The organism is Massilia norwichensis, from assembly GCF_024753245.1.
Lineage (GTDB): Bacteria > Pseudomonadota > Gammaproteobacteria > Burkholderiales > Burkholderiaceae_D > Telluria > Telluria norwichensis.
In genome coordinates this window covers 1-57,671 of sequence record NZ_JANUGX010000032.1, presented here as the reverse complement: position 1 = coordinate 57,671, position 57,671 = coordinate 1, and the positions used below count along the sequence as shown (strand labels likewise).

At 61.2% G+C, this 57,671-nt stretch carries 47 protein-coding genes and 3 pseudogenes (1 of these 50 running past the window's edge); 30 read left to right on the top strand and 20 right to left on the bottom strand.

Features of this window, described 5'->3' with window-relative positions:
- Positions 1 to 892, bottom strand: the 5' portion of a protein-coding gene (gene aroC / locus NX782_RS22010; protein WP_258847648.1) for a chorismate synthase. It extends 200 nt beyond the left edge of the window; only the first 892 of its 1,092 coding nucleotides appear in the window; its start codon is at positions 890 to 892; its stop codon lies off the left edge, out of view.
- A 176-nt stretch (positions 893 to 1,068) separates the two neighbouring features.
- Between aroC and NX782_RS22005 the strand changes: the two genes are divergently transcribed.
- Positions 1,069 to 3,327 carry a putative bifunctional diguanylate cyclase/phosphodiesterase gene (locus tag NX782_RS22005; protein WP_258847633.1) on the top strand — a complete coding sequence of 753 codons (2,259 nt, stop codon included), beginning with the start codon at positions 1,069 to 1,071 and terminating at the stop codon, positions 3,325 to 3,327.
- Positions 3,328 to 3,401: 74 nt separating this feature from the next.
- Here the strand turns inward: NX782_RS22005 and NX782_RS22000 are convergent, their stop codons facing one another.
- Entirely contained in the window at positions 3,402 to 3,854 is a 453-nt protein-coding gene (locus tag NX782_RS22000; RefSeq protein WP_258847632.1) for a CBS domain-containing protein, read from the bottom strand.
- A gap of 170 nt (positions 3,855 to 4,024) precedes the next feature.
- Here NX782_RS22000 and NX782_RS21995 point away from each other — a divergent pair, with 170 nt between their 5' ends.
- From NX782_RS21995 to NX782_RS21985, 3 genes are read left to right on the top strand one after another with little or no spacing between them, the layout of a single operon-like run.
- On the top strand, positions 4,025 to 5,335 hold the full coding sequence (locus NX782_RS21995; RefSeq protein ID WP_258847631.1) for an O-acetylhomoserine aminocarboxypropyltransferase: 1,311 nt from the start codon (positions 4,025 to 4,027) through the stop codon (positions 5,333 to 5,335).
- Between the two features lies 1 nt (position 5,336).
- The gene (locus NX782_RS21990; protein ID WP_258847630.1) at positions 5,337 to 6,149 is read left to right on the top strand and encodes an alpha/beta fold hydrolase; all 813 of its coding nucleotides are present in this window, start codon (positions 5,337 to 5,339) and stop codon (positions 6,147 to 6,149) included.
- Between the two features lie 23 nt (positions 6,150 to 6,172).
- Positions 6,173 to 6,481: an Mpo1-like protein gene (locus NX782_RS21985; protein WP_258847629.1), complete on the top strand. Its 309-nt coding sequence runs from the start codon at positions 6,173 to 6,175 to the stop codon at positions 6,479 to 6,481.
- A gap of 167 nt (positions 6,482 to 6,648) precedes the next feature.
- Here NX782_RS21985 and NX782_RS21980 read toward each other — a convergent pair whose 3' ends face one another.
- The gene (locus tag NX782_RS21980) at positions 6,649 to 7,107 is read right to left on the bottom strand and encodes a hypothetical protein (RefSeq protein WP_258847628.1); all 459 of its coding nucleotides are present in this window, start codon (positions 7,105 to 7,107) and stop codon (positions 6,649 to 6,651) included.
- Positions 7,108 to 7,119: 12 nt separating this feature from the next.
- Entirely contained in the window at positions 7,120 to 7,659 is a 540-nt protein-coding gene (locus tag NX782_RS21975; protein WP_258847627.1) for a lysozyme, read from the bottom strand.
- A 126-nt stretch (positions 7,660 to 7,785) separates the two neighbouring features.
- Here NX782_RS21975 and NX782_RS21970 point away from each other — a divergent pair, with 126 nt between their 5' ends.
- The gene (locus NX782_RS21970; protein WP_258847626.1) at positions 7,786 to 8,277 is read left to right on the top strand and encodes an Hcp family type VI secretion system effector; all 492 of its coding nucleotides are present in this window, start codon (positions 7,786 to 7,788) and stop codon (positions 8,275 to 8,277) included.
- 79 nt (positions 8,278 to 8,356) lie between these two features.
- On the opposite strand, the gene NX782_RS21965 is transcribed toward NX782_RS21970, so the two are convergent.
- Both NX782_RS21965 and NX782_RS21960 read right to left on the bottom strand, forming a co-directional pair.
- Complete coding sequence (locus tag NX782_RS21965; RefSeq protein WP_258847625.1) at positions 8,357 to 10,351, bottom strand: GGDEF domain-containing protein; 1,995 nt, start codon at positions 10,349 to 10,351, stop codon at positions 8,357 to 8,359.
- 108 nt (positions 10,352 to 10,459) lie between these two features.
- Positions 10,460 to 11,851: a YihY family inner membrane protein gene (locus NX782_RS21960; RefSeq protein ID WP_258847624.1), complete on the bottom strand. Its 1,392-nt coding sequence runs from the start codon at positions 11,849 to 11,851 to the stop codon at positions 10,460 to 10,462.
- A 41-nt stretch (positions 11,852 to 11,892) separates the two neighbouring features.
- Between NX782_RS21960 and wrbA the strand changes: the two genes are divergently transcribed.
- The 11 genes from wrbA to NX782_RS21905 all read left to right on the top strand — a co-directional run bounded on the left by wrbA (position 11,893) and on the right by NX782_RS21905 (position 24,836).
- A complete protein-coding gene (wrbA, locus tag NX782_RS21955) occupies positions 11,893 to 12,504 on the top strand; it encodes an NAD(P)H:quinone oxidoreductase (RefSeq protein WP_258847623.1) in 612 nt (203 codons plus the stop codon).
- Positions 12,505 to 12,507: 3 nt separating this feature from the next.
- Complete coding sequence (locus tag NX782_RS21950; RefSeq protein WP_258847622.1) at positions 12,508 to 12,906, top strand: DUF2069 domain-containing protein; 399 nt, start codon at positions 12,508 to 12,510, stop codon at positions 12,904 to 12,906.
- A complete protein-coding gene (locus tag NX782_RS21945) occupies positions 12,899 to 14,308 on the top strand; it encodes an FAD-binding oxidoreductase (RefSeq protein WP_258847621.1) in 1,410 nt (469 codons plus the stop codon). The genes NX782_RS21950 and NX782_RS21945 overlap by 8 nt, the downstream gene beginning before the upstream one ends.
- Before the next feature lie 13 nt (positions 14,309 to 14,321).
- Complete coding sequence (locus tag NX782_RS21940; RefSeq protein ID WP_258847620.1) at positions 14,322 to 14,765, top strand: DUF4124 domain-containing protein; 444 nt, start codon at positions 14,322 to 14,324, stop codon at positions 14,763 to 14,765.
- Positions 14,753 to 17,308 (top strand): ABC transporter permease, encoded by a 2,556-nt coding sequence (locus NX782_RS21935; RefSeq protein ID WP_258847619.1) that lies wholly within the window; start codon positions 14,753 to 14,755, stop codon positions 17,306 to 17,308. The genes NX782_RS21940 and NX782_RS21935 overlap by 13 nt, the downstream gene beginning before the upstream one ends.
- The gene (locus tag NX782_RS21930; protein ID WP_258847618.1) at positions 17,308 to 18,375 is read left to right on the top strand and encodes a lipocalin-like domain-containing protein; all 1,068 of its coding nucleotides are present in this window, start codon (positions 17,308 to 17,310) and stop codon (positions 18,373 to 18,375) included. Before NX782_RS21935 ends, NX782_RS21930 begins: the two co-directional genes overlap by 1 nt.
- A gap of 42 nt (positions 18,376 to 18,417) precedes the next feature.
- The gene (locus tag NX782_RS21925) at positions 18,418 to 20,214 is read left to right on the top strand and encodes an ABC transporter transmembrane domain-containing protein (RefSeq protein WP_258847617.1); all 1,797 of its coding nucleotides are present in this window, start codon (positions 18,418 to 18,420) and stop codon (positions 20,212 to 20,214) included.
- Between the two features lie 120 nt (positions 20,215 to 20,334).
- Positions 20,335 to 22,353 carry a methyl-accepting chemotaxis protein gene (locus NX782_RS21920; protein WP_258847616.1) on the top strand — a complete coding sequence of 673 codons (2,019 nt, stop codon included), beginning with the start codon at positions 20,335 to 20,337 and terminating at the stop codon, positions 22,351 to 22,353.
- 62 nt (positions 22,354 to 22,415) lie between these two features.
- Entirely contained in the window at positions 22,416 to 23,507 is a 1,092-nt protein-coding gene (locus NX782_RS21915; protein WP_258847615.1) for a threonine aldolase family protein, read from the top strand.
- 152 nt (positions 23,508 to 23,659) lie between these two features.
- Positions 23,660 to 24,211: a hypothetical protein gene (locus NX782_RS21910; RefSeq protein WP_258847614.1), complete on the top strand. Its 552-nt coding sequence runs from the start codon at positions 23,660 to 23,662 to the stop codon at positions 24,209 to 24,211.
- Between the two features lie 76 nt (positions 24,212 to 24,287).
- On the top strand, positions 24,288 to 24,836 hold the full coding sequence (locus tag NX782_RS21905; protein ID WP_258847613.1) for a hypothetical protein: 549 nt from the start codon (positions 24,288 to 24,290) through the stop codon (positions 24,834 to 24,836).
- 49 nt (positions 24,837 to 24,885) lie between these two features.
- Here NX782_RS21905 and NX782_RS21900 read toward each other — a convergent pair whose 3' ends face one another.
- Complete coding sequence (locus tag NX782_RS21900; RefSeq protein WP_258847612.1) at positions 24,886 to 25,833, bottom strand: type 1 glutamine amidotransferase domain-containing protein; 948 nt, start codon at positions 25,831 to 25,833, stop codon at positions 24,886 to 24,888.
- A 148-nt stretch (positions 25,834 to 25,981) separates the two neighbouring features.
- On the opposite strand from NX782_RS21900, the pseudogene NX782_RS21895 reads away from it, so the two are divergent.
- The 6 genes and pseudogenes from NX782_RS21895 to NX782_RS21870 form a co-directional block, all read left to right on the top strand.
- Positions 25,982 to 26,509 (top strand): annotated as a pseudogene (locus NX782_RS21895) (thymidylate synthase); the annotation flags it as partial.
- A 209-nt stretch (positions 26,510 to 26,718) separates the two neighbouring features.
- The gene (locus tag NX782_RS21890) at positions 26,719 to 27,555 is read left to right on the top strand and encodes a thymidylate synthase (RefSeq protein ID WP_075791091.1); all 837 of its coding nucleotides are present in this window, start codon (positions 26,719 to 26,721) and stop codon (positions 27,553 to 27,555) included.
- 142 nt (positions 27,556 to 27,697) lie between these two features.
- A complete protein-coding gene (locus NX782_RS21885) occupies positions 27,698 to 30,727 on the top strand; it encodes a hypothetical protein (RefSeq protein WP_258847611.1) in 3,030 nt (1,009 codons plus the stop codon).
- Between the two features lie 2 nt (positions 30,728 to 30,729).
- Positions 30,730 to 33,213: a site-specific integrase gene (locus NX782_RS21880; protein WP_258847610.1), complete on the top strand. Its 2,484-nt coding sequence runs from the start codon at positions 30,730 to 30,732 to the stop codon at positions 33,211 to 33,213.
- A complete protein-coding gene (locus tag NX782_RS21875; protein ID WP_156895508.1) occupies positions 33,206 to 33,742 on the top strand; it encodes a hypothetical protein in 537 nt (178 codons plus the stop codon). Before NX782_RS21880 ends, NX782_RS21875 begins: the two co-directional genes overlap by 8 nt.
- 77 nt (positions 33,743 to 33,819) lie before the next feature.
- Positions 33,820 to 35,070, top strand: a complete 1,251-nt coding sequence (locus NX782_RS21870) for a site-specific integrase (protein WP_258847609.1) — start codon at positions 33,820 to 33,822, stop codon at positions 35,068 to 35,070.
- Positions 35,071 to 35,765: 695 nt separating this feature from the next.
- On the opposite strand, the gene NX782_RS21865 is transcribed toward NX782_RS21870, so the two are convergent.
- The 3 genes from NX782_RS21865 to NX782_RS21855 form a co-directional block, all read right to left on the bottom strand.
- Entirely contained in the window at positions 35,766 to 36,047 is a 282-nt protein-coding gene (locus NX782_RS21865) for an ArsR/SmtB family transcription factor (RefSeq protein WP_083684453.1), read from the bottom strand.
- Between the two features lie 72 nt (positions 36,048 to 36,119).
- A complete protein-coding gene (locus tag NX782_RS21860) occupies positions 36,120 to 37,334 on the bottom strand; it encodes an MFS transporter (RefSeq protein ID WP_075791087.1) in 1,215 nt (404 codons plus the stop codon).
- A gap of 51 nt (positions 37,335 to 37,385) precedes the next feature.
- A complete protein-coding gene (locus NX782_RS21855) occupies positions 37,386 to 38,789 on the bottom strand; it encodes an FAD-dependent oxidoreductase (protein WP_258847608.1) in 1,404 nt (467 codons plus the stop codon).
- A gap of 475 nt (positions 38,790 to 39,264) precedes the next feature.
- Here NX782_RS21855 and NX782_RS21850 point away from each other — a divergent pair, with 475 nt between their 5' ends.
- The 5 genes and pseudogenes from NX782_RS21850 to istB all read left to right on the top strand — a co-directional run bounded on the left by NX782_RS21850 (position 39,265) and on the right by istB (position 44,474).
- On the top strand, positions 39,265 to 40,158 hold the full coding sequence (locus NX782_RS21850; protein ID WP_258847607.1) for a hypothetical protein: 894 nt from the start codon (positions 39,265 to 39,267) through the stop codon (positions 40,156 to 40,158).
- Positions 40,155 to 41,384 carry a tyrosine-type recombinase/integrase gene (locus NX782_RS26435; protein ID WP_308633067.1) on the top strand — a complete coding sequence of 410 codons (1,230 nt, stop codon included), beginning with the start codon at positions 40,155 to 40,157 and terminating at the stop codon, positions 41,382 to 41,384. Before NX782_RS21850 ends, NX782_RS26435 begins: the two co-directional genes overlap by 4 nt.
- 212 nt (positions 41,385 to 41,596) lie before the next feature.
- A pseudogene (locus NX782_RS21840) lies at positions 41,597 to 41,937 on the top strand (transposase); the annotation flags it as partial.
- A gap of 241 nt (positions 41,938 to 42,178) precedes the next feature.
- Positions 42,179 to 43,702: an IS21 family transposase gene (gene istA, locus NX782_RS21835; protein ID WP_258847606.1), complete on the top strand. Its 1,524-nt coding sequence runs from the start codon at positions 42,179 to 42,181 to the stop codon at positions 43,700 to 43,702.
- Positions 43,703 to 43,712: 10 nt separating this feature from the next.
- On the top strand, positions 43,713 to 44,474 hold the full coding sequence (gene istB, locus NX782_RS21830; protein WP_258847605.1) for an IS21-like element helper ATPase IstB: 762 nt from the start codon (positions 43,713 to 43,715) through the stop codon (positions 44,472 to 44,474).
- 571 nt (positions 44,475 to 45,045) lie between these two features.
- On the opposite strand, the gene NX782_RS21825 is transcribed toward istB, so the two are convergent.
- The 7 genes from NX782_RS21825 to NX782_RS21795 form a co-directional block, all read right to left on the bottom strand.
- A complete protein-coding gene (locus tag NX782_RS21825) occupies positions 45,046 to 45,201 on the bottom strand; it encodes a hypothetical protein (RefSeq protein ID WP_258847604.1) in 156 nt (51 codons plus the stop codon).
- Between the two features lie 285 nt (positions 45,202 to 45,486).
- Positions 45,487 to 46,788 carry an MFS transporter gene (locus NX782_RS21820; protein ID WP_258847603.1) on the bottom strand — a complete coding sequence of 434 codons (1,302 nt, stop codon included), beginning with the start codon at positions 46,786 to 46,788 and terminating at the stop codon, positions 45,487 to 45,489.
- Between the two features lie 74 nt (positions 46,789 to 46,862).
- The gene (locus NX782_RS21815) at positions 46,863 to 47,942 is read right to left on the bottom strand and encodes a porin (RefSeq protein WP_258847602.1); all 1,080 of its coding nucleotides are present in this window, start codon (positions 47,940 to 47,942) and stop codon (positions 46,863 to 46,865) included.
- Between the two features lie 64 nt (positions 47,943 to 48,006).
- Positions 48,007 to 49,293 (bottom strand): phosphopyruvate hydratase, encoded by a 1,287-nt coding sequence (gene eno, locus NX782_RS21810; RefSeq protein ID WP_258847601.1) that lies wholly within the window; start codon positions 49,291 to 49,293, stop codon positions 48,007 to 48,009.
- Entirely contained in the window at positions 49,290 to 50,738 is a 1,449-nt protein-coding gene (gene pyk / locus NX782_RS21805; RefSeq protein WP_258847600.1) for a pyruvate kinase, read from the bottom strand. The genes eno and pyk overlap by 4 nt, the downstream gene beginning before the upstream one ends.
- Positions 50,728 to 52,038, bottom strand: a complete 1,311-nt coding sequence (locus NX782_RS21800) for a glycerate kinase type-2 family protein (RefSeq protein ID WP_258847599.1) — start codon at positions 52,036 to 52,038, stop codon at positions 50,728 to 50,730. Before NX782_RS21800 ends, pyk begins: the two co-directional genes overlap by 11 nt.
- An 8-nt stretch (positions 52,039 to 52,046) precedes the next feature.
- Positions 52,047 to 53,132, bottom strand: a complete 1,086-nt coding sequence (locus NX782_RS21795) for a tartrate dehydrogenase (protein WP_258847598.1) — start codon at positions 53,130 to 53,132, stop codon at positions 52,047 to 52,049.
- A 128-nt stretch (positions 53,133 to 53,260) separates the two neighbouring features.
- Between NX782_RS21795 and NX782_RS21790 the strand changes: the two genes are divergently transcribed.
- Positions 53,261 to 54,199 carry a LysR family transcriptional regulator gene (locus NX782_RS21790; RefSeq protein WP_258847597.1) on the top strand — a complete coding sequence of 313 codons (939 nt, stop codon included), beginning with the start codon at positions 53,261 to 53,263 and terminating at the stop codon, positions 54,197 to 54,199.
- A gap of 331 nt (positions 54,200 to 54,530) precedes the next feature.
- On the opposite strand, the gene NX782_RS21785 is transcribed toward NX782_RS21790, so the two are convergent.
- From NX782_RS21785 to NX782_RS21775, 3 genes are all read right to left on the bottom strand, one after another.
- On the bottom strand, positions 54,531 to 54,812 hold the full coding sequence (locus NX782_RS21785; protein ID WP_258847595.1) for a hypothetical protein: 282 nt from the start codon (positions 54,810 to 54,812) through the stop codon (positions 54,531 to 54,533).
- A 169-nt stretch (positions 54,813 to 54,981) separates the two neighbouring features.
- Complete coding sequence (locus NX782_RS21780) at positions 54,982 to 55,530, bottom strand: cytochrome b (protein WP_258847594.1); 549 nt, start codon at positions 55,528 to 55,530, stop codon at positions 54,982 to 54,984.
- Between the two features lie 178 nt (positions 55,531 to 55,708).
- Complete coding sequence (locus NX782_RS21775; protein WP_258847593.1) at positions 55,709 to 56,398, bottom strand: VIT1/CCC1 transporter family protein; 690 nt, start codon at positions 56,396 to 56,398, stop codon at positions 55,709 to 55,711.
- Between the two features lie 227 nt (positions 56,399 to 56,625).
- Here NX782_RS21775 and NX782_RS21770 point away from each other — a divergent pair, with 227 nt between their 5' ends.
- A complete protein-coding gene (locus tag NX782_RS21770) occupies positions 56,626 to 57,252 on the top strand; it encodes a tyrosine-type recombinase/integrase (protein WP_258847592.1) in 627 nt (208 codons plus the stop codon).
- 275 nt (positions 57,253 to 57,527) lie between these two features.
- A pseudogene (locus tag NX782_RS21765) lies at positions 57,528 to 57,671 on the top strand (IS3 family transposase); the annotation flags it as partial.

Here is a 57,671-nt window from a genome sequence, read left to right as displayed (position 1 = left end):
AGGTCGGCTTGATCGCGATCGACACCGTGATGTCCTGGCCGGTCGAGATCCCGCCCAGCACGCCGCCGGCGTTGTTGCCGACAAAGCCTTCGGGGGTCAGCTCGTCGCCGTGCTCGGAGCCCTTCTGCACCACCGAGTGGAAGCCGGCGCCGATTTCCACGCCCTTCACCGCGTTAATGCCCATCATCGCGTAGGCGATGTCGGCGTCGAGCTTGTCGTACAGCGGCTGGCCGAGGCCGACCGGGACGTTCTTCGCCACCACGTCGATGCGCGCGCCGATCGAATCGCCGGCCCGGCGCAGCTCGTCCATCGCCGCTTCCATGCGCGCGATCAGGGCCGCATCGGCGGTCGCCGCGAAGAAGGGATTCGCGTGCACGTGTTCCCATGATTCGAAGGGCACTTCGATGTCGCCCAGCTGGCGCATGCAGCCCATGAATTCGGTGCCGTAGTGCTCGCGCAGCCATTTCTTGGCGATGGCGCCGGCACCGACCACCGGCGCGGTCAGGCGCGCGGAAGAACGGCCGCCGCCGCGCGGGTCGCGCACGCCGTACTTGTGCCAGTAGGTGTAGTCGGCATGGCCCGGACGGAAGGTCTCGGCGATGTTGCCGTAATCCTTGCTGCGCTGGTCTTCGTTCGGGATCAGGAGCGCGATCGGGGTGCCGGTCGTGACGCCTTCGTACACGCCGGACAGGATCTGCACCCGGTCCGCCTCCTGGCGCTGGGTCACGTGGCGCGAGGTGCCCGGCTTGCGGCGGTCCAGCTCGGGCTGGATGTCGGCTTCGGACAAGGCGATTCCCGGCGGGCAGCCGTCGATGACGCAGCCGATGGCCGGGCCGTGCGACTCGCCGAAAGTGGTGACGGAAAACAGCTTCCCAAATGTGTTGCCGGACATGGATGCGCAATATTGAGTAAACGGAATGATCGATTCTACCAGCAGCGCGCCCACCGTGGTGGCCGGCGCTTCGGGAACCAGCCTGCGAATGTTGCCGAAAGGAATTTTTTTCCATACGGTGCCGGCGTTCAGATATACTGAACCCAATTGATCCAAGTCAAACCGGAGAAGCAGCAATGCCCGCACCGCCCCCAGCGCAGGATGATGAACTGGTCTTCGCCGACGAAGCGCCGGGTCTGTCCGGCGCCGCCGGCGGCGCTACCGGGCACGCCGGCGACGCCTGGCGGGTGCTGATCGTCGACGACGACGCCGACGTCCACTCGACTACCACCTTCGCGCTCGGCAGCCTCGAAGTCCACGGCCGCGCGCTGGCCTTCCTGCATGCCTACTCGGCCGCCGAGGCCAGGGCGCTGCTGGACCGCGAAGACGACATCGCGGTGGTCCTGCTCGACGTCGTGATGGAAGAAGCGGACGCCGGCCTGCACCTGGTGCGCCACATCCGCGAAACCCTGGGCCGGCAGGATCTGCGCATCATCCTGCGCACCGGCCAGCCCGGCTATGCGCCGGAGGTGGACGCGATCCGCGGCTACGACATCAACGATTACCGCACCAAGTCCGAACTCACGCGCACCAAGCTGTACACCACGGTGGCTTCGGCGATCCGCGCCTACGAACAGATCCGCGCACTCGAGGCCAGCCGCCGCGGCCTGGCCGAGGTGGTGCGCGCCAATACCGAACTGATGACCCTGCGCTCGATCGGCGCGATGGCCGAAGGCATCCTGCGCGAGGCTGCGCGCCTGATCGACCAGCCGGTGTCCGGCCTGATGTGCTCGTGCGCGGCCGGCGCCCAGGCCCCCGGCTGGGATGTGCTGGCGGCGACCGGCAACTGGGCGGCGCTGGCCTCGAACGGCATGCTGGCCGCCAGCGACGCCGGCCCCGCCGCCGCGATCCGGCGCTGCCTGGAACAGCAATGCCACGTGTTCGACGAGCGTCACCTGACGCTGTACTTTGCCGGCAAGTCGCACTGCGATTTCAGCGCCTGGATCGAACTTGCGCGGCCGCTCGACCCGGTGCGGCGCGGCCTGCTCGAACTGTTCGCCTCGAACATCGCGGTCGGCCTCGACAATCTCGCCCTGCTGACCGATCTGCAGCACGCCGCCTTCTACGATCCGCTGACCGGCCTGCCCAACCGCACCCGCCTGGTCGAGCTGATCGATGCCCGGCTGGCCGAGGGCGACCTGCGCCGCGACGTGGTGCTGTGCCTGGCCGACCTCGACCACTTCGCCGAGATCAACGACGCCCTCGGCCACCAGTTCGGCGATGCCCTGCTGCTGGCGGTGACGCGGCGCCTGCGCGCCGAGCTCCATCCGGCACTGCAGCTGGCGCGCATCGGCAGCGACATCTTCTGTGTGCTGGGCGATGCGGGCCAGGTCGATCCGGAAGCGATCCGCGCCCTGTTCGCGGCGCCGTTCTCGATCGACGGCCAGGACCTGCAGGTAACGAGCACCCTCGGCCTGGTGCGCCTGCTGGAGCACGACGGCAGCGGCGCCGACGCGCTGAAGGACGCCGACATCGCCCTCAAGCGCGCCAAGAGCCGGCAGCGCGGCGGCCACTTCTATTTCTCGCGCGGGATGGGCGTCGAAATCCGCGAACGCGTACGCCTGATGCACGCGCTGCGCAGCGGCTTCGCGCGCGGCGAACTGTTCCTGGCCTACCAGCCCCAGGTCGAGCTGGCGGCGCACCGCCCCTTCGGTGCCGAAGCCCTGCTGCGCTGGCGCACCGAGGACGGGCGCCTGGTCCCGCCGGACCGCTTCATCCCGATCGCCGAATCGTCCGGCCTGATCGTCGAGATCGGCGCCTGGGTGCTGCGCCAGGCCTGCGCCGAACTGATGCGCCTGCGCGCGGCCGGCTACCTGGACTTCACGATGTCGATCAACGTCTCCCAGGTGCAGTTCCGCCATCCGGGCTTCCTCGACATGCTGCGCAAGGCGCTGCTCGATACCGGTGCGCCGCCGGAGCGGGTCGAGCTCGAGATCACGGAATCGATGGCGATGGAAGAGCCGGACCTGCTGATCGAGCGCCTGGCCTCGATCAAGCGCACCGGCGTGTCGATCGCGATCGACGACTTCGGCACCGGCTTCTCCTCGCTGTCCTACCTGCAGCGCCTGCAGGTCGACCGTCTGAAGATCGACCGCGCCTTCGTCACCGAGATCACGGGCTCGGCGCGCGGCAGCAGCATCGCGGAAATGGTGATCGAACTGGGGCGCAACCTCGGCCTGTCGATCATCGCCGAAGGTGTGGAAGACGAGCGCCAGGCGCAGATCCTGCAGGCGCTCGGCTGCCCGCTGGCGCAGGGCTTCCTGTTCTCGCGGCCGCTGGCGCCGGAGGCTTTGCTGGAATGGTTAAGTGAGGATGCGCTGACGCGCGCTGCGTGACCAAGGGTGGGCACTCCGTGCCCACGCAAACGTTCGTGCGATGCAAGCGCGGGCACGGGGTGCCCGCCCTACGTTCAGTCTTCGGCGACTTGCTCCGCCGGCCAATCCCGGATATACGCCTTCAGCATGCGGTTCTCGAAGCTCTGCGCCTCCAGCACCGCTTTCGCGACGTCGTAGAACGAGATCACGCCCAGCAGCGTGCGGGCATTCATCACCGGCAGGTAGCGCGCGTGCTTTTCGAGCATGATGCGGCGCACTTCGTTGACTTCGGTGTCGGGGGTCACGGTGATCGGACTGTCGTCCATATGACGGCGCACGGTGCCGGCATCGACCGTGCCGCCATGCGCGTTCACGGCCTTGATGACTTCGCGGAAGGTCAGCATGCCGACCAGGTCGCCGTATTCCATCACCACCAGCGAGCCGATGTCCCGGTCCGCCATCGTCGCGGCCGCGTCGGCCAGCTGGGTGTCCGGAGACACCGTGTAGAGAATATCGCCCTTCACCTGCAGGATTTCGGATACTTTCATAGCGGTCACCATATCGTGAGTACGGGGTACGGGAGCGGGGGGTACGAGTGAGCTGGACATAATGCCGACTCTAGCCTATGCATTCCAAAAAAGCCAGTGTTGCGCTCTAACAAATCCGAGTTGCCTGGTGGTAGGATGCACTCGTCTAACCACATTTGGATGAGTTTCCCATGAGCGGACCCAGGTATCCCGGCTTCGACACCCTCTCCCTGCACGCCGGCGCCAGCCCCGACCCGAGCACCGGCGCACGCGCCACACCCGTCTATTTCACTTCTTCCTTCGCCTTCCGTGACGCCGACCATGCGGCCTCGCTGTTCAACATGGAGCGCGCCGGCCACGTCTATTCGCGCCTGTCGAACCCGACCAACGCCGTGCTCGAGGAGCGCATCGCCGCGCTCGAAGGCGGCGTGGCCGGCATCGCCACCGCCAGCGGCCAGGCCGCGCTGCATCTGGGCCTCACCACTATCGCCGGCGCCGGCAGCCACATCGTCGCCTCGCGCGCGCTGTACGGCGGCTCGCACAACCTGCTGGCCTACACCCTCAAGCGCTTCGGCATCGCCACCACCTTCGTCGACCCGCGCGATCCCGACGCCTGGCGCGCCGCGATCCGGCCCGAAACCAGACTGCTGTTCGGCGAGAGCGTCGGCAATCCGGGCCTGGACGTGCTCGACATCCCGCGCGTGGCCGAACTCGCGCACGAGCACGGCCTGCCGCTGATGGTCGATTCGACCCTGACCACGCCCTGGTTGTTGAAACCGTTCGATCACGGCGCCGACCTGGTGTTCCACTCGGCCACGAAATTCCTGTGCGGGCACGGCACCGCGATCGGCGGCCTGCTGGTCGACGGCGGCGGCTTCGACTGGCAGGCCGCCCATGCGCAGAGCGGCCGCTTCGCCGAACTGTGCGAACCCTACGAGGGCTTCCACGGCATGGTGTTCGCCGAAGAGTCGACGGTCGGCGCCTTCGCCCTGCGCGCGCGCCGCGAAGGCCTGCGCGACTTCGGGGCGGCGATGAGCCCGCACAATGCCTTCGCCATCCTGCAGGGTATCGAAACCCTGGGCCTGCGCATGGAGCGCCACGTCGCCAACGCGCGCAGGCTGGTCGAGCACCTGGCCGGCCACCCGGCGGTCGAATCGGTGGTCTGGCCCGAGCTCGAATCCCATCCCGACTACGCGCTGGCCAGGACACTGCTGCCGCGCGGCGCCGGCGGCGTGTTCTCCTTCCACCTGCGCGGCGGCCGCGCGGCCGGCAAGCGCTTCATCGACGGCCTGAAACTGTTCTCGCACCTGGCCAACGTCGGCGATGCCAAGTCGCTGGCGATCCACCCGGCCTCGACCACCCACCTGCGCGTGCCGGCCGACCAGCTGGCCGCGGCCGGCGTCGGCGAAGGCATGATCCGGCTGTCGGTCGGCCTGGAGGACCCGGACGACCTGATCGAAGACCTGACGCGCGGCCTGAAACTGGCCCAGAAGGGAGCCTGAGATGATCCATCAAGTCCATGGCGATGCGGTCTACAGCTACACCGGCGGCAAGCCGTTCAACCCGGACCAGCCCACCATCGTGTTCCTGCACGGCGCCCAGAACGACCATTCGGTATGGGCGCTGCAAAGCCGCTGGTTCGCCCACCACGGCTGGAACGTGCTGGCGCCCGACCTGCCCGGCCACGGCCGCAGCGGCGGCGCGGCCCTGAGGACAGTCGAGGCGATGGCCGACTGGGTGCTGGCCCTGCTGGATGCGGCCGGCGCGCAGCAGGCGCTGCTGGCCGGCCACAGTATGGGGTCCCTGATCGCGCTGGAAGCGGCGCACCGCGCGCCGGCACGTGTCAGCGGCCTGGCCCTGCTCGGCACGACCTGGCCGATGAAGGTGTCGGATACCCTGCTGGCAGCCTCGAAGGACGCGCTGCCCTCGGCCATCGACATGGTCAACATCTGGTCGCACAGCGGTCCCCTGCCCCGTCCGGCCTGCCCGGCGCCCGGCTTCTCGAGCACCGGCATGTCGCGCCGCCTGATGCAGCGCCTGGCCGAGCGCAACCCGGCCGACCTGTTCCACACCGATTTCTCGGCCTGCAACGCCTATGCGAACGGCGCCGCCGCGGCTGCCGGCATCGCCTGCCCGACCCTGTTCGTGCTGGGCGCACGCGATGTCATGACACCGCCGCGTTCCGCGCAGGCGCTGACGTCGGCCGTCAAGCATGGCAAAATCGTGACTGTGGATGCCGGCCACGCGATGATGGCCGAGCAGCCGGACGCGGTGCTGGACGCGCTGGTCGCGTTTGCCGGCGGCGTCCGTCAATAACAGGCGACACAGGAGACAAGCGCATGGCTGCCGTTCGCTACAACAGCTTTTCGGAGTTCTATCCCTACTACCTGACCCAGCACGGGCACCGACTGTGCCGGCGCGCCCATTTCATCGGGACGTCCTCGGCCATCGCTTCGATCGCCCAGTACATCGACAGCTTGAACGCCTGGTGGCTGCTGTTCGCGCTGGTGAGCGGCTACGGCGGCGCCTGGATAGGGCATTTTTTCTACGAGAAGAACCGGCCGGCGACCTTCGGCAACCCCTTGTGGTCGTTCCGGGCGGACTGGGTGATGTACTGGCAGATGCTGACGGGGAAGATAAGCTGGTGACAAGCCCCGTGCAGAATGACGTGTGCATGACTTCTGCACACGTCACGCGCCCGCAGCAAATGTTGAGCCAATCAAAACGCAAGTATAAATTACGAAAACGGAACACCTGGAGTTCTGTTTCGCCGGATTCGGGTGTCTCTATATGCCCTGTTGATACGGACCGCAAGTTATTTTTTAACCCGGACAGCATCAAAAAACCATCCTTGCCAGAAAATCACCAGGTGGTTTGGTTTTGTGATGAAGACTGACGTACAGCTTAGGTCAACGACCGTGACCGGGTTAGGCAGGCGAAGTTCCTTTGAGCTTGCGTGGAATGCGTTGCGCAAGTGAAGCCTCGGCTCGACTTTCTGCGATTCGAATTCCGTTTCTCCACAGTCCATCCTTCCAAATTTGACTTTATTTTTTCCTATTATAAAGATTTGGCCGAGCAACTGTTGTGCCTCGCGCTCATCCAGAGAAACTATCTCCGCACCGTCAAGCGCAGCAACAAATCGCCATTTGCCGCTTACCCTACGCTCAATTGAGTCTGAGGCTTGAGCGCAAGGCAATGCAATCATCGCAACCAAGGCAATAAAGGACAGCATCTTGGCGCGCTGAATAAAGGCGAGAACTCGAAGACAAGACATTTCCAACTCTCCTCATTTGTTAGCGGCCGTTGCCGCATCTTTAGCATGGAATGGCGCACTTTCTTCCGCTCGGCGTTTGATGAGTCCAGGCGCAATAACGTATTTCTTCTTGCCTTTCTCGACCACCTGAACCTTAATCATCAATGACATATTAGCGGCTGCTCCGGCAAAGTCGCCCTTGTTCACAAAAGCGAAAGTGATACTGGAGCCTTTCGCTCCTGCGTTGTAAGCCAAACTGCATAGCGCATCGAACTGAGACTGGTTCAACGGCACTTTGATATTGCGACGAACGATTCCCTCGGTCTCGGCAATCTTGCGCTCGAATTCTTGGTCAACCATCTCGGCCGATACTTTCTTACCCAACTCTTCTTCTGTGCAGACACCTTTATGAGCGAGGATGCCCACGCCCCAAGTGCAGTGCCCCTTATTCTTCCCCATATCATTGTAATACCGATAAATAGCTTTTTCCGTCGCCCGTAGACGCGCTCTGCCCTCGGGTGACATCTTCAATCCGGCATTTGGACTTAGGGATTTGGGAACACTGCTAGTCATATCTAGCTCCATTGTCGAGAAAAACATTTAACCTATCACGGATAAAGGCAAGGCCATTGATATCAAGCAAGCAGGCTCTGCATTAACGGAGGCAAAATAATAAATTCAACAAATACCGGAGGAATGATGGCAATCGACGTCTATCTGCAAATCGATGGAATCAAAGGCGAATCGCAGGATGACAAACACAAAGACTGGATCGAGTGTTCGTCCGTCAACTGGGGGCTCATACAGCCTCGCAGCGCAACAGCATCGACGGGCGGTGGGCATACAGCCGAGAGAGTTGAACTGGAAGAAGTGACATTTTGCAAGATGGCTGATTTATCCTCGCCGATCCTTATGCAAAGCTGCGCAATGGGGAAGACAAGACCGAAAGCTAAATTCGAATTCATGCGTGCCGATGGAAATGGTACGCCAGTCAAATACTTTGAAATCGAACTAGAGAACGTGCTTATCGGTGCAATTTCGCCAGGCATTGAAGCTGGTTCAATCTTGCACGAACATGTCAGTCTGAAATTCTCCAAAGTTAAATGGAAATACACTCAGCAAAAGATTGGCGGAGGCATGGGCGGCTCGACGGTTGGCGGCTGGGATCTTGCGGCCAACAAGGTTGCCTGATCTCGAAAAGAAAAAGCCCCAGAAATCTGGGGCTTTTTATCGTCTACTGCTCTTTACTTAACTCACCACCAAAACTTTTTCACATGGTTTTCACGTTGACCAGGTCGACGATGCCATCGGCCGACGCTTGCCCCAGATCCGCATCGGCCGCGGCAATCGCCGCCGGGGTCAGGGCATTCGCATCGGCCACGCCGAAGGCCTGATTCCTGCCGGCGGTCTTGGCCAGGTACAGGCAGAGATCGGCCAGGTGCACCAGCTTTTCCCAGTCCGGACCGTTCTCCGCCGGACCCGCCGGGCGCGGGCAGAAGCCGATCGACACCGTCACGGTCAGCTGCTGGCCGTCGGCATCGATGGTGGTGCCGGACACCGCCGCCAGCAGGCGCGCGCACAGCTGGCGCGCTTCGTCGAGCGTCACGCCCGGCAGATAAGCCAGGAATTCCTCGCCGCCCCAGCGGATCAGGACGTCCTCCCCGCGCAGGCTGGCGGCCAGTCGCGCCGCCACGTTCTTCAGCACCACGTCGCCGGCGCTGTGGCCGAAGCGGTCGTTGATCGACTTGAAGTGGTCGACATCCATCAGCAGGAACACGCCGCCAGGCTTGCCGTCGCGGCCGGGATTGGCGTGGTACTGCGGCACCACGTGCTCATAAAAATAATGGCGGTTGAACAGCCCGGTCAGCGAATCGCGGGTGCTCTGCCTGAACAGCTGCTCGTTCTTCACCTTCAGGCTGCCGTTCGCCTTCTTCACGCGGCGGTACAACAGCGCGACCAGCAGTGCGCCGACCAGGGCCGTCGCGCTCAGCGCGACCCACAGCGTGCGGATGCGCTTGACGGTCTGCAGCTCCGCCGCCTTGAGTACGCTCTCGTGGTGCAGCGCGGTGAGTTCGGCCTGCTTCTTCTGGTAGGCCCAGGCGCGCTGCAGCGCCTCGTAGGACAGCTGCTTTTCCTTGCGCCAGGCGGCCAGCGACACCGAACCCGCCTTTTCGTACACGGTCAGCGCGACATCACCCCAGCCGACCTGGTTCAGCGCGTGGGCATAGTCCAGCAGCATGCGCACATAGCGTTCGTCGTCCTTCAGGCCCGCAAGGGCGGCGTCGACCATGCGCCTTCCCTCAGCCACGTTGCGAAAGAAGATATACGTGATGCCGAGCTGGTAGGACGCCAGCTTCTCGCCGTTCTCGTCGCCGACTTCGCGGGCGATGCGCAGTGCCGCTTCGGCGGCGCGCGCCGCCTCGCCGAAGCGCCGGCCCTGGACGTACAGTTCCGCCAGGTTCGCCAGCGGCACCGCCAGGCGCTCCCTGGCCTCCAGCTTTTCCAGCAGTTCGACCGCCGCCTGCAGCGCCTTCTCGGCACGCTTGGGATTGCCGGCGCGCGCGGCGGTGGCAGACTCGGTCAGGCGGGCGTGGGCCAGTTGGGCCGGGATCTTGCGGCTGGTCGCGATGGCGACCAGTTCGTCGACCAGCTTCAGGGCCGGTGCAGCGTCGCCGATGCCGGCCAGCAGACGCGCCTGCTCGCGCAGCGCCATCGCCAGTGCGTCGGGGTCGTCGCCCGAGCGCGCCAGGGTGGCGGCTTGTCCCATGAAGTCGAGGGCATCGTCGGTACGACCCTCCTGGTCGGCCAGCAGGCCTTGCGCCACCAGGGCGCGCGTTTTCAGGTGCAGGTCGCCGCCGGCGGCGGCCAGCGCCGCGGCTTTGTCGATCAGCCGGCGCGCCGCATCCTGGTCGTGCACCAGGCGCGACAGCACCAGGCCGTGGCTCAGCATGGCCTTGGCCAGCAAGTCGTCGTCGTGGCCTTCGCGGCCGAGCTGTTCGGCCCGCTGCGCTGCCGCGAGCGCCGCCTGCTTCCTGCCCAGCCAGTAACTCGCGCGGCTGGTTTCGACCAGGACCAGGCCGAGTTCCCGCCCGCCGCGGCCTTGCTTCAGGGCCTCGAGCCGGGCGAGCGCCGCGGCCGGCGTGACATAGGCCTCTTCGCGGGCCGCCACCAGGGCGGCGGCGAAGTCTTCCTCACCGGCGCCGGCATGGGCAAAGGCAGTCCAGCACAGGAACAGCAGGCCAAACAAGAAGCGGCGCACGAGCATGTGGTCTCCAAAGGTATCCTGACAATAGTAACATCAGGCAACTTTTGATTCCACAATTCAAGTGCGTAAATTGTTTCCCTGTGACAAAAGAGACACGGAACAACCGGATCAGCTCGCGAAGTGCTCCGCCAGCGTCTGGTCCAGGCCCCGTTCGACGGCCGTCTCGACACGGCGCGCCAGCGCCGCCGTGTCCAGCGCCAGCGGCGACACCGGCGTCGCCTCGAGGGTGCCGGCGATGCTGCCCGTCATGGTGCCCGGTCCTGCCCCCATATCGAGCCCGGCGCCGCCGAACACGAAGCGGCGGTAGACGTCGGACAGGCGGATCAGCGAAGGATCGACCAGCAGCACCCAGCCGTCGGCCCCCTCGCGCGCACCACGGCCCCAGATCACCTGCACGCTTTCCTCGGCATGCACGCGGCCGACCCAGCCCGCCGCCACCATCTGCTCCAGCAGCTGGCTCATCTCGTCATACCCGATGCGGGTATGGGCGCGGATCTGGGCGCCGGTCACCAGCGCGGTGCCGGTGATGGCCGCGCCGCCGTGCAGCACCTTCAGGATCGCCATCGCGTCCACGAAGGCCCCGCCCGGCACCGGTTCGTACCACCAGCGTTCGTACTTCACCACCGGCAGCGCGGCCGTCAGCAGCGCGCCGACCAGGGTGATCAGCCAGGACAGGTACATCCACAGCAGGAACAGCGGCAGCGCGGCCAGCGCGCCGTAGATGATCGCGTAGGTCGGAAACTGGCGGATGAAGATCGCGAACACGCGCTTGGCGACCTCGAAGGCGATCGCCGCCACCAGCCCGCCCCACAGAGCGTCGCGCCAATCGACCCAGCGGTTCGGCACCGTCATGTAGAGCAGCGTATAGGCGCCGGTGGTCAGGGCCACCGACACCACCGTATAGAACACCGTGCCGACCAGGGGAATGGCAGTCATCAGGCCGGTGGTGGCGCTGAACAGCTGGGAGGTCAGGGTCAGCGACAGGCCGAACAGCAGCGGCCCGAGCGTCACCAGGGCCCAGTAGATCAGCACCCGCTGCACCAGCGGACGCGGGCGCTTGACGCGCCAGATCTGGTTGAAGGCGCGCTCGATCATGCCGATCATGGCCGCGGTGGTCAGCACCAGCGCCACCGCGCCCACCGCCGACAGCCCCGTGGCCTTGCTGGCGAACTGGGTCAGGTTCGAGGTGATCGTGTTGGCGATCGCCTTCGGCATCACCATCTGCACGAAATAATGGTCGAGCGCGGAGCGCAGCTGCCCGAAGATCGGGAAGGTCGTGAAAATCGCCAGCACGATGGTCAGCAGCGGCACCAGCGCCAGCGTGGTGGTGAAGGTCAGGCTGCCCGCCACCTGCGGCAGTTTCTCGTCCAGCAGGCGCTTGCGCGCGAAGCGCATCAGGTCGCGCGCCTCGGCCCAGGTCAGGCCACGTACCATGTCGACGCCGACGTTGATCATCTCGCTGGTGGAACGGGAAATGGTGGAGACGGATTTCGAGAGCATCTGGACGCGTTGAAGGAATAAACCGCCCTATAATACCAACGATGAACCCAACCAATCCGATCATCCTCATCCTGTATTACTCACGTCATGGCAAGACCCGCAAACTGGCCGAGCTCATCGCCCAGGGCGTCGAGAGCGTCCCCGGTGCCGAGGCGCGCCTGCGCACCGTGCCGGCCGTGTCCACCGTGGCGGAAGCGACCGAGCCCGACATCCCCAAAAGCGGCGCGCCCTATGTCGAGCTGGATGACCTTGCGGAATGCGCCGGACTGGCGCTGGGTTCCCCCACCCGCTTCGGCAACATGGCGGCGGCCATGAAGTACTTCCTCGACGGCACCTCCGCACAATGGCTGTCCGGCACCCTGTCGGGCAAGCCGGCGGCCGTGTTTACCTCCACCGGCAGCCTGCACGGCGGCCAGGAGTCGACCCTGCTGTCGATGATGATTCCGCTGCTGCACCACGGCATGATGGTGATGGGCCTGCCCTACACCATGCCGGAACTGATGACCACCGAAAGCGGCGGCAGCCCCTACGGCGCGACCCACTGGTCCGGCGTCGACGGCAACCGCCCGATCACGGACGACGAGAAGCGGCTGGCGGTCGCGCTGGGCCGGCGCCTGGCGCTCGCGAGCTGCAAGCTACAAGGGATGGAATAGACAATGCAAGTGCATCGGGTATTTCATACGGGAGCGGTGACCAGCCTGGTCATCCTGTGCATCTGGCTGCTGGCCTGGGAAATCGTGGTGGCGCCGCTGCACCCGGGCGGCTCGCTGCTGGCGCTCAAGGCCTTGCCGCTGCTGCTGCCGCTGCGCGGCGTGATCAAGCGCGACCTCTACACGCTGCAGTGGTCGTCGATGGTCATCCTGATTTACTTCGTCGAAGGCGCGGTGCGGGCCTGGAGCGACAAGGGCGAGATCTCGCGCATCATGGCGCTGGGCGAAGCGCTGCTGGTCTGCTGCTATTTCGTGTTCGCCCTGCTCTACCTGCGGCCCTACAAGAAGCAGGCGCAGAAGCTGGCCAAGGAGCTGCTCGACAAGGTCAAAGTGCCGCATGACTGACAGCTTCCTCGCGCAATGCCGCGAGCTGATCGGCGACGCCCACGTCCTGACCGATGACGCCGACGTCGCGCCCTACCTGAGCGACTGGCGCGGCCGCTACACCGGCCGCGCGCGCGCCGTGCTGCGCCCTGCCGACGCTTCGCAAGTGGCGGCCCTGGTGCGGCTGTGCGCGGCGCAGCGGGTGCCGGTGGTGCCGCAGGGCGGACGCACCGGCCTGGTGATCGGCAGCGTACCCGACGACTCCGGCCGCGCCGTGGTGCTGTCGCTGCGGCGCCTGAACCGCATCCGCGCCGTCGACCCGGTCAACCGCACCATGACGGTCGACGCCGGCTGCATCCTGTACGACATCCAGCAGGCGGCCAGCAGCCAGGGGATGCTGTTCCCGCTGTCGCTGGCGGCCGAGGGCAGCTGCACCATCGGCGGCAACCTGGCGACCAATGCCGGCGGCACCGGCGTGCTGCGCTACGGAAACACCCGCGAGCTCTGCCTGGGCCTGGAAGTCGTGACCGCCCAGGGCGAGCTGTGGGACGGCCTGCGCGGGCTGCGCAAGGACAATACCGGCTACGACCTGCGCGACCTCTACATCGGCGCCGAAGGCACGCTGGGTGTGATCACCGGTGCCGTATTAAAACTCTTCCCGCAGCCGAAGGCCGGCATCACGGCGCTGGTGGCGCTGCGCAGCTGCCGCGACGCCCTCGGGCTGCTGCAGCTGGCCCAGGACACCGCCGGTCCGACCCTGACCGGCTACGAGCTGATGAGCGAACTGTGCCTGCGCCTGGTCGGCAAGCATTTCCCGGACCTGCCGCAACCCTTCCCGACCCCGCATCCGCAGTACGCTCTGCTCGAACTGTCCAGCCATGAATCCGAGCAGCACGCGGTGGGCCTGCTGGAACGCACCATCGAAAGCGCGCTGGAAGCCGGGCTGGCCCAGGATGCGGTGGTGGCGACCTCGATCGCGCAGTCGCGCGCGCTATGGGCGATCCGCGAGCACATCCCGCTGGCCCAGGCCGTGGACGGCAAGAACATCAAGCACGACATCTCGGTACCGATCTCGCGCATCGCCGATTTCGTCGAACAGACCGATGCCCTGCTCGCCCAGGCTTGGCCCGGGGTGCAGGTGGTCTGCTTCGGCCACCTGGGCGACGGCAACCTGCACTACAACATTGCCCCGCCGGCCGGCACGCCGCATGAAGCCTTCCTGGCCTACCAGGGCGACATCAACCGCATCGTGCACGACAGCGTGGCCGCGTTTGGCGGTTCGATTTCGGCCGAACACGGCATCGGCGCCCTCAAGCGCGACGAGCTGCCGCGCTACAAGGCCCAGGTCGAACTCGAGCTGATGCGTGCCATCAAGGCCGCGCTCGACCCGCTGGGCATTATGAACCCTGGCAAAATTCTCTGACCAGGAGTGCTGCGTGACCCGCCTTTTCCTCATCTTCGCCCTCAGCCTGTTCGCCTGTGCCGCACAGGCCCAGACCGTGTACAAGTGCGTCGAAGCCGGCAAGACCAGCTACGCCGACCGCCCCTGCGCACAGGGCGCCTCCAGGCCCCTGCCCCCGCCGCCGGCCGGCATCCCGCTTGGCGACACGATGGGGCCGCAGGGCGGCGATGCCCGCACCCTGCTGGAACTGGAAAAAGCCCGCATCGCACGCGAAAAGGCGCAAGAAAAGGAAGGCCGTGTCCAGATCCGCCAGGCCAAGGCGATGCAAGCCCAGCGCAAGAAATGCGACAAGCTGCGCCTGCGTCACAAATGGGCCGAGGAAGACCTGGCGCGCACGGTGCGCGGCCCGAAACACGAGGCGGCGCGCCTTAAACTGCGGCGCCAGGCCGAGGCCCTGGCGGTGGAATGTCCGGCCTGAGGCTGCTATCGCGCTGGCTGCTGTTCGGCGAGTGGCGCGCGCACCCGATGCGCGCCCTGCTGGCGGTGGTCGCCATCGCGGTCGGGGTGGCGATGGGCTTTGCCATCCACCTGATCAACGCCGCCGCCTTCAACGAATTCTCCGCCGCGATCCAGAGCCTGGCCGGCCAGGCCGACCTGCAGGTGGCCGGGCGCGAAGCCCAGTTCGACGAGCATATCTACCCGCGCCTGGCGACCCGCGATGGCGTGGCGCTGGCCTCGCCGGTGCTGGAGGTCGACGCCGCCCTGGCCGGCAAGCCCGGTTCGCTGAAGATCGTCGGTCTGGACGCTTTGCGCGCCGGCGCCATCTCGCCCGATTTGAGCGGCGTGCCCGCCAGCGGACGCGGCACCGACGTGCTGGGCGACGACACGATCTTCCTGTCGCCGGCGGCCCAGGCCTGGCTGGGCGTGCAGACCGGTTCGACGTTAAGGCTGCGCGCCGGCACCCAGGACGTGCCGCTGCGCGTGGCCGGCCCGATCCTGCGTGCGCGCAGCGGCCAGCGCCTGGCGGTGATGGACATCGGCGCGCTGCAGTGGCGCTTCCATCAGCTCGGCAAGCTGTCGCGCGTGGACCTGAAACTGCGCGAGGGCGTGGACCGCGGCGCCTTCGAGCGCGCCCTGGCCGCCGAACTCGAAAAGGACTTCCCGGGACGCTTCACGGTGGCGGCGCCGAACGACGCCAATCAGGAGAGCCGCAACAACAACCTGAGCCGCGCCTACCGCGTCAACCTGACGGTGCTGGCGCTGGTTGCCTTGTTCACCGGCGCCTTCCTGGTGTTCTCGACCCAGGCCTTGTCGGTACTGCGCCGGCGCAGCCAGTTTGCGCTGCTGCGCGTGCTGGGCCTGCCGCGCCGCGCGCTGCTGCGCCAGGTGCTGGTCGAAGGCGCGAGCCTGGGCGTGATCGGCGCCCTGCTCGGCATCGCCGCCGGCTACGGCCTGGCCGCGGCGGCGCTGGCCTTCTTCGGCGGCGACCTCGGCGCCGGTTATTTCCCGGGCGTGAAGCCGACCGTGGTGTTCACGCCGGTCGCGGCCCTGGTCTTCTTCCTGCTCGGCCTGGGCGTGGCCCTGCTGGGCTGCGCGGCGCCGGCCTGGGAGGCGGCGCGCGCCCGTCCCGCGGTTGCCCTCAAGTCCGGCAACGACGAAACCGCGCTCGAGCGCCTGTCGCGCGTCTGGCCCTCACTGCTCTGCCTCGCATTGGCCGGCGCCTGCGCCTGCGCGCCGCCGGTGTTCGAGCTGCCGCTGTTCGGCTACTTTGCCGTGGCCCTGCTGCTGATCGGCGGGATCGGCCTGATGCCGCGCCTGGCCGCCGCCAGCTTCCGCCTGCTGAACCGCCTGCAGCTGCGACGGCCCGCGGCGGCGCAATCGCCGGTGCTGAACCTGGCGCTGGCGCGGCTGGCGAATGCGCCCGGCCAGGCCTCGATCGCATTGGGCGGGGTGCTGGCCAGCTTCAGCCTGATGGTCGCGATGGGCATCATGGTGGCCAGCTTCCGGGTCTCTGTCGACGACTGGATCCTGCACATCCTGCCGGCCGACCTGTATGTGCGCACGGCGTCCGGCGGCAATACCGGCGGCCTGGGCGAGCGCGAACAGGCCGCGATTGCCGCGCTGCCGGGCGTGTCGCAATCGGCCTTCCTGCGCACCCGGCCGCTGACCCTGGACCCGGCGCGTCCCGCCATCACCCTGATCGCGCGCGACATCGATGCCGCCGACCCCGGGCGCCTGCTGGCGCTGGTCGGCAGCAACGTACCGGCGCCCGCGGGCGCGCTGCCGGTCTGGGTGTCGGAAGCGATGACCGATTTGTACGGCGTGCGCACCGGCCAGCGCCTGGCGCTGCCGCTGGGCGGCCGCAAGCAGGACTTTTTCGTGGCCGGCGTCTGGCGCGATTATGCGAACCAATCCGGCTCGGTGGTGGTGCGCCTGGCCGACTACCGGCGCCTGACCGGCGACGCCACCGTCACCGATGCCGCGCTGTGGGCGGCCAAGGGCGTCTCGACCGATACCCTGGCCGCACGCCTGCGCGCCCTGCCCTTCGGCGCCACCCTGCAGCTGGCCAGCCCCGGCGAGATCCGCGCCGCCAGCCTCAGGATCTTCGACCGCAGCTTCGCCGTCACCTACCTGCTGGAAGCGATCGCGATCGCCATCGGCCTGTCCGGCGTGGCTGCCACCTTCTCGGCCCAGACCCTGGCACGGGCGCGCGAGTTCGGTATGCTGCGCCACGTGGGGGTGTCGCGCGGCCAGGTGCTGCGCATCCTGGCTCTGGAGGGCGGTTCGCTGACCGTGCTGGGGGTGGCGACCGGCTTCGCGCTCGGCCTCTTGATCAGCCTGATCCTGGTGTATGTCGTCAATCCGCAATCCTTCCACTGGACCATGCAGCTGCACCTGCCCTGGCCGCTGCTGGGCAGCGTGGCGGCGGTGCTGGTCGGCGCCTCGGTGGCGACGGCGCTGGTGTCGGGCCGCTATGCGCTGTCCGGCGGGCCGGTGCGGGCCGTGCGGGAGGACTGGTGATGCTGCGCCGCCTGTTCCTTGCGCTTTGCCTCTTGGCCGGCGCCGCACTGGCCGGTCCGCCGCAATTCGCCCCGGTCACGCCGGGCCGCGCGCTGGTGTTCCCGCAGGACTTCGGCGCCCACCCCGAGCACCGCACCGAGTGGTGGTACGTGACCGGCTGGCTGGAGACGCCGGACGGCAAACCGCTCGGCTTCCAGGTCACCTTCTTCCGCAGCCGTACCGGGCACGATCCGGCCAACCCCAGCGCCTTCGCGCCGAAGCAGCTGGTGATCGGCCACGCCGCGCTGTCCGACCCGGCCACCGGCCGCCTGCTGCACGACCAGCGCAGCGCGCGCGAGGGCTTCGGCCTGGCCTGGGCGAAGACCGGCACCACCGATGTGAAACTCGAGGACTGGTCCATGCGCCGCGACGAGGACGGCCGCTACCGCGTAGCGGTACGTGGCGCCGAACTGGCCTTCGAACTGCAGCTGGCGCCGACCCAGCCCGTGCTGCTGCAGGGCGAAGCCGGCTTTTCGCGCAAAGGCCCCAAGCCGGAACACGCCAGCTATTATTACAGCGAGCCGCAGCTGCGCGTGCTCGGCACCGTCAGCCGCGCCGGCAAGGCGGTGCAGGTCAAGGGCACGGCATGGCTGGATCACGAATGGTCGAGCCAGGTGCTGGAGACGAATGCGGCCGGCTGGGACTGGACGGGCATCAACCTCGACGACGGCGGCGCCCTGATGGCTTTCCAGATCCGCGCCAAGGACGGCACCAAGCTGTGGGCCCATGCCACTTTGCGCGATGCCGCCGGCCGGGTTAGCCAATATGCGCCGGAACAGGTAAGCTTCACGCCGCAGACGCTGTGGCGTTCGCCACGGACCGGCGCCAGCTACCCGGTAGCGACCACGATCAAGACCGGGACCTCGACCTGGCAGCTGAAGCCCCTGCAAGCCGACCAGGAACTCGACTCGCGCCGCTCGACCGGTGCGGTCTACTGGGAAGGCGCGGTGACGGTGGAGCGCGATGGCCGGCGGCTGGGCCGCGGCTACCTCGAGCTGACCGGCTACGTCGACCCGCTGCATCTATAATCACCGGACTTTGAATCACAAGAAAAGAAGAACCAAGGACACATGAGTAACGATGCAAACGTACGCCGCCAGGGCACCTTCAAAGCCCTGGCCCGCCTGCTGCCCTTCCTGAAGCCCTACCGCCGCCAGTTCGTGCTGGCCGGGATCGCCCTGCTGGTTGCCGCCGGCGCCACCCTGGCGATTCCGTATGCCTTCAAGCAGATGATCGACCACGGCTTCGGCGCCGCCGCCGGTGGACGCAGCATCGAGAACGTCAACGCCACCTTCCTGGCCCTGTTCGGCGTCGCCGCGGTGCTGGGCGTGGCCACCGCCGCGCGCTTCTACATGGTGTCCTGGCTCGGCGAGCGCGTTACGGCCGACATCCGCAGCGCCGTGTATTCCCACGTGGTGCAGCAAAGCCCCGAATTCTTCGAAACCACCCGCAGCGGCGAGGTGCTGTCGCGCCTGACCACCGACACCACCCTGATCCAGTCGGTGGTCGGCACCAGCATCTCGCTGGCCTTGCGTAACACCCTGTTGTTCGTCGGCGGCCTGGCGATGCTGTTCGTGACCAGCGCCAAGCTGACCTCGATCATCCTCGGCCTGCTGGTGCTGGTGGTGGTGCCGATCGTGCTGTTCGGGCGCCGCGTGCGCGCGCTCTCGCGCGACTCGCAGGACCGCATCGCCGATGCCTCCGCGCTCGCCGGCGAAATCCTGAATGCCATGCCGACCGTGCAGTCCTTCACCGGCGAGCGCCGCGAAGCGCAGCGTTTCGGCGCCTCGGTCGAACAAGCCTTCCAGACCGCGATGCGGCGCATCCGCGCGCGTTCCATCCTCACCATGCTGGCCATCGTGCTGGTGTTCGGCGCCATCGTCTTCGTGCTGTGGCTGGGCGCGCATGCGGTGCTGGCCGGCAGCATGACCGGCGGCGACCTCGGCCAGTTCATCCTGTACGCCTCGATCGTCTCGGGCGCGGTGGGCGCACTGTCCGAAGTGATGGGCGAGGCCCAGCGCGCGGCCGGCGCCGCCGAGCGCCTGCTCGAACTGCTGGCACTGCGCTCGACCATCGTCAGCCCGCTGCAGCCGAAGCCGCTGCCGCCGCGCCATGCCGGCGGCGCCTCGCTGCAGTTGCAGGACATCGGCTTTTCCTATCCCTCGCGTCCGGACCATGCGGCCCTGGCGCACCTGAACCTGGACATCAAACCCGGCGAGACGGTGGCCGTGGTCGGCCCCTCGGGCGCCGGCAAGACCACCCTGTTCCAGCTGCTGCTGCGCTTCTACGATCCGCAATCGGGCCGCATCCTGCTGGAAGGCACCGACATCCGCGACCTCGACCTGCAGGTGCTGCGCGGTGCGATCGGCATCGTGCCGCAAGATACGGTCATCTTCTCGGCCGACGCCATGGAGAACATCCGCTACGGCCGCCCCGAGGCCAGCGACGCCGAAGTGATTGCCGCGGCCAAGATGGCGGCCGCCCACGAATTCATCGAGCGCCTGCCGCAGGGCTATGCCTCCTACCTGGGCGAGCGCGGCGTGCGCCTGTCGGGCGGCCAGCGCCAGCGCATCGCAATCGCCCGCGCGCTGCTGAAGAATCCGCCGCTGCTGCTGCTCGACGAAGCCACCAGCGCGCTGGACGCGGAGAGCGAGCGCCTGGTGCAGAGCGCGCTGGAAGCGGCGATGGTCGGCCGCACCACGCTGATCATCGCGCACCGCCTGGCGACCGTACAGCGCGCCGACCGCATCATCGTCATGGAAGACGGCCGCATCGTCGAGACCGGGACCCACGCGTCGCTGGTGGCGCTGGGCGGCATCTATGCCAACCTGGCGGCGCTGCAGTTCCATCACGTGCAGGCGGCATAACAAAAGTATATGCGTGCATAAGAATTTGTTGCGTAATTACATCGAATTAAGGCTTATCCCGTAGTTGCCGCACGGATACTTCCGGTATGATGCAGGACCCTTACTGCATACCCGTATCCCATGAACAAGCCCACGCTCGACGTATCGCGCTGGTCGGTCGGCTCGAAGATCACGGTCTTCACCTTCGCGCTGGTCGGCCTGATCCTCGCGGTGCTCGTCACCGTCATCAGCTGGACCACCTCCAACCTGCTGCAGGAACGCGCATCCGCCAACATCCAGCGTGAGCTGCATACCGTCGCCGCCACGGTCGAGATGTTCGACAAGGCGGTGTCGAGCGAAGCGGTCAGCTTCGGCAAGATCTTCGCCGCCAGCCTGGCCGGCGAATACCGTCTCGACACCGCGAATACCGTCGCCGTGGGCGGCAAACAGGTGCCGACCCTGCTCCACGACGGCAAAGCGCTGAATCTCGATTTCAGCATTCCGGACCAGTTCACCCGCACCACCGGCGCGAATGCCACCATCTTCGCCGCCGACGGCGAGGACTTCGTGCGCGTCACGACCTCGGTGCGCAAGGAAAACGGCGACCGCGCCGTCGGCACGATCCTCGACCATGCCAGCCCGGCCTACGCCCAGCTGAAAGCCGGCAAGCCTTACATCGGCCTGGTGACCCTGTTCGGCAAGCAGACCATCACCGATTACGAGCCGGTGCGCGATGCCGCCGGCAAGGTGATCGGCGTGCTGTATGTCGGCGTCGACATCAGCGCCGACGTCGCCCAGCTGAAGGAACGCATCAAGAGCATGAAGGTGGGTGACACCGGTTACTTCTACGTGCTGAACGCCGCGCCGGGCAAGAACTACGGCGACCTGCTGGTCCACCCGAACAAGGAAGGCAGCAACATCCTCGACAGCCGCGACAGCACCGGACGCCAGTTCGTGCGCGAGATGCTGGCGTCGAAGGACGGCATCACGCTCTACCCCTGGCAGAACCCGGACGACGCCCAGCCGCGCATGCGCATCGCCGCCTACACCCTGTTCAAGGACTGGAACTGGCTGATCGCCGGCGGCACCTACGAGGACGAGATTGTCCGCGAAGCCGTCTCCCTGCGTAACCGCGCGATCCTGATCGGCCTGCTGGCCCTCGGCATCTTCGCGGCGATCCTGCACACCGTCATCAAGCGCACCGTCACCCGTCCGCTGGGCGCGGCGCGCGACGCCGCCGTGCGCATGGCCCAGGGCGACCTTACCGTCGCGCTGGAAGACACGCGCCGCGACGAGATCGGCCGCCTGGCTGCTGCCATGAACGAGATCGGCAAGGGCTTGTCGAACGTGGTCGGCCAGGTGCGCGCCGGCGCCGAGCAGATCGTCAATGCCTCCAGCGAGATCTCCTCCGGTAACCTCGACCTGTCCGCGCGCACCGAACAGCAGGCCGCGACCCTGGCCGCCACCGCCAATTCGATGCAGGACCTGACCGAGACCGTGCGCCGCAACGCCGGCGACGCCCACCAGGCCAACCAGCTGGCCGTCAACACCTCGATGGTGGCCCAGGAAGGCGGCCGCATGGTCAGCCAGGTGATCGAGCGCATGGAAGCGATTAAGGCCTCGTCCGGGCGCATCGCCGACATCATCGGCGTCATCGACGGCATCGCCTTCCAGACCAACATCCTGGCGCTGAACGCCGCGGTCGAAGCGGCGCGCGCGGGCGAACAGGGCCGCGGCTTCGCGGTCGTGGCCTCCGAGGTGCGTAACCTGGCGCAGCGCTCGGCCGCCGCGGCCAAGGAGATCAAGGCCCTGATCCAGGCCTCCGGCGCCGAAGTCGACGCCGGCAGCCGCCTGGTGCAGGAAGCCGGCACCACGATGGCCGAGGTGCTCGGCAGCGCCGAGCAGGTGACCGGCATCATGTCGCGCATCAGCGCCGCCAGCAGCGCGCAGAGCGGCGACATCGAGCACATCAACCAGGCGATCGGCGAGATGGACCAGGTCACCCAGCACAACGCCGCCCTGGTCGAGGAAGCCAGCGCCGCTGCACAGGCCATGCTGGAACAGGCCGAGCAGCTGGCACGCGCGGTGCGCCTGTTCAAGCTGGACGATGCGCAGGCCGCCCGCGAAGCCGCGAACCGTCCGGCCCTGAGCGCCTACTGATTCACGGCCCCGGCAGTTCGGTGTACAGTGGCGGTCACTTAGCCTTGCCACTGGAGTCTTCCTTGAGCGACACCGAACTGCTTGCCCGCTGCACCACCATCCTCCCCGGCCACCGTCCGCGCCGCCCGAGCGAGATGTTCTCCGCCATGGCCGCCTGGTGCGAAGCCAATGGCATCGCCCACGACGTCTACGGCGAAGGCGCCCTGATCCAGGACTTCGAGCGCAAGCTCGCCGCGCTGCTGGGCTTCGAGGCCGCCGTCTTCTGCATTTCCGGCACCATGACCCAGGTGACCGCCCTGCGCCTGGCCGCCATGGAACGCGGCAAGGCGCCGGTCGCGCTGCACCCGACCTCGCACATCTTCGTGCACGAGAATTCGAACTACCAGCTGCTCGAGCACTTCGACGCGCTGTCGGTGGGCGATCGTCACCGTCCCTGGACGGCCGCCGACATCACCGGCATCCCCGAGCGCCTGTCGGCCGTGGGCCTCGAGATCCCGATGCGGGAGATCGGCGGCCAGCTGTCCGACTGGGACGAACTGCAGGCCATCAAGGCGCACTGCAAAGCACAGAACATCCACCTGCACATGGACGGCGCCCGCCTGTGGGAAGCGGCCGCCGGTTACGGGCGCCCGCTGGCCGAGATCGCGGCCGGCTTCGATTCGGTCTACGTCTCGCTGTACAAGGGCATCGGCGGCCTTGGCGGCGCGATGCTGCTGGGATCGCGCGAGTTCGTGGCGCGCGCGGCCCGCTGGTTCGCGCGCCAGGGCGGCAAGCTGGTGCACCAGTCGCCCTACGTGGTGGCGGCGGCGATGCAGTTCGACACGCGCCTGGCCAGCATGCCGGCCCTGTTCCGCCGCACCCAGTTCTTGTATGAAGTCCTTCGCGCGCACCGGGTGCTGAAACTCAACCCGGCCGCGCCGCAGGCCAACATGCTGCACGTGCACCTGCCGGTGGGCCGCGAGCGCGCGCTGGAGATCCGGCGCAAGCTGGCGGCCGAGCATGGCGTGTGGATCTTCCATCGCATCAATCACGGGGTGCTGCCCGATACTTCGTATTTCGAGCTGTATGTGGGCGACAACCTGCTTGATACGCCGGACGGGCGGATGCGGGAGGTGGCGGCGCTGCTGGCGGCCGAGGTGCAGCGCGGTGATTGAGAGCACTGGTGTAAATCCCGTGATTACCAAACGCCTGTAAGGATGTGCCAAGTGTTGGGTTACCGGTTGGGGCGCAGTCGTTAGCGGACGCTGCAATAGGTCTGCAACCGGGCCAACAGTGACCTTCAACCAGCACATTAATCAAGCTGAAGATGAGCGAAGACGAGTTCCAACTAAATTTCCCAGCCGACGTAAGAGCTCCAGAGGTGTTGCTAGCGCTACGCCGGTTCCAAAACCAATCTAATGACTGGTATAGCGGTTACTTTGAACTGGGTAAATGGCGGTTTGGGGACGCCGCATGGTTTGGGGGTGATGCTGAGGCTGCCCAGCAATTCATCGTTATCGGTCACGGACCGGATGGGTCTCTTTATGCACTCTGGGCCTATCCGGGCAGGACAGTCGAAAATGCGCCTGTGGTGTTCCTCGGCTCCGAAGGTACAGACAACTGCTTGTTGGCAAGTTCTTTACGTGATTTTTTGGCTCTTCTCGCGATCGGCGCGGACGAGCTCGGCTTCGCAGTGAGCTGGGGCAGCGTCGAGCAAGCAGATCCTCCAGCACCCCGGTTGAACGAGTTTCGCTCGTGGCTTGATCAGTCTCTTGGGATTGTTGCGCCGGAAGTGCCAAACGAATCGATAGCTTCGGCCCGTGCGATGCATCCCGATTTCGAAGCGTGGCTGAATGCATGGTTCGCTTCCAGAAGATAGCTAATAACTCAAGCCAATCCGGCTGAGACCGGCCAGAAGCAAACGTTCGCTTCAACCTACCGACAGGATGAAAACTATGCGCTCTCCATCAAGACTCATTCCACCACGCAGCGAGAAGGGCATCTCGTGGGTGTGGTTGCTGGGAGTCTTGTTGGCTGGATTTGGGTATTTTGTCTATGCCTCGTCGAACACGGCTCGGTACGTGACAGCCGCTCTGATCTTTGCGTTCTGTGTTTGTGTAGCTGTCATCAACAAACAGGAAAAGCGCAGACTTGAAGGGATATGCAGCACCCGTGCTGAGGAATCGATATGTACCTTTGCCCGGAGTTTCTCGACCAGGGATGTCGATACCTGGGTCATTCGTGCAGCACATCAGGAAATCCAGCAACTGATGAAGTCCTACATGTCGGCTTTCCCCGTGCGCGCATCGGACTCATTACTCGACGACCTGCACATCGATTCCGACGACATCGAGGACTTGTTGGTAGACATTGCTGCGCGTTCTGGTCACGCGCTTGATGAAACCGAGAAGAACCCCTTCTACGGGAAGATAAACACGGTTCGTGATCTGGTCTTATTCGTCAATGCGCAACCACGATTAGTCACTATTCGACCGTCCGCTTAGGGTCGGGAGCGACGGCTGTGAGAGTCTGCAAACACCCGGAGGCAGCCAGTCACAAGCCATCGCATCTGTTGCCGAATAATGAAAACACCGCCCAAGCACACGCCTCAGCGCGGCCCGCTCCTCGCTGCCCCATCCCGGCCCCGGCCCGACTCGCCGCGTACAGCCCGCCGCCGATCAATGCGATGCCGAGCACGGTACCCATCGACGCCTTGGGCATCAGACGCATGGCGGCGGTCGCCCAGGCCGCCGGACGCTCGCGCTGCGGATCCGAATGGCGGCGCCTCAGCGCGCCGTTGCTGGCCGGACCGCCTGCATACAGTTGGATCATCTCGCGCACGAAGGGCACCATGTCCTGCGGACCGCGGCTGGTCACCCAGTTCCCGTCACGCACCACTTCCTGATCGAGCCATGTGGCCCCTGCGTTGACCATGTCGTCGCGCACGCCGGGCCATGAGGTCAGCGCGCGCCCTTCCGCAAGCCCGGACGAGGCAAGCAGCCATGGCCCGTGGCACAGGGTCGCGATCGGTTTGCGCTGGTCGTCGAATGCACGCACCAGGTCGCGCGCCTTGGCGGACTGACGCAGCAAATCGGGGTTGATGAAACCACCGGGAATCAGGAGCCCATCGTAATCGCCCGCCCTCACCTCGTCGATCGTCCTGTCGACGTCGACCCGCCCGGCCGGCTTGTTCAGGTTGACGCCGCGGATGGTGCCGCCGTGCAGCGAGACGATATCCACCTGCGCCCCTGCTGCCTTGAGCGCGGTGACCGGCACACTCAGTTCGACCTGTTCGAAGCCGTCCGTCGCCAGCACGGCAATGCGCTGCCCAGCCAGTGTCTTACGTCCATTCATCATGTCCTCCATTGTGCGTTCATCGATAAAGTCAACAAGTTGCAATTGCCCTTGAATCGCAGATTCAAGACATGGGGCGGCAGCACTTCTTGTCAGGAAGCAGTACTTGCCCTGGGCGCCAGTCTCGGCAGATCGCAGCGAGGACATACAGTACCGTGAATGCAGATGTCCCGACGTTCGATAAAAAGCCGTTGTCGCGGCGTCGAAAAATTTTATTCAGCGTTCGCAGCGATACCCTGGAGGGTTTTCATTGATCGGGTAAAATGCCCTTTTGTTACTCCAGCTTTACACCCAGATGCGCCAATATTCAGACCTGATGCGCCATGTCCGCGACCATGGCGCGGTCAAGACCGACCGTACCGGCACCGGCACACGTTCCGTGTTCGGCCACCAGATGCGCTTCAACCTGCAGGACGGCTTCCCGCTGGTCACCACCAAGAAGGTGCACCTGAAGTCGATCATCCATGAACTGATCTGGTTCCTGGCAGGTTCCACCAACATCGCCTACCTGAAGGACAACGGCGTCTCGATCTGGGACGAATGGGCCGATGCCGAGGGCGAATTGGGGCCGATCTACGGCTACCAGTGGCGCAGCTGGCCGGCCCCGGACGGCAGCCACATCGACCAGATCAGCCAGGTGCTGGATCAGATCAAGAACGATCCGGACTCGCGCCGGATGATCGTCTCGGCCTGGAACGTGGCCGACGTGCCGCGCATGAAGCTGCCGCCCTGCCACGCCCTGTTCCAGTTCTACGTGGCCGACGGCAAGCTGTCCTGCCAGCTTTATCAGCGCAGCGCCGACATCTTCCTGGGCGTGCCATTTCTTTGCCACATGCCCCGACTGTACCCATAGATAAAACCATTTATAATCAAGTACTTACCCACCCTCCATCTATAGGTACAGTACCTATACTAGCGTCAGAATTTGTGTTACGCTATACAACGTTCGAGTTCGGATAATCCGGATGAATCTGGGCGCCCCGCCGGCATAGCGAGGCAGGCATCTCAACAAGCCATGAAAGACCACATACGATGGACAAGCAATACCTTAGCCTGCTGCGTGACGTACTTGACAACGGGGTCCATAAAGGCGATCGAACGGGCACCGGCACCCTGTCGGTCTTCGGTCGCATGTATCGACACGATCTGAGCGACGGCTTTCCGTTGCTCACGACCAAGAAACTTCATATTAAGTCCATCCTGCACGAACTCCTGTGGTTCCTACGGGGCGATACAAACATCAAGTACCTAAACGATAATGGCGTTTCAATCTGGAATGAGTGGGCAACTCCGGAAGGCGAACTCGGTCCAGTCTACGGTGCACAATGGCGGTTTTGGAAAGGCCCGAACGGAGAAACCTACGACCAGATTGCAGCCTTGATCGATGGCATAAAAAAGCGCCCTGACAGTCGGCGTCATATTATCAATGCTTGGAATGTCGCATATTTGCCTGACGAGTCAAAAGCACCTGAACTCAATGCGCTTGAAGGCAAAATGGCTTTGCCGCCCTGCCACATCATGTATCAGTTCTACGTTGCTAACGGGCGCCTTTCGACGCATCTAACGCAACGCTCAGGTGATTTGTACTTGGGCATCCCGTTCAACTGTACGAGCGTATCATTCCTTACTCATATGATTGCACAACAGTGCGACCTTGAAGTGGGAGAAATTATCCATTCGATCGGAGATTTGCATCTCTATTCCAATCACTTAGAGCAGGCACGCCTACAACTTACCCGCGAGCCACGACCATTGCCAAAACTAGTAATCAAGCGCAAGCCAGCCTCAATTTTCGATTACAAGTTCGAGGATTTCGAAGTTATAAATTACGACCCGCATCCGCACATTCCTGCTCCGATCGCTAAGTGATTCGCATCTGAATTCGACTTCGCAGGAACTTAGCGAAACGTCGACGCACAAGTAAAGTTTGAATGGGCTCGCTATAATGCGTTGACTCAGGCCGATTGTTCTCGCTGGGCAATATTACTGATTCGTTAGCGGCGACACTGGAATGAAACCTGCAGACCCTGACCTGACCCACCCTTACTTAGTCGTGCAGACGAAGGTACGAGACAAACCTGTTTCGCATGAATATTCTTCGTTTGCGAACCGACTCGGGCCCAACTTCGTTGAGAAGATTTGCGCCCTGGCCAAGCACGAGTTCGCCATGGCGCAGTCAAAGGGCTACACGACCGAGTATTGCGTAGAGGCGTATGTTTCACATCTGCAGTTAGTCTTCACCACCATAGAGTCTGTTCTGAATAAAAAGAACATTGCCACTGCCAACGCTATGGAGATAGCCGACTGGAACGAATTCACCACTCGGTTAATTAGCCGTATCGAAAGCGACCAAAAAAAATCCGACGTAAGAAAAAAACAGCTCAAGAGTCGCTACCTTGGAACGCTAACACGATATGCTAAGGCGGGCTTGATCCCCATGCGTTTTGATCCAAAGGTTCTGTCGAAAGATGGGCCGTACCATGTTTTGCAGACTACCCCTTGGAAGGGGGGAAATGCGGTCACGTACGACTACACCGATATCGCAGACATAATCGGAAGGGATTTTTTGGAATCCGCTTGTACTCTTGTAAAGAATTTGCGACAAACGGCAGGCGTAGAAGAAAGAACTTGGCTCGCCAATTATGCTAGTCGCTTTGATCATTTTATCCGAAGCCTCTATGCTTTTTTTGTCGAAGAAGGCTATGTGTCGGCTCAAGCGCTCAGTGAAGAAGACTGGCGGCAATTTGTGGAGCGACTAGGGAATCTAATTCTTGCAGATCAAGTTTCGGATCGGACAGGAGACTTACTCTCGCCGAAGACGAAGGATCGACATCGTCTATGTACGAACAATCTGATGGCGCATATGGCAGTTGCAGGCTTACTCCCGAAGAAATTCGAAATAGTTTCTCCCAAGGGACGAAAGCGAGCTGCCTCAGGAACCGCAAACGTCACCCGGAAAGCCGATCCCGATGAAGGAGCGGAGGCGGTGCCCTTATCTCCTTTCGCTTTTTTGATTGAAAAACACAAAAGGAAAATGCCGTATGACTACAGGACATTCCAACCTCTAGCTCGATATTTTTTACTAAGGGCAATACCTATACTCTATAGGTTTTATGGGGCCGGCTCAGAAACGCAAGCGAAAGACTACCACCACGTCTTCACCTCGCTTCTGCTCTTCCTTGAGCAACATAAACAGAGCGGCTTCGAAGCGGAATTTTTCTCAACTCTTGCAACACATGAATACGCAAGTCTAGATTCCACGCGGTGGGAAAAGATGCTTTATGAGTGGCGGGACCACCTTATTAATTCTAGCCCGGCGAAGCACGTACTAGACATCACAAAGCACATGAAGATACAGGCAATGAATCGGCTATGGGCTGCACTTGCCGATAGCCTACTGGTGCCTGCCGTGAAACTAAAGGGAATAAAAGGGGCAAAGTCGACATTAAAAACGAAGAATCGACCCTCGCTCGCGCAACTCAGCTCCGCGAAAACTGCACTGTTAGACGAAAGCGCCATAGAACTACATGCCGCAACACATAAGATCAGCCAATATTTCGACGAGAGCGATAAGGAAGAAGCGCGTGAATTCATCAATGCTCTTTGCGCAAATTTACCTCCCGCCAAAGTACGAGCGTTAACTTTAGACGCCTTGGTTGTGGAGATTGCGCGGCTTAACGCAAACCGCCTGGAGGCGATTCGTCGTTGCGCAGAGAAAGACTTTCTTCATTGGTTCGAACATTGGAATAAGGGACAGCATGCACTGGCGAATGCGTCACATTCGCCAGAAGAAATGGTAGATTTGCTGGACCGACCGGAGCGATCAGTTTCAGAGCGCAGTCGCAATAGGACGAGGCTCATATCAGGCAAGACGGATTGCCATTTAGGCAACGCTCTGAATCTCTTAATCGGAGCACTAGGCGGCAATGCCAATGGTATCAGTGGCCGATACCATCATATTAAACGACAGTGGGGTGGCAACGAAGCCCTACATGCATATCTTCATCCTCATAAGCGAGCAACGGTCGCGTTGTGGACCATCATTCTCATAGATACGGGAGCGAACTGTGAGGTGGTGCGTGAGATGCCGCTTGCGTGTCTTCGAAAATCGGAAGATCCCAACCACATGATCGTGTCTTTCGGATTGAAAGCGCGGGCCGGATATAAGCGCATTAATGACTGTCTTCCGATTCAACCTCAGCCTGGCCACGAGCTCTCGGCCGTACAGGCTATTCAGCATTACGAAATCATGTCTTCCCGCAACCGCAAGATTGCGAATGGGGAAGTAGCAGAGCTACTATTCCTTGACACACGCCAGAACGATATTATTGGGATTACAGAATTTCGGGCTCGGGACGATTTTAAAGAATTCCTACAAGATCATGCTGAGCTAAGAGATCTTCCTATACGCCCATCGTTCATAAGACCATCGTATTTGCTAAAGGTGCAGCATGAAGATCCAGCAGTAAGTACAGAGTCCGCTCAGGCGATTGCGGACCACGTGTTATCTTCAACAACAGGTAATAACTACACGCATCGAACGCATACGAAGCTCGTTTATGTTCAGAAAGTACGCGAATTCACCCGACTATTTCAATCTGTAATTATTGCTTCGATCGAAGGTGCCGCGGAGAAACTTGGTATTTCCCCAGAGGAGGCGGAAGCGCTATTTTCAGACGCTGCGAGATCAGGCCTCGGGATAGCATGTTTGAATCCAAAGGCGGGTGTCCAACCTGGCACACGTAGAGGAGAGAGTTGCACGAGACTCGACGCGTGCCCAAACTGCGAAATGCGCTACCTTGTTGGGACTGTAGATAACATAACCGATTTGATCCTTTTCGAGGAATATCTGAAGTCCCAGGAAGCCGAGGCTACGAAAGCGCATCCAGAAGCCTGGGAGACACGGTGGCTTCCGTGGCTTGCATTGGCAGAAGTAGCGCTTGCTAAGTTCGCACTAGGCGACACTGCGTCTGCATTTTTACAGGCGACAGAAAAGGCAAACGCTCGTCGTCCTACTTATAGACCATTCAAGTTATTCTAGCCATGGTGCATGCACAGTTGGTTCAATCAAGAGCGGTTGACAGCACTATACCGCCTATTCTCCACAGCGATAAGGGCTATTCACCAGAATGGATGTTGATTGGCCCTTACAGCGCCCATGATTGGACAGTTCGGAATATTGGCAATAAGCCTCCCAGGGTGCTGACATTCAACGTGAAGATACCTAATGGAGGAGTTCTTTCTGACTACCCCAATCTCTACGAATCGGTTAAACGCATCGCGTACGGCGTCCGCACTGGCCCCCTCGCCGAAGTCGAAAGTGCAGATGTTCAAGCAACAATCGTAAGCAACCTGACCACACTCGCGTGTTGGATGATAAGCCGCGGCATAAAGCGTTTCTCCGATCTCACTAAGGCTGACCGCGAGGAATACGCCTGTGCTGCGGTCTATGGTGTCCACAACGTCTTAAATACTGAATCGATTTTGGAACGACACCTTGAGAATCTAATTGCAGAAGCAAACTTTCATGCTGATGACGATCTTGAAACGCGTCGGTGGAAAGCAATGCGTGTTTTCCCCGTACGAAAAAAAGCAAACCAAAGTATCAACTCTGCAGTTCTCGACAGGATGGCTATTCTCAGCGATGCAGGGCTCGGCACATTTGCAGCAAACGGCCGGTCTGGTGTCCTGATAACGCTTTTAGACGAAACCGAAGCACTGTGCATGCTATACCAGCCAGGCTTCATAAAAGCAAGAACAAAGAAATCGCAGAGCAAAGAAGTGAATAATAACCCGGAACCCGAATTTTTAGGGCAGGGAAACGCGAATAACAGCGTCGATTCAGTCATCATCGATCGGGACACTTCCAGCAACCAATACATTGACCAAGCCGGAGCAACTAAAACGGACAATCGGAGAGTACCACGTCAGGGTAAGGCCAATACCTTAAGTGAAATAAAGCAACCGGATCAAACAGAGGCGGCGCTAGCGCAATCGAAGGACGATTATGACGACAAGCCCGTATCCGAAGAACACCTTCGTCGATTTCTCATGTCGTTCCAATACCTTTACGATCACCGACGGTATCTGGAAGATGCATTAACTAGCGCTCCGTTCTTTTCGACATCTGCGCGAGCCGAAGCACAGAAACTCGGCCGGGAAGTCGGTCGTACCGGAACTATTCCAGTCGCGCAAGCAACATGTCTTATTGAGCGCTCTGTACGGTGGGTTCTCGACTATGCTCCGACCCTGCTAGCGTTATACAGCCACGCTGAGATCGTATATGAGGCGGACCCGGGTCGCGCCGCCGTTAAATATGCTGAGCATCTAGACTCGTTTCGAACTTGGCCGACGGGTCCCGCCAGTCCGTTTCCTATAGTACCGACTCGGATTAGCGACACCGGAGAATCCTCGAACGAACAATCCCGTGCCGAATCGCTGCGTGATGGGATGAGTCTCCACTCTGCCATTCTATTTTTAATGACTGCCTGCGCCGTGGTTATCGCTGCCTTTAGTGCCAGGCGCGCCTCGGAGATTATAGGTCTCAAAGCAGGTTGTGTTCATATTGATGACTCTGGTCAACCTTGGCTTGAATGCTTCATCCATAAGACTTTGAAGACCGAATCACGCATTCCAGTTCCAGAGGTAGTGGTGGCCGCGGTAAACGTTCTTGAAAAATTGAGCGAGCGAGCCAGGCGGCTCACTGATGAACCCTATGTCTTCCAGTACAATGTCCCAGGATCTGATAGAACCTACGGAATAAGCGAGATGAATTTTCCGGTTTTTCGCCTAGCCGAAAATTTGCGCAAATTTGGATATTTCGTAGACGTTCCTCGACTGGAAGATGGCACACCATGGACGTTCAAGCCGCATCAGTTCCGGCGATTCTTCGCGATTCTTTATATCTGGATTTACGATAAGGGCGATTGGGGCGCATTGCAGTATCATCTGAGACACTTCACCAGTGAAATGACCCGTCGCTACGCCTCGGAGAACGAAATCGGGCAAATCATCGCTCAAGTCGACAAGGAGCACACCGCAAACATTCTTGCCAGCGCGGCCCTAGGATTGACTTATATCGGCGGTTCGGAAGGCACGCGATTAAAACAAGTTGCGCAACGACTTCATGCTCAGATGGCAAAACATACAGATGTTGTTTCGCCTCGCAAGTACAAGCAGAAACTTGAGCGACTAGTCGAGCGTACGGGCGTCTCATTGACAGGATTCCCTTGGGGATACTGTGTGCTTCGAAAGGCACACAAGAAGCGTCCCTGTAACTGCACGAATTCCTCGGAACCGGATCACGGTCAAGCCAGCGAAATTACCTGCACCGGCTGCGCGTTTAGCATGGTAACGCCATCTGCGCAGAGCTCCTTGATTAACGCCATCAAGTTTCATCAAGAGACTGCCGAATCTGAAGACTCTCCGGCAATCCTCCGCGAAGCCAGCCGGGCGATTCATCAGAAGCTTATTGCTGCCTTGGCGGAAACGCAATGCCCTTTACCACAGGGAGACCCTGATGACTAATATGAACGATGCCGGTACACCGCGAGCAAATAAACCAGCTATTGCGTTGAAGCGGCGGAACGACGCAATCAAGAAGTATGTTTTCAAGCTTAAGAAATTAGAGGAACTACTGGAGACCAATGCTATTGAGTCGATTCCAAAGAATATGCGCCCCGCGACGTTTGTCGCATGGATAGACGAGACACTTGGCATCGAAAGGTTTTCCAGAAACGCCCTCTACGAAACAGATGTGGAATACACTGCACTTCACGAGAAAATGGAACATCTTCTCGAACGATTGGCAAAGAAAAGGCAAAGTAAATCTAAAAAAGAAAGCGAGATCAGCAATTTGCGTGAACAACTCAAAACGGCAGAAAGGAGGATTCAATCCTATGTGGATGATTATACTGCCGCGAGAGCTGAGCTACAGGAGAAGGATAAGGAAATAGCTCGTCTTCTGCTTCAACTTAATAGGATGAAGGACTACGACCAAAAGGTGACACCACTCCGGTCCGTTCGACGTTCACACGACGATAGCGATCGACATTAACTATGGAATGTCATCTCGAATACACTAGCGATCGGTTTGTCTATGCTGACAGACCCTATCCTGGCATACCCCTGCTCGTGGACTCTCTGTTTCATTTCGTGGCGCCGGTGTGTGACTACTTACGTAACCTCGTTATACACGAACAACTTGAGACCAGCTCAGTCAAGACCTACGCCCAATATATTCAGCTTTTCTGGAACTACTTGGAAGGAGAAGGAGCGAACTACGCTGAGGTAACAGATAAGCAACTTCTTACATGGTTGAACCAACAGAGAAATCGCGATAATAAAATTTATGTGGCCACAGCTCGATGCGACGCAATTTTCGACATGTACTGTTGGCTTGAAGTAAACGGGTATGTAAAAGACATCGTACGCATACCCGGACATAACGATGGGCAAAATTTCGAGCCGCTGCTATCCAGTAAGCGTGCTCGTCCTGGCAAATTTCGTCCTTCACGATTTGGGGTGGTTTCAGGTGTGCGTCCGAGGGCGAATGACGCCAATAGTGTTCAGCCTACTCCCACCAATGAAGACCTGACAAAATTGTATATTGCAGCCGATAATCCGAAGAACCCAAGCCTGACGGACCGCAACCATCTGCTTATCGATTGGTATGGCCAAACGGGCGTTCGTCGGATCGAGGCGCAGAATTTGACTGTCGATCAAATTCCAGAGTGGTCTGTAATTGATGATCTACGCCGAGACGGGTATATCTGCGAATTGCGTATCGTTAAGACCAAGGGTGGTAGGCCAAGACATATAGGCGTGCTACCAAGCTTACTGGAACGAACTCGGGAGTGGATAGAGGGCCCACGAGCAGATATCGTCGAGCGATTCAGGAGAAAAATCTCGACCTATAAGGAGCCAAAAGAAATTTTTATTTCGGCAAAGACCGGTGCAGCCTTGACGTTGACAACCATGAGCAACCTATTTGCTGCATTTTTCGGAAAAGCTAAAGTCGAGGGACATGGGCATCGGATTCGCGCTCACTACCTCACCAATCTCCTCCACTCCGAAATAGACGCTGCGACAGCTCTTTTGATTTCAAACGGCGGAACGTTTAAAGATATTGATTGGGAACTTATTATAAGAAAAGTCGCAGAACGTGCGGGACATCGGAACGTGGATAGTATAAGAGACTACGTCACCATCCTAAAGAAAAGATATCAAAGACTTTCCGGACATGACGATTTGGTAACGATCGATCAGATGCTGAAGGCAAAGAAGCAAGAACTCGCATTGGTTGAACACCGGATTTCGAAAGGGAAAACAGAACTTGAGGCGCTAACAAAATTGGGGGCAAAAACTGATAGTAGTACGAGATAAATCATACAACGAATAAGGCGAAGCCCGGCGTTTTTATTCCGTCCCTCCCCATGCTTCTGAGACTCAGGAAATCTAAAAATGGCAGTGGATTACGGTTAGCAACGAGTCGCTCCCAGATGATCATCGCCCGGAAGCCATAAGGTCTACCTCGACACAATCGCGGTCGGAGGCAGGATCCTTTCAGCAGACACTTGGAACTGACGTCGTCCTTGAGGGGTAAAGTCGTCAATGTTTGCCGAGGTGATCGACAGCCTTCCCCCGGTTCACACCTCCTTGAACTCCTCGACGTTGGGCGCCGCCGACGGTCCGGGACGGTGTCCACTCAAGGTCGCTTGACGCTACTTGCTACGCTTAGGCAAATCTGTTGGGATGGGGGATAGCGCATCTTCGGTACAAAGAATACGGTCTTTGATAATAGGAGATTATCAAAGACCGTGGATCGGATTCCGGCTCTCCATAAGGGACAGTGTCTGAACGCCATTCGAGGCCAACCTAACTTGTCTCGAAGTCGATGCCGGCCGCAAGCCAGAGGCAAAATCGCGGATTGCTGCTGTCATGAGAACGGCGCAGAACATACAGCGCAAGCTAGGGACAGGAAACTAGACTCTGCGGGACGAGCTGCGAAAACGTGAGCTGCACCTCGTCATTGGCGGGATCGTTTTGGCGAAAGAAGCCGGCGTCGGATTGCACGAACGCTAAAGCGCTCCAATCGCCTGCTTCAACTCTCGCAGCCGCTCCTGGTTGACGCAGTAGCAGACCCGCTGCACATCCGACGACCCCTCGATCAGTCCTGCTTCCTTCAGGATCGAGACATGCTGCGAAATCGTCGACGGCGCCAGCGGCAAGACATCCGTTAGCTTCCCGAAGTAGCACTCGCCATAATCGATCAGGTGACGGAGCAGCTGGATACGTGCAGGATGCGCGAGTGCCTTGCACATGCGTGCCAGGTCATCGGCATCGATTTCCGTATCACGCATGCGAGGCGTAGTTGGAGGACAGCAGGATTTGGACATAGGTTTGTTCGTTGTTTGGCGAACGCAGAATAGGCCTCAGGAGACACTCTTGTCAAAAGCTTTGACGTACTGCCGCGATGGTTCAGCGGCGACCGCTCGAAGGTAGAAGGCAAGCGAAGCGACAGACATGGCGAGCAGCACGAACAGCAATACCAAAGGACCTCTGTCGTATCGCAGGATTGCTGCCGCTGCCAGCGGCCCGGCCGCCTTCGAAAGGAGCGACGGGCCTGCCATCGCACCGGAGATTGCGCCATAGTTTTCGCGGCCGAACAGCGCCTGAGGGACCGAACCACGCACGATAGTCAAGATGCCGTTACTCAACCCGTAAAGCACGCAGAAAGAAGCCGCCGCCCAAGCCTGCGAACCAAATAGTACAAGGACGAGCAAGGCTGCCGGGAGCATCGAGAACGTCAGCTTGCCGACCGTTTGCGGCGGCGTATTCCGCCCGAGCGTCATCTCTCCAATACGCCCCGCAACCTGCATTGGGCCGATCAACGTGGCCAGCATGACCGCCAGCGTCGCGGATGCGCCCAAGTGCCCGAGCAACGGGATCAGGTGGACCGACATCGCCGAGAAAATGAATGCATTGGCCGAGAATGCCAGTGCCAGCATCCAGAACGCCTGGTGCCGCAAAGCTTCCGCCAGGGTGTGGCTCCGGGGCGCACCGGCTGGATCCCTCAACTTGCTGCCGGCCGGATCGGTGCCTAGCCAGAGATGTAGCGGCACACAGATCAGAAGCTGTATGAGCCCGTACAAAAGGTAGGTGTCGCGCCAGCCTAGCATCGTATGCAATTTGGCGGTCAATGGCCAGAACACCGTGCTGGCAAAACCGCCGAACAGCGTCAAGGTCGAAATCGCTTTTCTGGAGCCAATCTCGAGCTTGCGGTTGATGGTTGCGAAAGCGGCCTCGTACAGCGTGAGTGCCATCGCAACGCCAATGAGCGTCCAGGCAAAATAATAGGATGCGACGCTGGTGCAGCGGCTGAGCCAAACCAGCCCAAGAGTACATAGCAACGAACCTGTCGCCATCACGTAGCGCCCGCCGTAGCGGTCCAGCAGGATGCCCGTTGGCGTAGAAGCCAATCCTGCAACGAGCAAGGCCCATGAAAAGGCGCCGAACACCAGTTCCGGCGCGAGCGCCAGATCACGCTCGATATCGGGGGCCACGATGGTGAAGGCATAGTAAAGCGATCCCCAGGACAGGATCTGGGTGACGGCGAGGATGCCAATGGTCTTCGATGGCCGTTGCACGCGAGGCTCCAGGTTGGCACCGCCGGCTCGCGCCGACGGCAGTTCATTCAATCAGGCGCAGCAGCTGGTCTTGGCCGGCGCACTGCAGCCGCAAGCGCCGAACGGAGACGGTGCTGGAACGCAGCAGCTCGCAGCCTGGGCCGCCGGGACTCCGCAACAGGAAACCACCGGCTCGGATGCAGCATCGTCGTAAGCCAGCCGAGTATTGCACACGCCCGTTTTCGGCAGGTCGAGCTGCACGTCGTCGGCCGCAGCCATATCGCCCACAAGAGCTGCGACCACTGAGCGCACCTGCTCGTACCCTGTCGCCATCAAGAAATTAGGTGCGCGGCCATAGCTCTTTGCGCCCACGGCGTAGTAGCCGGCTTCAGGGTGGGCCAGCTCGTTATGTCCGTGCGGACGGACGGTGCCGCAGCTGTGCTCGTTCGGATCGATCAGGGGCGCCAGCGCGTCGGTGCTCTCGAGCCACGGGTCATGGCGCACGCGCAGTTCGCGCGTCAGCGCAAGGTCGGGCCGCGCCCCGGCCGCGCAAATAATACGGTCGATCCCGTCGATCACCGGCGTGGCGCCGCTGATCGGCTCTCCGGTCACGCGGATCCGGCCGTCGACTTCTTCCAGTTGCTCGATCCGGAAGTTCTGGCGCAATTCCAGTCCACCAGAGTCACGCAGGGCCTTCAGGCGTATTCCGAGCTGGCCGCGTGCCTGCAGGCCATCGGCTTCGCCGCCGCCGAACACCCGGGTCAGGTTGCTGCCGCGGGTTGCCCAGACGATGCTGGTCTTCGGATATGCCTCGGCTAGTTGCGCGAGCGCGAGCAGGCTTCCGGCTGCGGAGTGCCCTGCTCCCACGACCAGCACTCGCCGGCCCGCAAAGCGTTCACGCGCGCTTCCAAGGACATCAGGCATGCCATAGTCGATGCGCGCCGCCAGTACCACTTCGCCAAGCGCAGGGATGCCATCGGCACCCAACGGATTCTGATGCGACCAGGTGCCGGTAGCGTCAATCACGTCACTGGCCAGGTACTGCCGAGTCCCTTCCGCCGTTTCGGTGCGGATCAGGAAGGGTGCGGCCTCGCGGCCCTTGGTCTTTACCTTGTCGAAACCGACGCGCGTGATGGCAATGACCCGCTGCCCGAGCAGCAGGTTGGCCGCAATTGCAGGCGTCGCTGCGAGCGGAGTAAGGTAAGCGTCGAGTAGTTCGCCCGCGGTCGGCAGCCCGTCGTCCGGCGGCGAAGTCCAACCGTGCTGCTGCAGGAGGCGGCGGGCCGCCTTGTCGACGTTGTATTGCCAGGGCGAGAACAGGCGCACGTGGCGGTAGGTGGCCAGGTTGGCGCCTACCTTGGGGCCAGCTTCGAGAATGAGCGGCGTTAGGCCCCGCTCGATCAGGTGCGCAGCCGCCGCAAGGCCTACAGGCCCAGCTCCAAGCACCGCCACCGGCAGTTTTTTGTTGCTATTCATTCTTGCTCTCCTCGTCTAGTCAGGCGTGCGGTGAAGGAAAAGTGTGACTGTTTACGAAGGAATTGTGTGACTACCCGACAGATGGGAAGTAAATCCGTGACTATCACTTTAATTCCTGCTCCGCAACGCCGTCTACTCGACCCGGTGAACGACTTGGCTTCTCCAGCCCGCGCCCCTGGCATGTTCTCAATGGTGAGCTTTATTGATAGTCGGGTGCGATGTCGATCGGTAGCTCGATGAAGCAAATGCGTGACTACCCCTAGGTCGCGCTCGCGACGTTAGCAGGCGTCGATCCGCTACCGTTCCTTGGCCGAAATTCGTCCTAAAAATCCCTCAGATCTCCCACCAAACCCGTCGGTTCTATTGGTTTACTTAAGGCAGGCTAAGTAAACTAGAGCTATCCCATCGGTACTGTTATACTCGTATTTGTACCGATCACTTTTACGTTTTTTCGTGACGCGTGACGGATCCCTGCGTGCCGCGAAGCGCCGCGGCATGGCGCAACCATCACAAGAACACCGCCTTGAGCCGACAACCTTTCACGCTCACCGACGACCAGGCCGCCAAGCTGCTCACTGCACTGCGCCCGATCGCCGAACGTCACCCAGTCGACACGCAGTCGAATCGTCCCTTCGTCCGCGACTTCATCCGCGCAGTCCACCAGGCCACGGGCCGCACATTCAGCCCGGCGATCTATCGGCGCCTGCTGAATGCCTACGCGCCGGAGCGCCGGCCGTCGACCACGACGTTGTCTATCGAGAAGGAATTCGTCGAGCAGGAACTGGCAAGCGCCTCGACCCCGGCCGCGCCGCCATTTCCACCGTCAGGTGGTCCGGAGCCTCTCTTCGAGCAGCGGTCGACGGGTGCCGGCAACATGGCGATCCTGGTTCGAAAAGCCGTTGAGGACGCTCTGAGCCGCCACACAGGCCTCGCCGCGGACCGCTGGTCCAGCGAACAGCAGATGGCGCAAGCGCATATTGCCGACCTAAGCGCCCGGCTCGCGGCATCCGAGCGCGCCCTGTCCGACTCGCGCGCCCAGGCTGCGCGCCTGGCGGCCGACTTGCATTTCGCGCAAGAAACCGCCGCGCGTTGCCAGGCACAGCTGGCCGCCGTTGAGCGTAGCGCGCAGGCGCAGGCCGAGGCCCACACGCTCGCCCTGAACAGGCTCGCTGTGGAATTGGACGAGATCCGGAAATTCGCTATGCGTTCCATCGATGATGTGCGCGGAGAGACCCGGGCCGAACGCGATCGTCGCATCCATGCCGAAGGTTTATTAAAGACGAACGAGAAAATGACCGAACTGTTCCGTCAGATGGCCTACCAGCGAGGCGGCGCCATTCCGGCTGAACTACGCATGGAGCGCAAATGAACGATTTGGTTGTGGCAACGCCTATAGAAGGTGTACTCGATGTCGTGGATCGGCAGTCCCACACTTTGGGGAACGTGGCCGATGACTGGCAAGCCATCGAGGTCTGGCTCAAGACGGTCAAGAGCAACAGCCGCAACCGTTCGACCGCGACGGTCGACACGTACCGGTTTCACCTGGCTAAATTGCGCTGGTTCTGCGAGTGCGTCATCGGGCGCACACCTTCCGCGTGGAGCATGCAGGACGTCGAGGCGTTCCGCGAATTCCTGGCCGATCTGCCGGAATTTGCCCTGTCCATGGGAGACGCGGGAAGCGCCGACTACACGCCTTTTCGTGTTCCACCCTCCCCCAGCAGCCAGAGTGACATCATGCGCTTTACGCGAGCCATGTTCGGAGCACTCCACGCGACCGGGTATATCAAACTCAACCCGATGGCGTTGACCAAGGCCCCGGCCTCGCGTGAGCTGAACGTGTCCCGTGCAATCAACCTGGACCTGTACGATACCGTGCTGCAGGTGATGGATGCGCAGGATCGCGAAGGTTTGAAGGACCGGCGTGGCTACCTCCGGGACCGCTTCATCCTCGTCTGCCTGCGGGAATCGGGTTTGCGCGCATCCGAACTGGTCGGCGCCAGAATGGGCGCCTTTAAACAGTTTGCCGATCCCAAGGCCAGAAAGACGTATTGGGTACTGGACGTCGTCGCCGACAATGCCAAAGGCGGCAAGGCCCGAACGGTGCCGGTGACGAAGGTGCTGATGGACGCGCTCATCATGTACAGGATGGGTTTTGGATTGCCGGCCTATCCGGCACATGGCGAGGCGACCCCGTTGTTGCTGTCGCCCCGCACCCGCAAGATGGAACTCTCCGCAGGTACGATCAGGCGCGCGGCGGACAAGCGCCTGTTCGGGGCGTGGGGCAGCGTCAGTTCCAGGCAGGGCCTGCATAAAATCGTCACCAAACGGCTCGAAGAGGCCGCGTCGTATCTTGACGACCACGGTGACTTCGAAGGCGCGTCTCGGCTGCGTGATGCGTCGTCCCACTGGCTGCGCCATACGTTTGCAACGGCAACCCTGCTCAAGGGCCAGGACATCCGAAGCGTGGCCGCCCTGCTCGGCCATAGCAGCGTGAACACGACAATGGCCTACACCGGACAGCAAACGCTCGACCTGGTGCGGGCGCTGGAAGCGGCGGAGCCTAACGCGCTCGCGGTCGTGCAGCCGGCGATATGATTCCTGGCCTCGGGTATCGCAAAGCGTGTGGCGGCTCGCTGCCGGGCACGGCGTGCCTGCCAACTTCGACAGGTGAGCCGATTGCTAGGACGACTTGCGACCAGCCAGATGTACAGCGTTGCCATAAATCCTGAGAGCGCGGTCAGGTGGGGTGAATCGCCACCACTACGCTAGATACTCCTGAGTCATAATTCTAGGCAAAAGGAGCCAACATGAGTGGAAAGCGGTACACGGAAGAATTCAAGATCGCGGCGGTCAAGCAAGTGACTGATCGTGGACACCCGGCGGCCGAGGTGGCCGAGCGTCTTGGGGTGAGCATTCATAGCATCTATGCCTGGACGAAGCACTACAGCGTCCCCGAGGATGAGCGCAAAGTACAGGACGCACAGGCCGACGAAGTAAAACGCCTGAAAGCCGAACTCAAGCGCGTTACCGAGGAGCGCGACATTTTGCGAAAGGCCGCGGCGTACTTTGCCAAGACGTCAGGGTAAGGTACGCCTTCATTCATCAGCATCAAGCGATGTTTTCGGTTCAGCGCATGTGCAAGATGCTGATGGGTATTTCGGCCCATCGTGACCGCCTATTCCGGCCGATCGTGACCGGTGATTTCGGCCGATCCTGACCAGCCATTTCGGCCGAACGTGACCGATTTCACCCCCCCACCGAAATGGGCGGTCACATTGCCGTGATGGCATCGTGACCGCCCGTTTCGGTGATCGTGACCGCGCCGCGTCGGTGTTGCGCATAGACCTTTTCACACGGGTACGCTTTTCAGTTTTCGTCTCGAAAAGCCCATGCCCACACCAAGGATTACTATGCGCAAGATCAAGGAAATACTGCGTCTGAAACTGGACGTCAAACTGTCGCACGAGCGGATCGCCCAGTCGCTGGCGATGTCAAAGGGCGTCGTTGCCAAATACGCCGGTCTGGCTGCGACGGCGGGCCTGGACTGGCCGGCCATACGCGAAATGGACGAGGCAGCACTGGAGCGGCGCCTGCTGGGCCGTCCAGAACGCCAGCCCGACTTCGCCATGCCCGACTATGGGCGCATCCACCAGGAGCTACGCCGCAAGGGCGTCACGCTGATGCTGTTGTGGGAGGAATACCAAGCCGAATACGTCGGCCAGCGGACCTGGCGCTACACGCAGTTCTGCGAGCACTACCGCAGCTTCGCAAAGACACTCAAGCGCTCGATGCGGCACCAGCACCGCGCCGGCGAAAAGCTCTTCATCGACTTTGCCGGTCCGACCTTGCCGCTTGCGGACGGCGGCCATGCCCACTTCTTCGTGGCGGCGCTGGGGGCGTCGAGCTACACCTATGCCTGTGCCACCCCGCGCGAAACCATGGCCGACTGGCTCGATGCCACCGCCCTGGCACTGGAGTTCTATGGCGGCAGCCCATGTCTGATCGTGCCCGACAATCCAAGGGCGCTGATCGCCGACGCCAACCGGTACGCGCCGCGCGCCAACGACACCGTGCTCGATTTCGCGCGCTATTACGGCACCTCGTTTCTGCCGGCGCGTGCTTATCACCCACAAGACAAGCCGAAGGTCGAATCGGCGGTGCAGGTGGTCGAGCGCTGGATCATGGCGCGGCTGCGCCACCAGCGTTTCGCCGACATCCATGAAGTAAATCTGGCCATCGTCCCGCTGCTCAAGCAGCTAAACGAGCGCCCCTTCCAGAAGCTGCCGGGCAGCCGGGCCAGCGCCTTCGCGGCGCTGGACGCGCCGGCGCTCCAGGCACTGCCAGCGCAACGCTACGAGATTGCCACTTTTAAGACCGTCAAGGTACACATCGATTACCACGTCGAGGTGGAAAAGCACCGCTACAGCGTGCCGCACGCGCTGGTGGGCCAAGCGCTGGAAGCGCGCATTACACAAAGCGCGGTGGAGCTGCTGCATCGGGGACAGCGTATCGCCTGCCATGCCCGCAACAGCCGCGTCGGCGGCTTCAGTACCGTTGCCGAACACATGCCGGCGGCGCACCGCGCCCACATGGAATGGACGCCGCAACGCCTGATCGACTGGGGCGGCGCGATCGGCCCCGCTGTCGCGGTGTGCGTGACCCGGCTGCTGGAGGAAAACAAGCACCCGGAGCACGGCTACCGCGCCTGCCTCGGCCTGCTCCAGCTGGCCAAGCGCTACGGCAAGCCCCGCCTGGAGGCAGCCTGCGCGCTGGCGTTGCAGATCGGTGCCTGCCAGTACCGCCACGTCAACGACATCCTCGTCAACAACAGGGACAGGATGGCGCGCCCCAACAGCGAAGAATGGATCAGCCCTGACCACGCGCATGTGCGCGGCCCCCGCTACTACCAATAAGGAGCACGGCATGATGATGCACACGACCCTGACGCAACTGCGCAGCCTCAAGCTCGATGGCCTGGCGGCCGCGCTGGAGGAGCAACTAGGCATGGCCGGCATGGGCGCCATGAGTTTCGAGGAAAGGCTGGCCTTGCTGGTAGACCGCGAAGTCCACTGGCGCAGCGACCGAAAGCTGCAACGTTTGCTCAAACAGGCCCGCCTCAAGTTTGGGCAGGCGGCGATCGAGGACGTCGACCACCGCCCCACTCGCGGTCTGGACCGGCGTGCCGTGATGAGCCTGGCCCTGGGGGATTGGGTAACGGCAGGCCACAGTGTGCTGATCACCGGTCCTACTGGCGCCGGCAAATCCTGGCTGGCCTGCGCGCTGGCCCAGCACGCTTGCCGACGCGGCCACACGGTGCTCTACCAGCGCGTGCCACGCCTACAGGAAGAACTGCGCATCCGGCACGGCAGCGGCGCCTTCGGCAAGTGGCTGCTGCAGCTGGCCAAGACGGACGTGCTACTGCTCGACGATTGGGGCATGGGCGCCATCGACAGCGCCACACGCTCGGACCTGCTGGAGATCATCGACGACCGCGCCGGCAGCAAGGCCACCATCATTACAGCCCAGCTTCCCATCGAGCACTGGCATGCCTGGATCGGCGATGCCACCATTGCCGACGCGATTCTCGACCGCATCATGCAGCATCACCACCGTTTCACGCTGACTGGCGAATCGATCCGCCAGGCCGGACGCCGTCCTGCAACGGGAAAGGAAAGTCAGAAGTAGCGCATCGTCCGTTACGCAGGAACGATCGAACATCGATACTGCGTAACGCCACTGGCAGGGACACTCGTGGCCGATCTCGGCCGGTCCGCCAAGCTTAGCAGGGTGCCCGGCTGAAAAATTCACGGACTGTCACGACAGGCAGCTACCGACCCAAAGCAGACGTTTAAGGATCTTGGCTAGCCCAACGCTGAGGGGCATTAAATGACCTGTGATGGGTGCCGAGTTGGCGGTTGAAGAAATTGATGAAACTCGCATGCATTCCGCGCGGAACGCCTTCTTGTTGAAGCCGTCGCGTCTCCGCCTAGGCTTGCGAACTGATTAGCCCACAGGGCACTTGAAAGGAAATACGGTGCGCGAGAGACAGAATGGTACTCGGCGTGCTACATGGAGCGTTCACGCACTGTCTTAGGATTGACAACCCAGCCATATCTGCCTATCCCCATATATGACGCGATACATCTGCAGTAGCGTTGCCGTGTTAGCGGCGGGTAGACGCCGATCTTTGTTCGAAGACGCTGCATCCAAGAGTGCCAGGCAAGAGGAAGGCAACTGGCTGAGCGCCGGCGGAAAATTACAGCGGCGGCACCATGCCGTTCAGGTACTTCTGCCCAGTCAGTTCGATACCGCGGCGCAGTTCTGCACAGAAGGCACGGAAAACGCGGCGGATAGCACTTTCCGAGCTGGCACGCGCAGACGTGGTAGCAGTAGTGGTAGCGGCAATTTTCATGTAAAGCTCCTTTAAATTCATTAGCGTTCGGCAATGAATGAAGCTTACGCCCGCGCAAGATATAAATCCAATTTTGATTTTGAATCCCCGCGATAAACAAAATGGATTTCTTAAGAAGCTTGCTATAACGCAGGGTATAGGCCGGTATCACGAGGCCGTATGTCTAAAGGGAGCTATATCTGGCGTGGCGGATTGGACAAAAAAAACGGCGCATCTCGCGCCGTTTTGTAAGCTTACAGTTGCTCGGGTACTACGAATCAAGGTCCCCGCAGCCGTTTGACAAAGTCATCGTGCTGCCAGCGTCTGCGCTTCAGCCTTCCCTCTCTGCGAGCGGGCCAGCAGCAGTGTCGTCACTGCCGATATCACCAGCAAGCCCGCCACAAAGTAGAGCCCCCCTTCAAAGCTGCCTGTCTTATCCTTGATCCAGCCGATCATGGCCGGGCCGACAAAGCCGCCGAGGTTGCCCAGCGAATTGATCGTGGCAATGCCGGTTGCTGCTGCCGCCCCGCTCAGGAACGTCGTCGGCATGCTCCAAAGCGGCGGCTTGGCGCAACTAATGCCCACGTTGACAATCGTCAGCGCGACAATCAGTCCGACCATGCCTTGGGCACCGGCTGCGATTGCCAGTCCCGCCGCGGCTGTCAAACATGCCAGAATGACGTGCCAAGTACGCTCGCCAGTTCGGTCCGAATGTCGCGACCACAAGACCATGGCAACGACTGAAATGGCTGGGGGAATGGCGTTCAAGAAACCAACCGCCATCGAAGAGACCCCGAGTTGCTTGATGATTTGGGGCGCCCAGATACCAAGTGTGTAAAGTCCCGCAGACGTGCCGAAATAAATTAGAGAAAGTGCAAGCACTTGTGGATTAAACATTCCCTTCAAGACGCTGTGGCTTGCACCAGCCGTTTTCTTGGCTGCGTCGGCTTTCATGGCACTGACCAACCAGGTTTTCTCATCCTCTTTCAGCCATTTCGCCTGTTCCGGGCGGTCTGTCATATAGAAAAAGACGACGACGCCCAAAATCACTGCTGGAATGGCCTCAAGAATGAACATCCACTGCCAGCCTGCCAGGCCCATGACACCGTCCAGTTGCAGCAAACCTGCCGAGACGGGCGAACCGAGCGCCGTGGAGATCGGCGCCGCTGCCATGAAAAATGCCGTGACGCCGGCGCGCCTGCTGGATGGAAACCAATAGCTAAGATAAAGGATAATGCCGGGGAAGAAACCTGCCTCCGCAGCGCCCAACAGGAAGCGCATGACATAGAAGCTGGTTGGTCCCGTGACGAACGCCATGCCAGCGGAAATGATTCCCCAAGTGACCATCACACGCGTGATCCAGATACGTGCGCCAACCTTGTGCAAGATGATATTCGAAGGCACTTCGAACAGAAAATAACCCCAAAAGAAGATGCCAGCGCCGAAACCTAGTATCGATGCTGTAAATCCTAACTCGGTTTTCATGGACAGCGCGGCGAAGCCGATATTCACCCTGTCGATATACGCAATGAAGTACAACAGCATGATGAACGGCACGATGCGCCAGGTAATCCTGCGGATTGTCCGCTTTTCGATATCCAGTTCCATTTTTGTCTCCGTTATTGATGATTTGCATAGCAAGCCAATCCGCATGTTCGGATTGGGCGACCCATCTCATGTGATCAGAACGTGTGCCTGACACCCAGGTTGGAAGCGCGATTCCCAGTACCTGCTTCCGTGTTGTTCGCAACCGTATAGCCGGCACCATTCTTGTTGCTGATCGCGCCATAGACGGCGTACAGGTTCGTACGTTTCGACAGCGGATAGAGGTAACCCAGGCCCCACGAGTGGGCATCCTGGTTGAAGCTGGTCTTGTCATCTTTGCGCATGACGGATGCAAGCACGGTTCCGGTTCCGAGCTGCGCCGACAAACCCACGAGGATCTCATTGCCATCGGTCGATGCTGTCGGCTTCACCCCGCCGAACGGTGTGCCGCTATTGCCGAGCGGCGCGCTGTTGAAGCCCTTGTCGATGCCGTACGCGAAGTACGCTTTCAAGACTTTGAAATCGTAATTTGCCGCCAGCAGGATATTGGTACCGATGCTTCGACTGACTGCGGTAACCCCTGTTGCCGCAGCCACGTCCGAGTTCTTGTTGTTGTAGGCGAGACGCAGGTTCAAAGGCCCCGCCGCATAGCCCAGCGAGGCGCCGAACTGACGGCCAGCTGAATTGCTTCCTGGCTGCTCACCAGCGCTGTAAGCGACGTCGGCACTGAAGCCCGCCATCGCCGGGGCGGCATAGATCACGGTATTACTCGCACGGACGTTAGTGCCGAAGTCCGGGAACAGGTTCTTTGCGCCGCCGGCGAAACCGGTGCCGAACGGGTCCGCGACCTGCGCGAGTGCGTTGTGCCAAGGCGTGTACTGGCGGCCCAGGGTCAGCGTGCCTGCCCGACTTTTCAAACCAACAAATGCCTGTCGGTTGAAAATGGTTCCGGCTGCGTCGACCTCACCCGTGTCAATCCGATAGCCAGTCTCAAGCGTGAACAAGGCCGACATGCCGGAGCCCAGGTCTTCGGTGCCGCGAAACCCGATGCGCGACGCCGAACCGACGCCACTGGTCAGTTTGTTGACGCTGGCGACACCGCCGCTCTCATGCACGAAGCCGGCGTCGGCAATGCCATAGATGTTGACCGCGGTCTGCGCCAGGGCAGCGTTGGTGCACAGGGCAAGGATGGCGGAACCGGCTAAACGTTTTTTCATGTCTCCTCCGTATCGGGGCTATGCCCACTTTGTTATGAACCGTGTGTGTTGAAACTACGGTTTGTTACTTCAGGTTGTAGAACGCGTCGCGGCCCGGGTAGCTGGCGGTGTCGCCCAGGTCTTCCTCGATCCGCAGCAGCTGGTTGTACTTGGCCATGCGGTCCGAACGCGACAGCGAGCCAGTCTTGATCTGCAGGGCGTTGGTACCGACCGCGATGTCGGCGATGGTCGAGTCTTCGGTTTCGCCCGAACGGTGCGAGATCACGGCGGTGTAGCCGGCGCGCTTGGCCATTTCGATGGCGGCGAAGGTTTCGGTCAGGGTGCCGATCTGGTTGATCTTGATGAGGATCGAGTTGGCGATGCCCTTCTGGATGCCCTCTTTCAGGATCTTGGTGTTGGTGACGTACAGGTCGTCGCCCACCAGCTGCACGCGCTTGCCCAGAGCGTCGGTCAGGATCTTCCAGCCGTCCCAGTCGCCTTCTGCCATGGCGTCCTCGATCGAGATGATCGGGTACTTGTCGCACCAGGTGGCCAGCATGTTGGTGAAGTCCTGGGCCGTCAGCTGCAGGCCGCCTTCGCCTTCCAGCACGTACTTGCCGTCCTTGTAGAACTCGCTGGCGGCGCAGTCCAGGCCGATCGCGATCTGGGTGCCCGCTTCGTAGCCGGCCTGCTCGATCGCCTGCATGATCAGCTTGATGGCTTCTTCATGGTTGGCGACCGACGGGGCGAAACCGCCTTCGTCGCCGACGGCCGTGTTCAGGCCCTTCGAGTGCAGGATTTTTTTGAGGGTGTGGAACACCTCGGCGCCGTAGCGGACCGCTTCCTTGAAGGACGGTGCGCCGATCGGGATGATCATGAATTCCTGGATGTCCAGGTTGTTGTCGGCGTGCGCGCCGCCGTTGATGACGTTCATCATCGGCACCGGCATCTGCATCGCGCCCGAACCGCCGAAGTAGCGGTACAGCGGCAGGCCGGCTTCTTCGGCGGCGGCCTTGGCCACGGCCATGGAGACGGCCAGCATCGCGTTCGCGCCCAGGCGGCTCTTGTTCTCGGTGCCGTCCAGGTCGATCAGGGTGCGGTCCAGGAATGCCTGTTCGTTGGCGTCCAGGCCCATGATGGCTTCGCTGATCTCGGTGTTGATATTCTCGCAGGCCTGCAGCACGCCCTTGCCGAAATAACGCTTCGGATCGCCGTCGCGCAGTTCGATCGCTTCGCGCGAACCGGTCGAGGCGCCCGAGGGCACGGCGGCGCGGCCCATCACGCCAGATTCCAGCAGAACATCGCACTCGACGGTCGGATTGCCGCGCGAGTCGATGATTTCGCGGCCGATGACATCCACAATGGTGCTCATTGCTGTTTCCTTTCGTCGCCAGACTCGTGATCGATCTGAGCAATCCGTAACAGGTTGGTAGTGCCGGCGGTACCGAACGGCATACCCGCCGCGATAACGATGGTCTGCCCAGGATTTGCCAGCCCTTCTCGCTTGGCCGTGGCACAGGCGAAATCCGTCATTTCGGAAACACCGGCAACGTCATGCGTCAGGACAGCGTGCACGCCCCATACCAGAGCCAGGCCACGGGCTGTGGCGAGCTTCGGGGTCATGCCGATGATGGGCGCCTGCGGGCGCTCGCGCGCCATCCTCAGGGCAGAGTGACCGGAACTGGTGTAGGCAACGGTCGCAGCAACGTCGAGCAAATCGGCCACGGTACGCATTGCGAGGCCAATGGCATCCGCGATCTCAGCCTGGGCCGGACTCTGATGCGCTGTCATGCTTTCGGTATAGAACGGGTCGGATTCAGTCTGAACGATGATGTTGTTCATCATCGTGACCGCTTCCACGGGATATTTGCCGGAAGCGGATTCAGCCGACAACATGACGGCATCCACCCCGTCATAGATTGCCGTCGCGACGTCCGACGCTTCCGCTCGTGTCGGCACAGGGGTTGTCACCATCGATTCGAGCATCTGCGTTGCAACGATGACCGGCTTGCCAAGGCGGCGACACACGCGCACGATCCGCTTCTGGATAGCAGGCACCTGTTCAGCCGGCATCTCTACCCCAAGGTCGCCGCGTGCAACCATGATCGCGTCGGCTGCACGAATAATGGGCTCGAGCTGGTCGATTGCCGCAGGCTTTTCGAGCTTGGCGATGATCCTGGCGCGTCCCTGGACGATTTCCTGGATCTCAAGGATATCTTCGACCCGCTGCACGAAGGACAGTGCAATCCAGTCGATTCCGAGGCTCAGGCCAAACGCCAGGTCCTTCCGGTCTTTTTCGGTCAGCGCCGACAAGGGCAGGACGACACCCGGTACATTGACGCCTTTTCGATCGGACAGTGTCCCACCATTGATGACGGTCGTTTCTGCGGATTCGGCGGAGAATTTCTCGACCTTCAGTTCGATACGGCCATCGTCCAGCAGCAAGCGCGTATCGGGTTCCAGTGCGGCGAAGATTTCAGGATGCGGCAGCGCGACGCGGGTCTGGTCGCCCGGCTGCCCAGCGTTCAGGTCGAGCCGGAATGATGCGCCGGCCTCCAGCACGACTGAGCCGTTGGCGAAGGTGCCGATGCGTAGCTTCGGCCCCTGCAGGTCAATCAGGACACCAACTGGGCGGCCGAGCGACTGTTCGAGCGCGCGCAGCGTGTCGAGACGCTTCTTGTGATCCTCGTGGCTGCCGTGGCTGAAATTCAGACGGAACACATCGGCGCCGGCACGAAACATGGATTCGATGGTGGCGCTGTCCGTACTGGCTGGCCCGAGCGTGGCGACTATTTTTGCTTTACGACTACGATGCATGACTATTCCTTTTGGCGGAATCGGTAATAAGGATTGCGCGGAAGTCGTTGACGTTGGTGAGCGTGGGTCCGGTCACGACGGAGTCGCCCATCGCTTGGAAAAAGCCGTGCCCGTCATTCCGGTCGAGGCTGTGCATCGGCGGCATCTTCTTGTCAAAAGCGCGGGCGAGGCTATCAGGCGAGAAATATGCGCCGGCAATCTCTTCCTGACCGTCGACCCCATCGGTATCGCCGGCAAGTCCATAGACACCGGGCTCACCGCGCAAGGCAATGGCGGCTGCAAGGAGGAACTCGACATTGCGCCCGCCGCGTCCATCGCCTCGCACCGTCACCGTTGTTTCGCCGCCGGACAGCAGCACGCAGGGAGTAGCGAACGGCTGTCCACGCCTGGCAACCTGAAGCGCGATACCCGCCATCACTTTGCCAACGTCGCGCGCTTCGCCTTCCAGGCTGTCGCCCAGGATGTAGGTGGCAACGCCTGCTTGCTCGGCGACACGCGCAGCAGCTTCAAGCGCCATCTGCGGCGTGGCAATCATCCGTACTTCATGGCCAGCCAACCGGGGGTCACCCGGCTTGATCGACTCCCCGGCCCCGCTTTCGAGCACCTGCCTGACGTTTAGCGGCAATTCGATGCCATAGCGACGCACGATCTCGAGCGCGTCGGCACAGGTACTGGGGTCGGCGACGGTCGGGCCGGAAGCGATGTCGAAAGGCTCGTCGCCCGGCACATCCGAAATGAGCAGCGTGACGACCTTCGCCGGGTGGCAGGCAGCAGCAAGCCGCCCACCCTTGATCGCTGACAGGTGGCGCCGCACGCAGTTCATCTCGCTGATGCTGGCACCGGATGTCAATAACGCCCGGCTGACCGCCTGCTTATCCTCGAGCGTGATGCCTTCCAACGGGAGCGGAAGCAGCGATGATCCGCCACCCGAGATCAGGCACAACACCGTATCGTCAACGCTTAAGCCACTCACGAGGTCGAGCATCCGTGCCGCAGCCTGCTGTCCGGCGGCGTCTGGAACCGGGTGCGCCGCCTCGACGATCTCGATACGATCGCAGGCGACCGCATAGCCGTAACGCGTGACCACCAGTCCCTCCAGCTTGCCGGGCCAGTGCTGCTCTACGGCCCGTGCCATCGCGGCCGATGCTTTTCCCGCACCGATTACCACAAGCCGGCCCCGGGGCGCGGCTGGCAGGTGCGGCGGGATGCACTTGTCCGGCTGTGCCGCAGCAACCGCGGCATCGAAGAGCGCTTCCAGCAATTCCCGCTCACGCCCGCTGACCAGGTCCATGTTTTTCATATTCCGGCTCAGGCCGCTACACGCTCTTGCTTGCCGAGGAAATCGCATACCGCCTTCGTCACCTCCGCAGTGGTCGCCTGGCCGCCGAGATCGCGGGTGTGCAGGGCTGGCGTCGCCGTCACGCTTTCGATGGCGCGCATCACCTGGTTGGCAGCTTCCTGTTCGCCCAGGTGCTCCAGCAGCATCACGACCGACCAGAAGGTACCGATCGGATTGGCCAGGCCCTTGCCCATGATGTCAAAGGCCGAACCGTGAATCGGCTCAAACATCGACGGATAGCGGCGTTCCGGATCGATGTTGCCGGTCGGGGCAATACCGAGGCTGCCGGCAAGCGCTGCCGCCAGGTCGCTCAGGATGTCCGCGTGCAGGTTGGTGGCGACGATGGTGTCGAGGGTCGCCGGGCGGTTCACCATGCGCGCGGTGGCGGCGTCGACTAGTTCCTTGTCCCACTTCACGTCCGGGAATTCCTTCGATACCTGCAGCGCGATCTCATCCCACATCACCATGGCATGGCGTTGAGCATTGCTCTTGGTGATGACGGTCAGGAGCTTGCGCGGACGGGACTGGGCCAGTTTGAACGCGAAGCGCAGGATGCGCTCGACGCCGACCCGCGTCATCATGCTGACGTCGGTTGCGGCTTCGATTGGGTGGCCCTGGTGCACGCGGCCGCCCACGCCGGAGTATTCGCCTTCCGAGTTTTCGCGGACGATGACCCAGTTCAGGTCTTCCGGAGCGCAGCGCTTCAGCGGACCGTCGATGCCGGGGAGGATGCGGGTCGGGCGTACGTTGGCGTACTGGTCGAAACCCTGGCAAATTTTCAGACGCAGGCCCCACAGGGTGATGTGATCGGCAATATCTGGATCACCGGCGGAACCAAACAAGATGGCATCCTTGTTGCGCAGGGCGTCGAGGCCGTCGGCCGGCATCATCACACCGTTGGCGCGGTAGTAATCGCCACCCCAGTCAAAGTCCTCGAACGAGAACTTGAAAGTGTTGCTGGCTGCGCCCAGCGCTTCCAGGACCTGGCGGCCCGCCGGGACCACTTCCTTGCCAATGCCGTCACCGGGAATCGTTGCGATCTGATAGGTTTTCATTGCTGCTGTCTCCTGTCTGTTGAAAGTGCACTGCGTGGCATGTGCGTTGAATGCCACTGTATGCGCTGGACGAAGGTTAATATGATGGCTAGACTTAAACCGTCTTTAACTTTGGATTAACAATCACGATGAGTACGGGAATTCAGCCTGCGGAGCTCGGCTTTTTTGTTTCGTTGGCAACCTGCGGTAACCTGAGCAGTGCTGCACGCGAACTTGGGATTAGCACTGCGGCTGTGAGCAAGCGTCTGTCCCAAATGGAAGCCCGGCTCGGGATGCCATTGGTGAACCGCACCACGCGCCGGATGAGCCTCACGCCGGACGGAGAAACGCTGTTCGAGCACGCTCGGCGGATCCTTGGAGAAATCGCTGATCTGGACCAGTTGCTAAGCGCGTCGAAGGGTCAGCCGAAAGGCCAGTTACGGGTCAACGCCACGCTTGGCTTTGGCCGCCTGCATGTCGCTCCGGCAATCTCAAAATATGTTCTTCGCTATCCGGAGGTCGATGTGCAGTTGCAGTTGTCGGTCAATCCGCCTGCGCTTACAGACGACCAGTTTGATGTATGTATCCGCTTTGGAGAGCCTGGGGACACCCGCGTCATCGCGAAGAAGCTTGCGAGTAATCGCCGGGTGTTATGCGCTTCGCCTAAATACCTTGAAGCGCGCGGCGCGCCGGTACAGCCGTCCGACCTCGTGCGCCATAACTGCATTTGCATCCGCCAGGGCGACGAAGCTTACGGCACATGGCGATTGCACCGGGATCGAGATAACGGCGGCCGTGGAGAATCTGTCAAAGTGCGCGGGAACCTGACGACGAATGATGGCGAGATCGCGGTCAACTGGGCACTCGACGGTCACGGCATCCTGATGCGGGCGGAGTGGGATATCGAGCGCTACCTGGACAGCGGACGACTCGTCCAGGTATTACCGCAGTACCGCACGCCGGATGCCGACATCTATGCAATCTACCCCCAGCATCAGCATCAATCAGCGCGTATCCGTACCTTTGTCGCCTTTTTGTCTCAGGCGTTTGAGCGCTTCGAACTGCATCGCAATAAGGTTGCAAAATAAGCTGAGTGCATAGGACTGTACTATCTGCGTAGTACTTCAAAATCTCCCCAAACATCATGCTTTGAAGAAGTGCCTACTTCATCAGCAAGCCTTCTCTAGCTAATCGTTGCTTGTTATACCTGCTCGGCAGGCACATGAGCTTTCCAGCAGTTCTGCCGGTAGGGTGAGGTAAACTAATTAATTGAGTTGAGCAGTATGGCTGCAGGTCCGCTTCTGGCCGGAAGCGGAAGTTTTGTGACCGCTAGTCTACCGCACCTAGTTGCTCGGATGGAAATTCTTGGGTGTTGCTTGGTGGGCCCGCGAAGGTCCGCAGCCGACCCATTGCAGACACTCATACGGTCCGGCGCTTGCGTGCCCTTTGAACGGCATCCAGTGCCTGATAGAAGGATGGCATTGCGGTCGGGTTCATTGGTCCCGAATCGATGTCACTTCTTGCAATCGCTAGTACTTCCCGCTCCGCTGACGCCTGTTCGCTAAGACTACTTGCGTGTTCTAGACGTGCTGCAAGCCGTTCGAGCCAGCTTTTCTCAAAGTAGCTCGCCTCCGGGCTGGTCTGTTGAAACTGCCGCATTTCCATCGATGCCTGTTGCAGCATGAAGCTGTAAGGATTCATTGTTCTCCAACGCGTCTATGTCCGCTTTGGCCGAACTCGGCCGTTCGATCGAGGATAGCAGGTTGCTCAGCTGGAAAATTCACGGAATGTCACGAGCGGCCGCATCCGACCCTTGGGTGCCATGCGTCCCAACAGATTACGTCTATGACATTGCTTACAAGAAGCCGCTTTAAAGCTTGGCTCGGTGGGCCGGCATCATGCGAAGCAAGGTGCCGTCGCGGCGAAGCAGGTGGTGATAGAGCGTGGCGAGGATGTGCAGCCCGATAAGCCACAGCAGCACCCACATTGCCGTTCCGTGGATGTCGCCGGCCTGGTTCGCCCATCGGGTGCCCGGTGCGGCTAGCGTCGGCAGCGGCAGGCCGAACAAGCTGACCGCCAGACTGTGCGCCGAGGCAGAGGCCCAACCCAGCATGGGCGAGATGATCAGGATCACGTAGATCAGCCAGTGCGTAGCCTTTGCGAGCAGTCGCTCCCACGGTGCGGCATCACCAACTTCCAGTGCGACCGGATGCAGCACGCGGCGGCCCAGGCGTACTATCATTACTATCATGATCAGCACTCCCACAGAAAAATGCAGACTGATGATATCGCTGGGCGCCGTCTTGCGGCCGATGTGAGGGAGCAAGAACGCGGTGGTGTACTGGACGATAATTAGGGCCGCAACTAGCCAATGCAGGGCTTTAGCGAGTGGCGTGTAGCGCGTGGAAGGCTGGGTCATGGGGGATTATCTAACATTTTCGAAATCTCAAAATAGCATAATGTCATGCTTTCCTGCGCGCACCCGTGATTCAAGACTTGTTATCTGACTGTGCCAGCCGGCAGCTTACAGAAATCACTCGATGCGGCGAACGAAAGGTCGGGTTTTCCACGATGCCCCCATCAGTGGCAGCGCGGTATCAAATGCCGACATTGAATAGGCTGCCGATGGCAATGGTGGAACCCATTGCGAGGGCGCTCCAGCAAGTGACGCGGATCGCCGCAGGCAAAGCTGGCGCACCACCGGTCTTCGCCGCCAACGCTCCTAGCAGAGCTAGTCCGACAAGAGTCGCTAAAACAAGTACCGCGACCAATAAACTCGCTGGCGTGAGCGCTGTGATGGCTAAAGGCATCGCAGCGCCGACGGCGAAACTCAGCGCCGATGCCATGGCGGCCTGCAGTGGACGCGCTTGCGTGGCTTCGTGAATGCCAAGTTCATCGCGAGCATGGGTTCCAAGCGCGTCGTGCGCCATTAGCTGCGTAGCCACCTGTCGCGCAAGATCCCTGTCCAGCCCGCGCTGCATGTAGATGCTGGCCAGTTCGCGATGCTCAGCGTCCTCATCGCGTGCAAGCTCTGCAGCTTCCTGCTTGATCGCTGCTTTTTCCGTATCAGCTTGGGACGCGACCGAAACATATTCGCCGGTCGCCATTGACATGCTCCCAGCAACCAGACTAGCGAAGCCGGTCAGCAACATATTGCTGTGCGAGGCGTGTGCGGCGGCAATCCCGACCAACAGGCTGGCAGTCGAAATCATGCCATCGTTCGCCCCGAGTACAGCAGCACGCAGCCACCCGAGATGTTCCATCCGATGAGCTTCGTTGTGCCTCATGACATTCCGCCACTAATTCAAGGTTGTTTATTGTATGGCAACCAAGTGGGAGCACGACAGTTTTTTGTGGCATCCCAGCGCTCCCCTGTAGGCCGGCTTCTGGCCGTTCTCGGCCAGTCGATGTGCTTCAGTGTACGGCGTTTGTTGCTCGCTCGGCAAGCGCAGCCGGTCGACGGGACGTATTCGGCTAAATGACCACAATGAGACTCCTCAACCACGGAGTTCTCATGAATTCAACCGTCAGCAAAACAGAAACTCGCGGGCCCTGGAACAAGGGGCGTTTGGTCGGGCAGAAGCTTCCTCTGAAGCTGCGCGAAATATGGGCGATACGCATCCGCCTGCAGCTAGCCGAACACGTGCGCGACCTTGCGCTGTTCAACCTGGCGATCGACAGCAAGTTGCGCGGCTGCGACCTGGTCAGCTTACGAGTCAAAGATATCGCGCAGGGCAGAAGCATCTTCCATCGCGCGATTGTCATGCAGCGCAAGACAAGCCGGCCTGTTCAGTTCGAGATCACTGAACAAACCCGGCACTCAGTGCTCGCCTGGATGGACCGGCGCCAACTGGCCGGAAACGAGTATCTGTTTCCCAGCCGAGTGAGCGATTCGCCACACCTGTCGACCCGTCAATACGCACGCATCGTGACCAACTGGGTAGAGTCGATCGGGTTGGACGCGACCGCGTATGGCACACATTCAATGCGCCGAACGAAAGCGACGTTGATCTACCGCCGGACGAAAAACCTCCGAGCTGTCCAGTTGCTTCTTGGGCATACAAAGCTCGAAAGCACGGTGCGATATCTCGGGATCGAGGTCGATGATGCCCTGGAGATCGCGGAGCAGACCGAGGTCTGATCGGGTATCGACGTCCCGCTGGCGCACTTGGCGAGCCGTTACCGCAGAAAAACGCGAAACGGCACAAGGCCTTATCGCGGCCGAAAATGAGCGAAGTGTCAGCAGCATTTCGACATAGGAGCGTTACGCAGTAGCGATACGAAAGCGGCTGACAAAGTCGAAAAAAGGTCGCATCATCGTGACCGCATGCACTAGAATTCCGGGGCGCAACACAGCGCGCTGCGCAGTGGTCACGATGCGCCGAAATGGCCGGTCACGATCGCCGAAATACGCAGCTGAAACTTCATCCCAGCGGTTACTACGCCTGGCGCGTTAATCCCGAAAGCTTACGTGCACAGGAAGATCGGCGCCTGCTCGGGCACATCAAGCAGTCGTGGCCGGAAAGCGGTGCGGTGTACGGGTATCGCAAGATCTTCGAC

Coding starts and splice junctions, on each gene's coding strand:
- NX782_RS22005 (WP_258847633.1), top strand. CDS start 1,069: ATGCCCGCACCGCCCCCAGCGCAGGATGATGAACTGGTCTTCGCCGAC.
- NX782_RS22000 (WP_258847632.1), bottom strand. CDS start 3,854: ATGAAAGTATCCGAAATCCTGCAGGTGAAGGGCGATATTCTCTACACG.
- NX782_RS21995 (WP_258847631.1), top strand. CDS start 4,025: ATGAGCGGACCCAGGTATCCCGGCTTCGACACCCTCTCCCTGCACGCC.
- NX782_RS21990 (WP_258847630.1), top strand. CDS start 5,337: ATGATCCATCAAGTCCATGGCGATGCGGTCTACAGCTACACCGGCGGC.
- NX782_RS21985 (WP_258847629.1), top strand. CDS start 6,173: ATGGCTGCCGTTCGCTACAACAGCTTTTCGGAGTTCTATCCCTACTAC.
- NX782_RS21980 (WP_258847628.1), bottom strand. CDS start 7,107: ATGTCTTGTCTTCGAGTTCTCGCCTTTATTCAGCGCGCCAAGATGCTG.
- NX782_RS21975 (WP_258847627.1), bottom strand. CDS start 7,659: ATGACTAGCAGTGTTCCCAAATCCCTAAGTCCAAATGCCGGATTGAAG.
- NX782_RS21970 (WP_258847626.1), top strand. CDS start 7,786: ATGGCAATCGACGTCTATCTGCAAATCGATGGAATCAAAGGCGAATCG.
- NX782_RS21965 (WP_258847625.1), bottom strand. CDS start 10,351: ATGCTCGTGCGCCGCTTCTTGTTTGGCCTGCTGTTCCTGTGCTGGACT.
- NX782_RS21960 (WP_258847624.1), bottom strand. CDS start 11,851: ATGCTCTCGAAATCCGTCTCCACCATTTCCCGTTCCACCAGCGAGATG.
- wrbA (WP_258847623.1), top strand. CDS start 11,893: ATGAACCCAACCAATCCGATCATCCTCATCCTGTATTACTCACGTCAT.
- NX782_RS21950 (WP_258847622.1), top strand. CDS start 12,508: ATGCAAGTGCATCGGGTATTTCATACGGGAGCGGTGACCAGCCTGGTC.
- NX782_RS21945 (WP_258847621.1), top strand. CDS start 12,899: ATGACTGACAGCTTCCTCGCGCAATGCCGCGAGCTGATCGGCGACGCC.
- NX782_RS21935 (WP_258847619.1), top strand. CDS start 14,753: ATGTCCGGCCTGAGGCTGCTATCGCGCTGGCTGCTGTTCGGCGAGTGG.
- NX782_RS21930 (WP_258847618.1), top strand. CDS start 17,308: ATGCTGCGCCGCCTGTTCCTTGCGCTTTGCCTCTTGGCCGGCGCCGCA.
- NX782_RS21925 (WP_258847617.1), top strand. CDS start 18,418: ATGAGTAACGATGCAAACGTACGCCGCCAGGGCACCTTCAAAGCCCTG.
- NX782_RS21920 (WP_258847616.1), top strand. CDS start 20,335: ATGAACAAGCCCACGCTCGACGTATCGCGCTGGTCGGTCGGCTCGAAG.
- NX782_RS21910 (WP_258847614.1), top strand. CDS start 23,660: ATGAGCGAAGACGAGTTCCAACTAAATTTCCCAGCCGACGTAAGAGCT.
- NX782_RS21905 (WP_258847613.1), top strand. CDS start 24,288: ATGCGCTCTCCATCAAGACTCATTCCACCACGCAGCGAGAAGGGCATC.
- NX782_RS21900 (WP_258847612.1), bottom strand. CDS start 25,833: ATGTCCTCGCTGCGATCTGCCGAGACTGGCGCCCAGGGCAAGTACTGC.
- NX782_RS21890 (WP_075791091.1), top strand. CDS start 26,719: ATGGACAAGCAATACCTTAGCCTGCTGCGTGACGTACTTGACAACGGG.
- NX782_RS21885 (WP_258847611.1), top strand. CDS start 27,698: ATGAAACCTGCAGACCCTGACCTGACCCACCCTTACTTAGTCGTGCAG.
- NX782_RS21880 (WP_258847610.1), top strand. CDS start 30,730: ATGGTGCATGCACAGTTGGTTCAATCAAGAGCGGTTGACAGCACTATA.
- NX782_RS21875 (WP_156895508.1), top strand. CDS start 33,206: ATGACTAATATGAACGATGCCGGTACACCGCGAGCAAATAAACCAGCT.
- NX782_RS21865 (WP_083684453.1), bottom strand. CDS start 36,047: ATGCGTGATACGGAAATCGATGCCGATGACCTGGCACGCATGTGCAAG.
- NX782_RS21855 (WP_258847608.1), bottom strand. CDS start 38,789: ATGAATAGCAACAAAAAACTGCCGGTGGCGGTGCTTGGAGCTGGGCCT.
- NX782_RS26435 (WP_308633067.1), top strand. CDS start 40,155: ATGAACGATTTGGTTGTGGCAACGCCTATAGAAGGTGTACTCGATGTC.
- istA (WP_258847606.1), top strand. CDS start 42,179: ATGCCCACACCAAGGATTACTATGCGCAAGATCAAGGAAATACTGCGT.
- istB (WP_258847605.1), top strand. CDS start 43,713: ATGATGATGCACACGACCCTGACGCAACTGCGCAGCCTCAAGCTCGAT.
- NX782_RS21825 (WP_258847604.1), bottom strand. CDS start 45,201: ATGAAAATTGCCGCTACCACTACTGCTACCACGTCTGCGCGTGCCAGC.
- NX782_RS21820 (WP_258847603.1), bottom strand. CDS start 46,788: ATGGAACTGGATATCGAAAAGCGGACAATCCGCAGGATTACCTGGCGC.
- NX782_RS21815 (WP_258847602.1), bottom strand. CDS start 47,942: ATGAAAAAACGTTTAGCCGGTTCCGCCATCCTTGCCCTGTGCACCAAC.
- eno (WP_258847601.1), bottom strand. CDS start 49,293: ATGAGCACCATTGTGGATGTCATCGGCCGCGAAATCATCGACTCGCGC.
- pyk (WP_258847600.1), bottom strand. CDS start 50,738: ATGCATCGTAGTCGTAAAGCAAAAATAGTCGCCACGCTCGGGCCAGCC.
- NX782_RS21800 (WP_258847599.1), bottom strand. CDS start 52,038: ATGAAAAACATGGACCTGGTCAGCGGGCGTGAGCGGGAATTGCTGGAA.
- NX782_RS21795 (WP_258847598.1), bottom strand. CDS start 53,132: ATGAAAACCTATCAGATCGCAACGATTCCCGGTGACGGCATTGGCAAG.
- NX782_RS21790 (WP_258847597.1), top strand. CDS start 53,261: ATGAGTACGGGAATTCAGCCTGCGGAGCTCGGCTTTTTTGTTTCGTTG.
- NX782_RS21785 (WP_258847595.1), bottom strand. CDS start 54,812: ATGAATCCTTACAGCTTCATGCTGCAACAGGCATCGATGGAAATGCGG.
- NX782_RS21780 (WP_258847594.1), bottom strand. CDS start 55,530: ATGACCCAGCCTTCCACGCGCTACACGCCACTCGCTAAAGCCCTGCAT.
- NX782_RS21775 (WP_258847593.1), bottom strand. CDS start 56,398: ATGAGGCACAACGAAGCTCATCGGATGGAACATCTCGGGTGGCTGCGT.
- NX782_RS21770 (WP_258847592.1), top strand. CDS start 56,626: ATGAATTCAACCGTCAGCAAAACAGAAACTCGCGGGCCCTGGAACAAG.